Genomic DNA, 54830 nt, shown 5'->3' with positions numbered 1-54830 from the left:
TGGTGCTTGTAGCCATACTCGTAAATCCACTGACTCTGGATTTTGGACGGCACCACCATTTGCTTGAGGAAGCGGGTGACATTCGGGTTGCTCTTTTCGAACGCCGGATTGATGGCGGTGTAGACCGACGAACCGCCGCCCCAGATTTTCTTTGGATCCTTGAGATAGTGGAGGTCGTATTTGATGTTCATCCAGTGCGGCTTCCAGCCGAGGAACACGATCCACTGTTTCTTCCGGATCTTGCGGCCGGCCTCGGTCAGCATGACCGCGGTGGACGACGGACGCAGATTCCAGCTGCCCAGGTTGTAGGTGTTGTTCTTGATCGCGGCCTTGACGATTTCATTGCCGTCGTTGCCGGCCTCGATGCCGTAGATGCGATGGTGGAACTTGGCGGCATGCTTGTTCAGGTCGGCGATGCTGTGCACGCCGGCGTTCCAGACGTAGCTCGGTACCACCAGATCATATTTCGCGTCCGGCACATTCTTGACCAGGAGGTTGATCTTGCCGGACTTCACCATCGGCTCGACGGTCGACTTCTGGGTGGGCATCCAGATGCCCAGATCGGCATCCACGTCGCCGCGCGCCACCCCCTGAAGATCGATGGTCCAGCTGGCGTTGGTGAGGTTGGTCTTGTAGCCCATCGCTTCCAGAAGCTGGCGGGCGACCGTGGTCTTCACGGTCACCCCCGGCCACGGCGCGGCACCGAACTTGACCGTTTCCGCCTGGGCAGTGGCGACGATGCCGGTGGCCGCCACCAGTACGATGGCCGCTGCGCTCAGCCGCGCGGCCCACGATTGAAACCGTTTCATTTGAATCCCTCATTAAAACCGAATCATGCGGCACGTCGATACCCGTTTCGGCCGGCACGATCCTCGCATGATAACACTCGGTCCGCGGTCACCCGCCGAAACGGCGCCCAAGGAGCAGCCGTCCGGCCAGCGCAACGACGGCCGCGCTCAAGCCGTTGCCGAGACCCAGTGGCAGGGCGTGATCACCGACGCCAGCGTAACAATCCAGGGGGCCAGTGCGCCCACATCGCCGGCGTGCGCGCGGCGACTTGCCGCAGCGAGCGGCTACCAACGCGACCACACCGGTGCCAGCACCAATACCAGCGTAATCACGGCCAGCAGTATCGTGCCGCAGGCAAGCAGCCCGAGCGACACCCAGTCGGCCAGCGGCTCCGGCAGCGGCCGGCGCTCCAGGGTCTTGCGCCGTTGCCGCGAGGTAAACAGCGCGAACATGAGCAGGCCGACCGCCAGAGCCGCCGCGGTCAGGTGCAACCACAACGGCGCCGACATGTCATGCCGGAACAACAGCAATACACCGTTGACCGCGAAGGCCAGCGAAGTGCGCGCCCAGGCGAGATCGGTACGCTCGGCCTGGAGCCCCGGCCGGCCGGGTATCAGACGCTCAGGCACCGGTTTTCACGCCGTAGATGAGCACCAACAGCATGATGATCAAACCGACCACGATCACGCCCAGCGCCAGCAGCCAGGGCATCAGCGTGGAGGGCAGCGGCGCATCGATGCGCATGGCGCGCTGCGAAGCCCGCCAGCGCAGCGCGCTGCCGGCCACCACCGCCATGCTGACGATGGCGAGCAACGCCGCGATTGCCTGGCGGCCTTCGGGTATGCCGAGGTCGGGGACCAGTTGCACGATCGCGACCGAACCCGCCAACAGCGCCAGCGCGGTACGAATCCAGGCCAGAAACGTGCGTTCGTTGGCCAGGGTGAAGCGATAGTCCGGCTCGTGCTCCTCGGGGCAGGCATTAGAAGATTGTTCGTTTGGCTCGCTCATCGGTCGTCAGTATCGGGGTTGTCGGGATCAAAAAACAGGGCACGGCGGGCACGGCGCGTGCGACGCCCGCGCTCATGCACGCCGGGCGAACGCTTGACGCGCCGCGCCGGCCAAATCGGCCAGGGCCGCGGCCGTGGACTGCGCGCGGGCCGACCAGAATTTGCCCACCACGCCGAGCGCTTCGATTTCGTCGGCCCGCGCGCCGGCCTGGCGATACGCTTCGACGCTCAACCAATCGAGCGCGGCCGGCGCGTCCTGGGTCACGAGCTGGCGCAAGGCGAAGGCGCGGCTGTTCTGGATCAGGCCGGCTTCGAGCGCGATCACGGCACGGGTGAGATCGGCCTTGGAGAGCACGATGCCGCTGGCGGCGGGCACCAGCAGTGCGCGCACGGCCGCGTCCACCGACTCGGCACCAGCCAGATCGGGTGGCGCCGGGGCTGCACGAAGCGACAGCGGCAAAACCGTCGGCGGCGCGACCGCATCGGCCTCTGCAAGCAGTACCTCGCGCGCCAGCCCGGCCCAGCCGTCGTAAGGTGCCGGCGCGCTGCGGCCGAGCGCGTCGAGATACGGCATCGTCCAGGACAGCAGATGCTCCCAGAGCAGCGCGGTGCGCGCATGCCCGGCCCGCGCATCGGTCGTCGCACGCTCGACCAGCTCGGCGTAGTCGGCCAGCAGCGTCGACAACACATCCGGCGCCGCCTCGTCGACCGCGGCCCCCAGCAGACGCCGGAAATCGGCGACCCGGGCGGCCGCCGCGCCACCGATCTGGCCGCCCTCGCCCAGAATCGTCGAAGCGAACGGCGGACATTGCTCGATAAAAGCCCCGGTATGCGCGATGCGCCAGTCGTCGGCATGGGGCAACGGCGGCAAGCCCAGCGCACGGGCATAGTCGTCATGGGGTGACGACGGCGACTCGGCCACAGCGGCCAGCAGTCGCAGCAGGTCGGCCGAAGCGCTCGTGCTCACGCCGTGCGCTCCGGCAGCTGACAGGCGTCGGCGGTCGGCTTGAGGGGGCGCAGCAGCCAGCCCGGGCGACGTGTGCCGTCGGGCGAGACCTTGTCCGCCGGGCGCGTCATGGCCAGCCACTCGCGATAGACGGCGTCGGATTTCTCCAGATCGACATGGATCTGGCCCGGCACGTCGCCGGGCTCGGCCGGGCGCACGCGCACCGCCTGGTGCCAACAGTGCTGGCCCGAAATCGGGTCTGGATGCACGCCAAAGGTGAGGTTCTGATGCACGCCCACCGCCGTCCACCACACGCGCCTGGCGTCAGGGCCGGACTGGGGGGCCAGCGGCTGCTTGTTCTCGACCGGCCTGAGCGACCAGCCCCGGCCGTCGTGCGCCAGCGTGGTTTCCATCGTGCGCTGGTGGTGATCGCTCGTGCCGGTGAACTGCCAGCGGCCCATGTGGTGGCTACAGGCGACCACGCCGGGGCGAATGCCCTGGGTGACCCAGGCTTCGGCGACGAAGAAGCCGAGTTCGGTTTCCACGCGAATACGCTGGCCGTCGGCAATGCCGAGCCGGTCCGCGTCGCGCGGATGAATCCAGACCGGGTTGTTGTGGGCCAGCTCGCTGAGCCATTTCGCGTTGGCGCCGCGCGTATGGATCTGGGTCGGCAGGCGAAAGGTCGGAATCAGCGGCATCTGGTCGGCGGCGAGTTTGTCGCGGTGGATATGGCTTTTGATATAGGTCGGCAGCGCGGCTTCCGGCCAGCCCCATTGCGCCAGCGTCGAGGAATAGAACTCCAGCCGCCCGCTCGGCGTGGGAAAACCGGCGCGGACTGTGCCGTCGATCGCCACGCCCGCCGGACGGCGGCCCTCGGCGTCCGGCGCCGGGTCGGGCGTGGGCGCGCCGTTGACCCGGGGCGGGGCTGGCGCACGGGTATAGACGCGGCCGTGCGGGTCGATGTGTTCGTCCTCCAGCTCGGTGTCCGGCACCGGATTTTCGTACAGGGCCTCGCCCACCGCGCCAATCGAGACGTTGCCGTAGCGGCGCATGTAGGCCAGCGGCGTCAGGCCCTCGGCCTCGGCTTTTGCCGGCAGACCCGGGATCGAATGCTCGAAGATCCAGCCGTAGTACTCGTCCAGCGAGATGCGCTCGCCGGGGCTTTTCATCGACTCGACGTGGCCCCGGATGCCGAGTGATCCATCCGGGTCGATCCGCCAGGTCAGCTCCAGCCAGAATTCGTTTTCCTCCCACACCTCGCCGGGATTGACCTGACGCGTGTCGGTGATGGTTTCACCGAGGCGCTCGCGGGCCGCCCGCGCCACCGGCTGGCGGAAGGTGACCCAGTTTTCGTTATGGGTCTCGGTCGAGACGAGATCGTGGCGCTCCGAGGCATGACCCATCGGCAGCACGAAGTCCGCGAAGTAGGCGGTTTCGTTCCAGGTCGGGGTGAGCGCGGCATGCAGGCCGATCCGCGATTCGTCCGACAGCATCTCGACCCAGTCGAAGCCGCCGGGATTGGTCCAGACCGGGTTGTAGACGCGGGTGAAGTAGGTATCGATGGTGCCGCGGCCTTCCTTGAGGAAATGCGGCAGCAGGAACGACATCTCGTTCATGCCGAGCGGGTATTCGAGCGGGAAGGTCAGGTCGTTCCAGTGCGCCGGATGGCCGGCGCTGACCGGGCGCTTGCCGACGAACTTGGTCCAGCCGCTGGGATAGGTCGACCCTTCCACACCGATCGCCCCCAGCAGGGCATTGAGCAGGAACATCGTGCGCGAGACCTGCCAGCCGCCAAGATTGCCGGCCGCCGCCGAGCGCCAGTTCTGGCTACAGAATCGGGTGCCCGCCCCGGCGATGGTCTCGGCCATGGCCTCGATCTGTGCCTCCGACACCTGCGATTCGGCCGCCGCGTATTCGAAGGTGTAGTCGGCATAGAGCGCGCCGAGCACTTTTTCGAAGGCCTCGAAGGTGGCCGGCGCGGCCGGGTGCTCGGCGCTCATGTATTCGTGCCAGTTCCACCAGCGGCGCACAAACTCGCGGTTATAGCGCCGGGTCTCGATCAGATGCCGCGCCACGGCGAGGAAGATCGCGGGTTCGCTGCCCGGATACGGCGCGATCCAGTGGTCGGCATGGGTGGAGGTGTTGGACATACGCACATCCACCACAATCAGCCGCGCGCCGCGCTTCTTGGCTTCCATGATGCGCTGGGCGTGCGGATTGAAGTAGTGCCCGGCTTCCAGATGCGCGCTGGTCAGCAGGATTACATCCGCGTTGGCGAAATCGTTGCTCGGCCGGTCGTAGCCCATCCAGTACTGAATACCGGCCCGCCCGCTGGACGAGCAGATGTTGGTATGCGAGTTGTGCCCGTCCACGCCCCAGGCTTTGAGAATGTCCTCGGTGAAGCCGTCCTCGCCGGGCCGGCCGACGTGATACATGATCTCGCGGTGGCGTTTTTCGACGATGGCGCGACGGATACGCCCGGCCAGCGTATCCAGCACCTCGTCCCAACTCACGCGCGCCCATTTGCCCTCGCCCCGTGCGCCGGCGCGCTTGAGCGGATACAGAATGCGATCCGGGTCGGTGACCTGGTTGATGGTGGCCGGGCCCTTGGCGCAGTTGCGACCGCGGGAACCGGCATGTTCGGGATTCCCCTCGAACTTGCGCACTTCCAGGCTTTCGCGGTCCACATAGGCGAGCAGGCCGCAGGCCGATTCGCAGTTGAAGCAGGTGGTCGGCACCAGCATGTAGTGTTTTTCCTGCCGCTTGCCGGTACCCGGCACCGGCTCGAGCGCGATCCAGTCGTCCCAGTGTTCCCTGGGCGGAAAGCTCGCGAGGTTGATACGGCTGGCGCCGGGGTAGAACGTCTTGCCCTGCGCCTCGGTCTCGCTTTTGAATGCCGAGACCCGAGCGTTGAGTGCCGCGATCCAGTTCGTGGGTTTCATGGCCGATCCTCCAGGCGCCGGCACGCCGCGATGCGCGGGCCGTGCGTCAAACCAATCCGTCCGCGGATCGACACAGATTCACGCAGATCGGAGCGACAATTCTCGGGTAGCGACGAACCACGGCGTAGATCATCACGACCGAAACAATTGTCAGCCACGCGGAATGAAAAACATCGCATTGTTTTATCTGCGTTCATCTGTATGCATCTGCGGATGAAAATGCCTTCTGCATCGGAATCCCGCTGCTTGTAGCGCCGACTCGGGCGTAGAGGACCACGAGTCCGCGCTCGTCGTTGTTTTATACCTGCATGGATCGGCGTCGATCTGCGGACAAAGAGTCTTTGCGAACGCATCTCGTATCCCTCAGGCCAGCGGTACGGCCTGGCCGCCCTGCACGAAGGCATGCTCATAGGCCAGTGGGCCGAGGAAAGCGAACAGACACACCCAGACGCCGAGCCAGGGGGCGAGCAGGCCGATTGCAGACAGCGCCACGCCGACCGCGAAAAACGTCCGGAAGCGGCCACGCGTCATTTCGTAATGGGCGATGCCGGCATGCTCGCTGGGGCTGGGCGCAGTGAACTCGGCGCCCACGAAGACCAGATGCAGTAACGTCGCCGCGCCGGTCATCCAGAGCACGAACTGGGTGGTCTCGGGCGCGAAGATCATGGCGAACGGCACCACGACCGCCGAGCCGGCGGCCATCGCCTGGGTGAGCAGGTGCGGGGCCAGCAGCGGGTTCTGCCAAAGATCGCGGGCCTTCGCCTGACCGAACAGGAAGGCGGTATAGATCGAACTGAGCACCGCCAGGATCGCGCCCGGCGCCATCAGCCACACCGATACCCAGGTCGCGCCGAAGATGCTGGAGATGAAATGCACCAGCAGCAGCGCGCTGTAGGCGACCAGGATCGCGCCGCCCTTGACCAGCCAACTCTCCCATCGGCCTCGCCAGAAGATCATCCAGAACCGGAACGGATGCGACAGATCGGCCACCAGCAGCAGGCACGTCACGGCCACGAAGAAACCGCAGCCGACGGGTGCGACCCAGCGCCACAGCGGATTGCCCGCATCCATGAAGCCGGTCGCGACCAGCAGCCAGGCCATCAGATACATGCCGCTGCCGATGTTCTTGGTCCAGGTATAGGCCGAAACGCGCCAGTCCCAGGGGCTGCGGTGGGTCTGGTCGTAGGACAGCTTGGTGGCCGCCGAGGAATTGCCGCCGAGCGGATTGCCGGACGGCACGATGTTGTCGGCAAAGCCGCCGCTGCCTTTGGCCTGCTGGGCCCAGGCGAACTGCCCGCCGGCCGGGCGCGTGGCGGCCAGCGGATCGAGCGTGGCCTGGTGGGCGCCCTTGTAGAACAGCTTCGGGCGAGTGCTCTTTTCCGGCTTGCGTACCATCACCGGCTCCCGGTTGACCGCCTGGGCCACGCGCGAGTCCGGGTCGTTGAGGTCGCCGACGAAGATCGACTGGGTCGGGCAGACCGTCACACAGGCCGGCTCCAGGCCGGAATCAATCCGGTGCGAGCAGAAATTGCACTTCTCGGCCGAATGATCCTCGGGGTTGATGAAGATCGCGTCGTACGGGCAAGCCGCGATACAGGCCTTGCAGCCGATGCAGATGTCCTTGTTGAAGTCGACGATGCCGTCGGCGCGCTTGTACATCGCCCCGGTCGGGCAGGCCGTGGCGCACGGCGCATCCATGCATTGATTGCAACGCGTGACCTGAAAGGCACGACGCGAATCCGGAAACGCGCCGACATCGACGGATTTTACGTACGTCCGCGATACGCCGACCGGCACATCGTTTTCCGACTTGCACGCCGTAGTGCAGGCATGACAGCCGATGCAGGTGGTCTGATCGATGACCTTGGCCCAACGTGGAAGTGCGGGCTCGTGGGGCCGGGCGACATCCGACATGGCAGCTCCCGTTATTCTTCTTGGCTATTTTGTTATATCCCAAACTCCAAGCTACCGCACCCGGGCTCTGCCTTGTATTGCTTATTAATGAACGCATCCATGCCTTTAAGGCATAGCGATATCCTCGCTATGCGGGCCGCGCCTTCGCCGGCTCAGTCCGCCGACATCGCGGCGGTGATGAACGCCCTGGCCGCCGGCGGCAGATAAGCGCCGCGTCGCGTGACCAGCCTCAGCTCCCGGGTGATCTGCAATGCATCCGAGCCGAACACCACCAGCACGCCGCGTGCGAGTTCATCGACGATGGCGATACGAGGCAACCAGGCCACCCCGCCGCCATGAATCGCGGCCTGCTTGAGCGCTTCCGTATTGCTGAATTCCATGACCGAGGCGCCGGCCATGGGCGTGGTGGCGATTCGGCTCTCGATGAGTTCACGCGTGCCGGATCCGGGTTCGCGCAGCAGCAGCGGCAATGTGCTGCGGTCGTCGGTCTCGCGCGCCAGACCTGCCGAGAGTACCGGCACGATCACATCGGTGCGAAAGGTCGTGGCCGTCAGCCCGCCCACATGCAAGGGGCCTTCAATGAAACCGATCAGGTAACGCATGTCGGCCACGCCCTCGGCGACGTGGCGGGTGTTGTCGACGTGCAATGCAATGTCGATCGCCGGCTGCGCGCGACCGAAGGCCGCGAGTATCGCCGGCAGCACATACGTTCCTACCGTATTGCTGGCGCCGATCGCAAACCGGCCGGCCCGTGCGCCCGCCGCGGCGTCCATGGCGGCACGGGCTTCGGCTTCGAGCGCAAACAGGCGCGCGGCGTAGTCGGCGAGCAAACGCCCCGGCTCGGTGAGCCGCATGCCGCGCGGATGGCGATCAAACAACCGGACCCCGAGGCGCTGCTCGAAGGCGCGCAGTTCACGCGACAAGGCGGGCTGCGTGACGTGCATCACGCCACTGGCGCGCGACAAGCTGCCGGTACGCGCTACGGCATGGAAAATCGCAAGATGATGCAGGTTCATCATCGGGCGGCCTCCCGGCGAAGCGAGCGCCTGTGGCGAATTCGTTGGCCGATGTGCGGCATCAATTCGTTATATTAACGGCAAACTCATCGACCGCGGTACGAGGGCGTAACGGCGCGATCGAAACAGACAGGCCGGCAGTACCGCGGCGCGTCCGCATCCTGCCGGCGGTCGACCACGGCGGTGGCCGCGGTCACCGCCCGAGCACGACGACCGGTCGAATGTCTCTTTCATCAGCCGCAACATGCTGTACTGACTGAAAAAACCACGAGCCAACCCAAACGCGTCAGGGTTCATGGAATGGACGCATGACGCAATCTGGTGCAACATGGCGCGCGCTACGCATCCGACTATCGTCTTAATTGCGTACGACGTTACTGCAAGAGACGTGTGCCGCACTATGGCACGCACTCGAATTGCTGCGTCTGCGGTGTAGTTCGTGCCGTATTCTGGTGAGAACGGATACGCCCGCTTCGCCCGGTCGTCGCCCATCCAGTGGAACTGATCGCTCATGAAAACAGTGAATTGCCGCCACGCGTTGAAGGCTTTCCTTCTCCTGCTGATGCTGTTGCCCCTTGCCGGTTGCAGTTCCGATGACTGGCTCTGGATCCTGAACCCGAACGGTCCGCTGGCCCAGTCTTCCGTCTATTACCTGATCGTCGACATCCTGTTGCTGGCCGTGGTGATCATACCGGCGACTGCACTGGTGATATGGGCATTCTTCCGCTATCGGCAAGGGGGCAGTGGCCGCTACGATCCGACCTTCAATCATTCCTGGCTGGTCGAAATCGTGGTCTGGGGCGTACCGCTGATGCTGGTGGGCGTGATGTCCTACTTCAGCTACCAGGGCATTCGCGCGGTCGGGCCATACGAACCCCGGTCGGTGCAGCGTGCCGTCGCCGCCTCCGGCAATCATCAGAAGCCACTGAAGATCGACGTGATCACTACCGACTGGCAGTGGTTGTTCGTCTACCCTGACCAGGGTATCGCGGTCGCGAATCGGCTGGTCGTACCGACCAAGCGCAAAGTGGAGATGCGGCTGACATCCGCCAGCGTGACCAACGACTTCTACGTGCTCAAGGTCATCAACCAGATCTACGTCATGCCGGGCATGCGCACCAGGCATAACTTCTATCTCGATCGCACCGGCGACTACCGCGGGTTCTCGACCGAGTTCAGCGGCCCCGGCTTCTCCTGGATGAACTACAAGATGAAGGCGGTCACCCCGCAGGCCTTTGATCAATGGATCGCCAAGGCCCAGGCCTCCTCGCACCAGATGACGTGGTCGAAATTCAAGCAGTTCGCCCAACCCACGGTGAATACCGGCAACAGTTGGCAGCTGTACGGGCAGGTCGCCCCGCATCTGTTCAACAAGGTGATCGCGAAGGTCAAGTCCGGCGAACTCAAGACCGTCAAGCCCATCTTCATGACCGAGGATATGCAAGGCGAGGAATTCAAGGCGCATGCCACCGGCACACCGAACCGAGGCAATAACTGATGTTTGTTGATCTACAAGGGCCGTGGAACTGGTTCTGGGGCCGTCTGCCGCTGCTGTTGCAGCTGCATTACAACAACCCGGTCATCGGCTTTGCATTCGTGCTGGCGATGGGCGGGGGCCTGGCCGTGGTCGCCGCCCTGACCTACTTCAAGCTCTGGGGCTGGTTGTGGCGTGAATGGCTGACCACCGTCGATCACAAGAAGATCGGCGTGATGTACATCGTGGTCGGCCTGATCATGCTGTTCCGCGGCTTTTTCGACGCCCTGATGATCCGTACCCAGCAAGCGGCCGCCGTAGGCGCCAATTCGCCCGGGATTCTGGGTGCGGCGCACGGCTATCTCACGCCGTATCACATGGACCAGGTGTTCACGGCGCACGGCACGATCATGATCATCCTGGCCGCCACGCCACTGCTGGTCGGGTTCATGAACCTGATCATGCCGATCCAGATCGGCGCCCGCGACATGGCTTATCCGTTTCTCAACGCGATCGGCCTGTGGATGACCAACGTCGCGGCGATCCTGGTGATGGCCTCGCTGTTCATCGGCGATTTCTCGCACGCCGGCTGGGTGGGCCTGACGCCCCTGACCCAGCTCGCGCACAGTCCAAGCGTCGGCGTGGACTACTGGATATGGGTGATCCAGATCAGTTCGATCGGCACCACGGTGGGTGCCGTCAACCTGATTGCCACCATTCTCAAGATGCGCGCGCCCGGCATGACGCTGATGCGCATGCCGATGTTCACCTGGACCACGCTCGGCACCAACATCATCGCCCTCACCTCGTTCCCGGTGCTGACCGTGGCGCTGCTGCTGCTCACCCTCGATCGTTATGTGGGCACGCACTTCTTCACCGCCGACGGCGGTGGCAACTTCATGATGTACACCAACCTGTTCTGGATCTGGGGCCACCCGGAGGTGTATTTCGTCGTGCTGCCGGCCTTCGGCTTCCTGTCGGAAATCGTACCGGCGTTCTCGGAGAAACCCCTGTTCAACCACAACGCCATGATCGTCGCGACCATGGGTATCGCTGGCGTGTCGTGGGCGGTGTGGCTGCACCATTTCTTCATCATGGGCCAGGGTCCGGAGGTCAACACCTTCTTCAGTATCGCCACCATGCTGGTGGGCATCCCGACCGGGGTGAAGGTGTTCAACTGGGTGTTCACGATGGTGAAGGGGCGTGTTCGCCTGGAAACGCCCATGCTGTGGGCGCTGGGCGCGATCCTGCTGCTGATCGGCGGCGGCGCCACCGGCATGATGCTGGCGATTCCGGCGATCAACTACGTCTCGCACAACAGCGTGTTCGTGGTGGCGCATTTCCACAACATGTTCCTGATCATCGTCTTTGCCCTGTTCGGCGCGGTCGCGTTCTGGTGGCCGAAGGTTTTCGGCTTCCGCCTGGACGAGCGGCTTGGCAAGATCTTCTTCTGGCTGTTCTGGGCCGGCTCGGTATTCGTGTTCGTGCCGATGTACGCACTGGGCTTTCTCGGCATGACCCGTCGCCTGGACTACATCGCCCATCCGGGCTGGTGGCCGCTGCTGCTGCTGGAAGTGCTGGGCATCGGCCTGTATGTGGCCTCGATCTTCGCCTTCCTGCTGCAGATCGTGGTCTCGATCCGCGATCGCAAGAAGAACGCCGTGACCGGCACCGATGCCTGGGAGACCGCACGCAGCCTGGAATGGGCCACGCACTGCCCGCCGCCGTTCTACAACTTCGCGGCGACACCGGTGGTGCACTCGATCGACGAATGGGCGTGGCGACGCGACCGTGGCCTGACGTCGCTTGAGCCGCCCTATTACGCCGACATCCACATGCCGAAAAACACCATGGTGCCGATCGTGCTGGCCTTCTTTACCGGTGTGTTCGGGTTCGCCGCGGTATGGCGCGTCTGGTGGCTGGCCGGCTTCGCCCTGCTGGGCGTGATCGCCACGCTGATCTTCCGCATGTTCCAGAAGGACATCGACTACACCGTGCCCGCGGCCGAAGTCGAGCGTATCGAAAAAGCCTTTCTGGAACGGGAGCATGATCGCGAGCAGGCGTCGACCCACCAGAGCGGCGGGCAGGAATCACCCGTGACGCAGCACTGATCGCGCAACCGGAGACAATCGTTATGTCACAACACGACAACAACCGATACCGCGATCGCGATTCGATCACGCTCTGGGCACCGGACGCCGGCCACCCGGACACGATCGCCCTGCGCTCGATCGGGTTCTGGCTCTACATGATGAGCGACGCCATGATCTTCGCCGGGCTGTTCGCGGCGCATGGCGTGTACCTGCATGCCTATGGCAGCAGCAACATTACCGCGGGCCAGGTGATCGATCCGGTCGAAGGCCTGCTGCCCACGCTGTTTCTGTTTGCCAGCGTACTGATGTTCGGCCTGGCCAGCGTGTCGCTCAAGAACGACGACCGAGCCGGTGTCACGCGCTGGATGGGCGCGTCGCTGGGGCTGGGTGTGCTGTTCATCCTGGTGGAGGTGTGGGAGTTCGCCAATCTGGTCGGCGAAGGCGCCGTGCCGCAGGCCAGTGCGTTCCTGTCGGATTTCTGGACCATCGTCTGGGTGCACGGCGGCCACGTGCTGGTCGGCCTGATCTGGATGGCGGCACTGATGATCCAGCTGTCGCGCGAAGGCTTCACTGAAGCAACGGTCGGTCGCTTCGTGAACCTGCGCATCTTCTGGTTCTTCCAGGCCCTGATCTGGGTCTGCGTCTATACCTACGTCTATCTCATGGGAGCGAGCTGATGGCACATGATCATCACAACCCGCTGACTCACCCGGAAGTCCGCGGCGCGAGCAGCGCCACGTACATCGCGGCCTTCGTACTGGGCACCGTGGCCATGGGCATTGCCTGCCTGGTTACGGTCGGGTTCGATATGTCGCAGACGGATACCGTGACCTGGATCACGGTACTCGCCGTGATCGCCGGCCTGGGGCAGCTCTTCCTGCTGTTCAAGCTGGATCTGTCCCCGACCATGATCTGGCACACGTTGTCGCTGGCGCTGACCGTGCCGCTGTTCTTCATGGCCATCGGCCTGACGATCTGGATGTTCCATTATCTGACACTGCGTACGATGCTCGGCGGCTGAACAGCATCGTCCAGCTATCCGCCCACGAAAAAAGCCCCGCGATCGCGGGGCTTTTTTTTGCCGCCGACTCTCGACCGGACCGGTCAGCCGGGCCGGGCCGCCTTGAGCTCGCGCCGGCGCGCGTGCAACACCGGTTCGGTATAGCCCGATGGCTGCGCCGCCCCCTTGAACACCAGATCGCAGGCCGCCTGGAAGGCGATCGAGGCATCGAAGTCCGCCGACATCGGCCTGTAGTTCGGGTCGCCCTCGTTCTGGCGATCGACAACCTTGGCCATGCGCATCAGGGTCTCGCGCACGTCGTTTTCATTGGTGATGCCGTGGTGCAGCCAGTTCGCGATATGCTGCGACGAGATGCGACAGGTCGCCCGGTCCTCCATCAGCGCCGTATCGGTGATGTTCGGCACCTTCGAGCAGCCCACGCCCTGGTCGACCCAGCGCACGACATAGCCGAGGATGCCCTGGCAGTTGTTGTCCAGCTCCTTGGCGATCTCGTCGGCCGACAGCTCGCGATCGAGCAGCGGAATGGTCAGCAGATCCTCGAGATAATCGCGGTGGCGCGATTGCAGCTCGCTCTGGCGCGCCAGCACGTCACAGCGGTGGTAGTGGATGGCGTGCAGCGTGGCGGCGGTCGGCGACGGCACCCAGGCACAGTTGGCGCCAGCCTCGGGATGGCCGATCTTGGCTTCCATCATGGCGGCCATATTGTCCGGCGCCGGCCACATCCCCTTGCCGATCTGGGCGCGGCCGCGCAGGCCGCAGGCCAGGCCGGTATCAACGTTGTTGTCTTCGTAGGCAGTGAGCCAGGCGGTGGATTTCATCTCGCCTTTGGGCAACATGGGCCCGGCTTCCATCGAAGTATGAATCTCGTCGCCGGTGCGATCGAGAAACCCCGTATTGATGAAGATGGTGCGTTCACGCGCCTCGCGGATACATGCCTTGAGGTTGACCGAGGTGCGACGCTCTTCGTCCATGATGCCGATCTTGAGCGTGTTGGGCGCGATGCCGAGCGCCTTCTCGATATGCCCTAGCACGGCGACCGTGAAGTTGACTTCGGCCGGGCCATGCATCTTCGGCTTGACGATATACACCGAGCCGGCCCGGCTGTTGGTGTGCGGGCCATTGCGCTTGAGGTCGTGCAACGCGATGGTGGCGGTGGCGAGCGCATCGAGGAGGCCTTCCGGGATTTCCTTGCCCTCGCTGTCGAGTACCGCCGGTGTGGTCATCAGATGGCCAACGTTGCGGATCAGCATGAGGCTGCGCCCGGGCAGGCTCAGCTCGGCGCCATCGGCCGCGGTATAGACACGATCGTCGGCCAGCTTGCGGGTGAAGGTCTTGCCGCCCTTGTCCACCTCTTCGGTGAGATCGCCCTTCATCAGGCCGAGCCAGTTGCCATAGACCAGCGCCTTGTCCTCGGCGTCGACCGCGGCGACCGAGTCCTCGCAGTCCTGGATGGCCGTCACGGCGGCCTCCATCAGCACATCCTTCACGCCGGCGGCGTGGTCCTTGCCGACCAGGTCGTTGGCATCGATCTGGATCTCGATATGCAGGCCGTTGTGCACCAGCAGGATTGCCGACGGCTGACTGGGCGTGCCCTGATGGCCGACGAACTGATGCGGCTCAGCGAGTTCCACATGGCCGGAGCCGATGTCGACCGCCAGCCGGCCATTGTCGATGCGATAGGCCTGGGCATCGGCATGCGAGCCGCCATCGAGCGCGAAGTGCGCATCCAGAAACTCCGCGGCCTGCGCCACCACCTTGGCGCCGCGCTTCGGGTTGTAGCTCTTGCCCTTCTCGGCGCCTTCGGTCTCGGGAATGATGTCGGCGCCGTACAGCGCGTCGTAGAGACTGCCCCAGCGCGCATTGGCGGCGTTCAACGCAAAGCGCGCGTTGGTGATCGGCACCACCAGCTGCGGACCGGCCACAGTGGCGATCTCGGGATCGACATGGTCGGTCGACACCGAGAAGTCCTCGCCCTCGGGCACGATGTATTCGAGCTCGGTCAGTAGCTGGCGGTATTCGTCCCGGTCGAAGGCGTCGCCGCGATGTTCACGATGCCATTTGTCCAGGGTTTCCTGGATGTCGACGCGATGCTTGAGCAGGGCTGCGTTCTTGGGCCCGAATTCCTCGACCAGGACGGCCAGCTCGGCCCAGAACATGTCGGAGTCGACTCCGGTTCCGGGCAGAGCGATCTCGATCAGATCGTACAAGGGCTTGCCGATCTGCAATCCGGCGCGTTCGATTCGCTGGGTCATACTAAGCCTTTCTCGCTTGTGTGGACGGCGCGGCTGGCCCGCGCTCCGTAAAAATGAGGTGCATTGAGGACAATCGACTATAGCGAAAGCCATAGCCTGAGCAAACCGGTCGGCCCGATCATGCAATACCCTGGGTGCGCGCCTCCAGGCGGCGCAGGAATTCGGCCATGATCTCGCGGTACAGACCCTCGCCGGCCACGGCATCCTCGATGCCGGCATCGATGCTCGGGTTATCGTTGATCTCGATCACGCGCAGCCCGTCGGCGGTCTGCTTGATATCCACGCCGTAGAGCCCGTCGCCGATCAGCCCGGCCGCCGTGATCGCAATCTCGACCACCTCGGGCGGCGCATCGGCCACGGCCAGCGTACGTGAATCGCCCTCGCTGACACCGTCGGCGCCGTTGTAGTCGACCACCTGCCAATGCCCACCGGCCATCATGTACTGGCAGACATACAGCGCCCGGCCGCCCAGCACGCCCACGCGCCAGTCGAACTCCGTGGGCATGAATTCCTGGGCCAGCGCGAGCTCGGAGTCGTCCAGCAGCCGCGCGGCGATTTCGCGCAGTTCGTTGATGTCATCGGCCTTGAACACGCCCTTGGAGAATGCGCCCTCCGGCGCCTTGAGCACCATCGGGAAACCGAGCAGTCCGGGCAGCCGCTCGACCTCCTTGTCGCCGAAGATCGCGGCCCGCGGCGCGGCGACATCATGGCGCGTGAGCAACTCGGCAAGATAAACCTTGTTCGTGCAACGCAAGATCGAAGTGGGGTCATCGATGACGACCAGGCCTTCCTGCTCGGCGCGGCGTGAAAACGCGTAGGTGTGATGATTCAGCCGCGTGGTCTCGCGGATGAACAGCGCATCGAATTCGGCCAGGCGCCCGAGATCGCGCTTGGTGATGCGCTCGACCTCCAGCCCCAGTTCACGCCCGGCCGCGACGAAGCGGGCCAGCGCGGCTTCGTTCGAGGGCGGCTGCGGGTCGTCGCGATCGACCAGCATGGCCACGTCGAAACGGGCCTGCCGGCGCCGATCCGGCTGTTTCCAGCCACGGGCGAGATAGGCGTTCATCGCCTCGGAAAGAAAATCGGCCTCGGTGCCATCGAGCTTGCGAAGCGAGAGTGCGCGCAGCCGGCCCACCCGCATCGCACCGGCGGCCTCGCGCAACTCGAGGTTGATCAATGGCACCGCGAACTGCTCGAACACACGGCGGGCGACTTTCTCCAGCTCCGGATAGCGGCAGCGCCCGAGCACGATATGACAATCGTCGGGCAGCGCCTGCCAGGTACCGGCATCGAGCGCCGACAACGCTTCGTTGATCGCCGGGATTTCGCTGGTGTACAGCAGCTTGCGCGACAGATCCGCCAGGCGCGCCACCGACGGAATAACGCGTTGGCCACGGGCCTCGGCCAGCAGCGAGCAGTAATAACCCAGGCTCTGATAACGTGTGCTGCGGCACAGGTTGATCACGTGCAGACCGGCATCCGCATGGGCCGGGTCGGCGAGATAGTCGTCGGCCAGCACCAGCCGCGCCGCCGGCGGCGCGGCGCGCCAGTCACGCAGGGATTCGACCACAATCACGGGTTCGGCCATTCGGCGCTCCAGTCGATGTTCACGATCGCCGGATTATGGCGAAACCGGGCCGGCGCCCGATAGCAGACGTTTCACCAGACGCACGCCGTCTTCGTATCGGCCCGGGTCGTGCCCGTAGTAATCGGCCAATCGCTGCGTCTCGCTGAAACCGCAGGCCGCGAACAGCGCGCGCGAGGCCCGGTTGGACCACCGCGCCTCGGCACTCAGGCGTGCGCAGCCGGCCGCCCGGGCGCACTGTTCGGCGTCGTCGATCAATCGGCCTGCCAAACCGCGCCCGCGCGCGGCCGGGGCGACCGCGATGGAATAGAGACGGGCCACCCGCGTGCCCCGCCGATAGAGCAATACGGCCGCCGCCACGATTCGGCCGCCCTCGTCCATGACGCGCACGTCGCCGTGGGCGCGACCGATCAGATGCGCCATGCTGCGCCGCGACTGGGCGTCGCATGCGAAACAGGCACGCTCCAGCGCCATCAGCGCATCCAGATCGGGGGCCTCGGCCCGTCGAATCGAATCGTCGCCGCAGTGCGGCACGGCGGTCACGGCACGCGAACCACGATCTTGCCGAACTGCTGATTCGATTCCATGTACCGATGCGCGGCCACGATGTCGTCGAAGTCGAACACCTGATCCACCGTGGGCTTGAGCGTGCCCGCGGCGATGCCGTCGAACACGAACTTTTTGCCGCGTGCAAAGGCGTCGCTGTCGGAGAAGATCTCCAGCACGGTGTAGCCGCGCAGCGTCAACGCCTTGCCGAGTGCGGCGAACAACGGAAACGGCGTGGGTTGGTTGGCCAGCGCGCCATACAGGAACAACGTGCCACCCGGGCTCATGGCCGCGGCCAGATCGTCGACCGTGGCACCGGCCACCGGATCGAACACGATGCGCGCGCCGGCGTTGTCGGTGAGACGCATGGTCTCGCCGGCGATATCCTGCGATTCCGAGACGATCACGTGCGCCGCCCCAGCCTGCTTGAGTTGCTCGACCTTGGCGTTGGTACGCGACATGGCGATGGGCGTGGCGCCGATGTGATTGGCGATCTGGATCGCTGCCAGTCCGACGCTGGAAGACGCCGCCGGAATCAGCACGGCCTCGCCGGCCTGCAACTGGCCGAACTCGACCAACGCGCCGTAGGCGGTCAGATACGCCATCCAGACCGCGGCGGACTGGATCGCATCCAGCCCCGCCGGGCGCGCCGTGAGCGCATACGCGGGCACGATGGTGGACTCGGCGTACATGCTGTAGGCGTTCATGGAAAACGCCGGCGCCACCGCGACCGCGTCGCCTTCGGCGAAATCACTTACCCCGGGGCCGACCGCCTCGACCACGCCCGCGCCTTCATAGCCCATGCCCGCCGGTAGATTCGGCGACTCCAGATAGGCGCCTTCGCGAAACATCACCTCGGCCCGGTTGAGGCCGATCGCCTCGACCTTGATCCGGACCTCACCCTCGCCGGGTTCGCCGACGGTGACGTTCTCGATCTTCAGGACATCGGCGTGGCCGGTTTCGTGAATGCGTACGGCTCGTGTCATCACATGCTCCTGTGCCGGCATCGGCGACCTTCGGTCGCGACCGGCGTTGAATAGAATCCCGCCCAGCTTAGCGTGCCGACGCCAGCGCATGTTATTAACCCGGCACAAAAATAGATGATTTTTCGGGTTAATAGCACGAGCATGCCACCGCATGCTCGCCGCGGCCATTGGCCGCGAAGTCGTTGAAAATAAAAACCGGACAGGCGCCGGCTTTTATTTTTGAAGGCGTTGAAAACAGCGGATGAAGTCAGCTGTTTTGATGCCGGGTCAATCGCCCGGCCCAGTATCTGTTTTCGCGGCGCGCTTCAGGCCCGTGCACGGGGCAGCGTCATGCGCACCACGAGTCCGCCGTCGGGCCGATTGGCGAGCGTGATGTCGCCGCCGTGGGCACGGATCACCGACCGTGCGATCGACAGGCCGAGACCGACACCGCCGGTCTCGCGATTGCGCGAGGTTTCCAGGCGCACGAAGGCGTCGAACACCTTACCCATCTCGGCTTCGCCGATCCCCGGCCCGCGATCCGCGACCTCGATGACGACCTGCTGCGCGCTGTCGGCAAGCGCGAGTTCGGCGACCTCGCCGTAGGCCAGCGCATTGTCGATCACGTTGCGCAAGGCGCGCCGAATGGCCACGGGACGGCAGACCAACGGCACCGGCGCGCCCGGTTCGAATCGTACCGGCGCATCGGCGGCCCGGTAATCCTCGGCCACGGCATCGACCAGCGCGGTGAGATCCATGCGCCGCGTGGCCTCGGCGCTGGCTTCCTCGCGCATGAAGGTGAGCGCCGCCTCCGACATATGCGCCATATCCGCGAGCGTGGCATTCATCGCACGCGTATTGTCGTCGTCGGGCAAGAATTCCAGCCGCAGCCGCAGCGCGGTGATGGGCGTGCGCAAATCGTGCGCCAGGGCCGCCACCAGCCGCGTGCGCTCGGCCACGAAACGATCGATGCGCTCATGCATGCGATTGAATTCGACGATCGTGCGCTTGATTTCGTCGCTGCCCCGTTCGCGGATGGGGTGGATGCGCTCGCCGCGGCCGTAGCGTTCGGCGGCCGAAGCCAGATCGAGTAGCGGCCGCGTGATCCGGCGACTGGCAAAGATCACCGCCACACTCATCAGCGCGAGCGTGATCAATAGATTGCGCAGCGACTCGTGCGCCCAGTGGTCGATCTGCCCGGGCAGGCGCTGACGGACATCCAGCCAGCGTCCATCGTCCCGGCGAAACGCCAGCTCAACCGCCATGCGGCCCGGATCGTGTCGGGTGTGCATCAGGCCGCGACCGACACAAACCCGCACCCGCGACGGCGACACGTCCAAGCGCTCGGCAAAATCGCGAGCATAACGGCGCGAGTCCGCGTTATGGACCGCGCAATGCGGCGGTCGCCGGACCAGATCGAAGCGCACCGGCCGGCTCGACAATGAACGCACCAGATCGCCCTCGTGGCCCGGCTTGGCGTAACGCAGACTGTGGTCCACCGAGATCACCGACTGGCTCATGTAATCGCTGATCATGTGTTCGATAAAGCCGTCGCGCCCGCTACGAAAGCTCAGATAACTCACGCACTGGGAGATCACAAGCGCCAGCAGCGTCAGTACGATAATACGCGCGGCCAGCCCGCGCGGGCGCCAGCGCTTCATTGGCCGCCGACCGTCGCGGTGAAGCGATAACCGCCGCCCCAGACCGTCTTGATCAGCTGCGGCCGGGTCGAATCGCGCTCGATTTTGCGCCGCAGCCGCGAGACCTGGTTATCCACGCTGCGATCGAACACCTCGGCCTCGCGCCCCTGGGTCAGGTCCAGTAACTGTTCACGCGACAGCACCCGATTCGGGCGGCGTACGAAGGCCAGCAACAGCCGGAATTCGCCGGTCGACAGCGCCACCGACAGCCCGGTTTCGTCCTCGAGTTCCTGGCGCGCGACGTGAAAGACCCAGCGATCGAAGCGCACGATCTGGTCGTCGACCACGTCGCGCTGAGCGGGCAAGGATGCCGCCCGGCGCAGTACCGCGCGCACGCGCGCCAACAGCTCACGCGGCGAGAACGGCTTGGTGACGTAATCGTCGGCGCCCATTTCCAGACCGATCACGCGATCGGTCTCCTCGGCCACGGCGGTCAGCAGGATCACCGGAATCGCCGTGGTCTCGCGCAGCCAGCGGCACAGGGACAGCCCGTCCTCGCCCGGCATCATGATGTCGAGGATCACCAGGTCGAGCGCGGCATCGCGGATCTGGCGACGCGCGGCCCCGGCATCCGCGGCCGCCGATACACGGTACCCGTGGCCGACGAGGTAGCGGCTCAGCGAATCGCGAATATCACGATGATCGTCGACCACCAGAATATGCGGACTGGATTCGGCCATGACGCGGGCAGTGTACGGACTCTGGCGCCAATATAACGCGCGCCGCGCCGTCACCCGGCCCGATCTTGTAACCGAATACGCCAGCGCGCCCGCCTGACACAATCGGCGACAAACTCGTGGCCTTGCGACAGATTTGAAGGACACTTCCGGGCGGTAATGAGCCTCGTGGAAGGCGCCTTCGCAGCGCCCCACGCTCATCCGCAAAGGAGTACGTGATGAAAAAATATTTAACGCTTTCCCTGATCGCCGCCGGCCTGTCGGTCTCGGCCGTGGGGTTCGCCGCCGACAATAGCGCAGCGGATCACGACCCCGACAGCCAGGCCATCTTCAAAAAACTCGACACCAACGGCGACGGCCGGCTCACGGCTGCCGAGATGACCCGGCTGCCGGACGTGATCAAGCCACAGATGTTCGACAAGCTCGATACCAATCACGACGGCAAGATCGAGAAAAGCGAATTCGAGGCGCAGGCCAGGGCCCGCGCCGATCGCCTGTTCGCCAAGCTGGACGCCAACGGCGACGGCGTGATCTCGGCCGACGAGATGAAACCGCCGATGGGCCGCCATCACATGGGCCCGCCGGAAGGCGACATGCCGCCACCCCCGCCCTCCAGCCATCCGGGGAACGCGCCCGGGCCGGGCGATCACGATCATCACCGCTGGAGCCAGCACGAGGGCCACCGCCGGGGCGATCATGGCAAGCCCAGCACCGACGAGATCTTCGCCCATATGGACCGCAACAACGACGGCTATGTCTCCGCGGCTGAATGGAACAAGGCCGCCCAGCACTGGCATCATCACCGGCATGACTGGCACAAGCCGGACTCGGGTCAGGCGCAGGGCGAGGCGGACTGATCGCGCACCGATCGATGGGGCATGCCTCCCCGCGAAGGGCCGGCGCAATGCGCCGGCCTGTTCCAGGCGACAACGAAGCCGCCGATGGCATCATCCTGCCCGCCGCGGGTGTACCGGATGCCTACCAGCCGCAGCGTATTCAGGGCATCACGGCGATTGAAAACCCGCAGGCGATGCCAGCCTGACGCATCGCCCACGACACGGGCAGAACGCGCGCCCGGCTACCAGCGTACATAGGGCAGAAATTTGCCGTTCATGGTGATCTTGACCCGGTCGCCCCTGGGGTCCGGCACCCGCTCCACATCGATCATGAAATCGATGGCCGACATGATGCCGTCACCGAATTCCTCGTGGACACAGGCTTTCACCGCCGGTCCGTAAACCGCCATGATCTCGTAGAAACGATAGATCATCGGATCGGTGGGTACCGTCCGATCCAGCCACTGCCCCTTAAGCGGCGGCTCCTGCAAAGCCTCGGCCACCTGGGCGTCGAGATCGAGTAGGGCACACAATTTTTCGGCGATTTCTTCGGTGGCCGACGCCTCGCCCAGCGCCAGCGATGCGGTCCAGACCGGCGCCATGCCGATGGACTCGGCAATCTCACTCCAACGCATCCCCTTGGCTTTCTTGGCCTCGAGAATGGCGCGTTTCATCTGTTGTTTATCGATCACGGATCGGTCTCCCGCCATGGTGAATAAGGCCGCAATACGCGACGCTCGGCATGCTGCAGAAAACGTGCCATGGCGGGCCACCGGCCGCCGGATCGGGCGGCGCGACGCCGGTGATCGAGCCGAGGTCGCCGGCCCCGGTCGCGCGCCGCTCAGTACCCGGCGCTTGTGTTCTCCCCGCGCAGGCTGGCCACCAGCCCATCGCGGTAGTCGGGGAACACCAATCGATAGCCGGTGTCGGCCACGATTCGCCGGTTCGACAGACGGCGGGATTCGGCCAGAAACGACAGGCGCATGGCCGAGAATCGCTGCCGGGCCTCGGCCCAGTCGATCCGGGGTGGCGGCGGCGCGTCGAGCAATTCCGCCAGCGTGTCGTAGTAGGCTTCGCGACGCGTGGGCGCGCCGTCGCAGGCGTTGTAGATCGTGTGCGGGGGCTGTTGCCGCGCCACGCGCCAGGCCATGCCGGCGAGATCGTCGATATGCACGCGATTGGTCCACCCCCCGGCCGCATCGGCCAGCACGGGCTCGCCGGCCAGGACGCGATCGACCGGCAGCCGGCCGGGCCCGTAGATGCCGGGCGCGCGCAGGATCACGGCATGCGGGGCCCAGGCCACGATCTGTCGTTCGGCGTCGACGCGCCGCTTGGCGCGGGCACTGGCCGGCGCCACGGGACGGGTTTCGTCGACCCAGTCATCGCTGCAATCGCCGTACACCCCGCTGGTACTGATATACACGACATGCGCCGGCACACCCGGCATCGCCGCCAGAACCCGTCGCATGCGTTCGTCGGTCTCGCCATCGCGCGACGGCGGCGCGCTGTAGACGAGTCGACGACACGCCGGCAGCGCACCGATCTCTCGATCCAGATCGCACGCCAATGAATCGGCGCCGACGGCACGCACGCGGGCTGCGGATGCCGCGCTGCGCACCACGCCCAGTACGTCGTCGCCGGCCCCCACCGCACGTGCAGCGAGCCGGACACCGGTATCGCCGCAACCGACGATCAGGGTCGAGATGCCCACCGCAGCCACGACGTCAGTCCGCGCGCCGGCGCCACCTCATTGCGAGGCGCGCAGTTCCAGCCCGCGCCGATAGGCCGAGCGCGCCTGGTCCACTTCGTTGATCTGCTCGAACAGGTGGCCGAGTTCGAGCAGTGCATCCGCGCGCGCGTGCTGCGCCTGGCTGGCTTCGAAGTAACTCCGGGCCCGGCCCCAGAGCTGATTGCGCAGGCACAAACGGCCGGCCACCAGCATCAGCTCGGGTTTGCGGCCGTGGATCTTGATCCATTCCTCGACGGTTGCCAGCTGTTCGGTTTCGTCGCTGCACTGCAGGTCACCGAAGATAAGCGCCAACGGGGCGACCCATTGTTTTTTCAACGTATTGCGGATCACGTTCGCGGCCTCGTCATCCGCACGCTGCTGCTTCAGGCACTGCGCGTAGTGACGCACGATCTCGGGCGCCTGGCGCAAATCCTTCGACATGTGACGCCAGGCCGCGGTCAGACCACCGATATCGCGCTGCTGCGACAACCGATGCTGATGGGCCGCGATCGACATCTCGCGCACGCGTTCCGTTGACAACGCGGCATACTTGCCGAGCTCGGGCAGCAGACCGTAGACCCGGTCGTAATCGCCGCAGGCCATGGCGTGCTCGGCGAGCATGCGCAGCACCCAGGGGTGGCGTGGCTCGAGTTCATGCAAACGCGTCAGCGTGGCCTGGGCTTCGGCCGTCTGGCCGGCCGCGATCTGCAGCTCGGCCTGGGTGATGCGCACCGCCAGTTCGCTGATCGACTTGCGCTCGGACGCCTTGTGCAGATAGCGGTCGCGATCGCCCAGATGCGCCTGCTGCTGCGCGGCACGTGCGGAGAACAGATGATTCAGCCCGGGGGCCTCGTTCGATTCGGCCAGGGACTGCAGTTCGGCCTCGGCCAGGGCCCAGCGGGCCTCGGCCAGATGCTCGAGCCCCGCGTAGAGCGAACGCCGCGCCTTGCGCTGACGACGCCGGCCGAAAAAGCCCCGGATATTGCGTGGCGCGAACACGAGCGTGACGAAGATGCGCCAAACCAGGGCCAGGACCCATACGCCGAGAAGCGCGGCGGCACAGGCGAACAGCAGCGAGGTCTCGATCTGCCAGCCGTGGAAGGCGATCAGCACATAGCCCGGGTGATGCCGGAACAGCAGCGACAGCAGAATACCGAGCAGGACAAAGACAAAGAAAGCGAGCAGCAGACGACGCATCACGAGCTCCCCGCGGTGTTGGCGTTATTGCCTTGCTTGCCGCCGGGTTCGGCCTGCCCGGGCTGGGCGGCCCCGCTGTCGGACGACCCGGCGGACCCGGACTGACCGGAGGCGCTGCCACCCGCGGGCGACGCGCCATTTCCGCTGCTCTCGTTGTTCCGATCGTGGGCCATGATCCGGCGCAGCGCTTTCAGGCTGGACGACAGATCCGGCGCTTGCCAATTGAGCTTGACCTGCGACAGCTGGGACAGGTCATCCAGCACCGCCGAAACCGACGAATCGCTGGTATCGAAATACTTGCGGATCCAGTCTCGCGCCTGCGACAGCGCATCGTGATAGGTCTGCGCATCGCCGCCCAGCAGGGCCAGACGGGCCGTACGCAGTTGCAGCTGCAGGTTCTGAACCAGGAAATACGATTGGTCGGGCGCCATCAATGCCGGCGCGTTTTCGGTGCCGTTGGCATGCCGGATGGTGACCATCTGCGACAGCGCGTTGCCGGCCGAGTCAACGAACTGGTGCCACATCCGGGCCAGCTTGATGCCGGCGAATTCCAGCGTATCGCCACTGTCGCCGCCCTGCGCGCCGGCGCTCGCGGCCCCCCCGTGGCCGGGCTGCGGCTGGTAGTGGCTCGGCACATGGGATTTGAGCGGCAGTTTCGGGACCTGCTTGATCGCATTCGACAACTTGAGCGACAGGCCCTCGATGTCGGGGTTGGGCAACGCCTTGAGCGCGGCCTTCTCGCTGGCGATCTTGGCACGCACCGGGTGCAACTCGGGATCGCCGCTGCGCTGGATGGCGTCGTCGGCCAGCGACAGCGCCCGGGCTGCGCCCTTCGGATCATGCTCGATCTGGAGCCGCTGGTTGGCCGCTTCCAGCAACAAGGCGATGCGCTGGTCGACGAACCGGCTGTGATCGCCTCCGAGTTGATCCGACAACTGCTTGTTCTGCGCCTGAACATGCTGGATGGTCTGCTGCAACTGGGCGATCTGCTGCTGGCGCTGGTCCAGCTTCTGCGACAGTTGATCGGTCCGCTGCGAGAACTTCTGCAACCGATCATGCATATCGGACAGCTTGGGCATGATCACTTTCTGGACATTGTGCTGCAGGCTGTTATCAACGGTGTTGATACGCGAGTCCAGATCGCCGATGCGCTGCTGACCGTGATACCAGAGATAGCCACTGGAGGCCGCCGCGAGAATGGCGATAATCAGCGCGACCACGGCCACGACCAGGCCGATGTTGCGCCGCTTGCCATCGCGTTTCGTGCCGCCCGGGCCCGAGCCCTGCTTACCACCAGCCGTGCTCGCGGCAGCGCTACCCGTACTGCCTGACGACGCGGTCGCGTTCCTGCCGCTGCCGCTCGTGGCCGCGCTGCGGGTGCCCGGCGCGCCCGAACGCGGGCTCGCGCCGGCGCTGGCGGCGCCGGACGACTTCGTGCCCGAGCCGGCGGTGGCCGTGCTTCCGGCGGACGTGGACCTGGCCTTGCCGCGGTCGGCGTCCTGACGCGAGTCGCCGCCGGTCCTGGCCGTTTCCCGGGCACCGTCGGACGGCTTCGCACTCGCCGAGGCGCCGGCCGCGGCCCGGGTTTCGGCACCGGGGCTCGAAGCGCTTTTCTGCCCGGACGCGGCCTGGCCGCCCGATTTGTTCGACTCGCCACCGGAAGCGCCCGACCCGGCCGCCGATTGGCCCCGGCCGCCATCGCCCGGCGCCGCCTTGTGGTCGGTTGCCGGCCTGTCGCCGGCCGCCGACGCCGTGTTCGGGCCGGCCTTCGACGGCTTGCTGCCGCTCGATTGGCTGTTGTCTTCGGGCTTGGCCGAGGACTGGGCTCGGTCGGCGTCGTTCTTGTCGCGCTTGTCTTGAGTCATAAGGTAGCGGCTATCCCCCGGTGTCGGTTACCGTCATTGTCCACGGACCGGCCAGATGCGGTCCAGCGCAGCCACTGCGCCCGCCGCATCCATGCGTTCGATGACCACCGGTTCCACCGACCAATCATCAACGTCGCAGCCGGCTTGTTGTACCACACGCTGGCTGGCCGCCACCAACCGCAGATGCGCCAGCCGGGCGCGTTTGGCACCGCTGGCGAGGGTGGCCAGATGCCGCCAGGCCTCGGCGCTGGTCACGATCACGGCATCCGCCGACAGCAATTGCCGCAGCCGCGCATCGCCGATCGCCGCGGGCGCGCGGCGATACAGTGCAATCTTGTCGAGTTGCGCGCCACGCGCGATCAGGGCATCGGCCAGCGCCGCCCGCCCACCCTGGCCCGAGAGCAGTGCGACGCGCCGCCCGGCCACCCGGCGCAGTCGCGGCAACGCCAGCAACCCTTCCGAATCGGCACGCCCGGGCCTGGCCACGGCGACGCCGGTATAACGCGACAGCGCCTCGGCGCTCGCCGCGCCGACGGCCACAAGCGTGCCCCGGGGCGCCCAGTACGGGCGCAGACGGGCCGCGCCCGCCACCGCGTTGGCCGAAGTCGCGATCACGATATCGGCGGCTTCCGCCCGGTCGAGCGCGGCCGCGGCCACCGCAGCATCGGGCGGCGGCTCGATGACCAGCAATGGCTCCACCAGCACATTCGCGCCAGCCGCTTCGAAAGCGGCGCGCCATGCCCCGGCCTGCGCGATCGGCCGCGTCAGCCAGACCGTGGCACCGGACAGATCAGGGGGCGACATGCGAATCGCGTGCGGCTCAGCCGAGAGCCGCGAGGATGCGGTCGGCGCCGGCGGCCAGCAGGCGTTCGGCCAGTGCATGCCCGAGCGCCGTGGCCTCGTCGACCGGCCCGCTGAGTTCGTCGCGTACCATCTGCGTGCCGTCCGGGCGCCCGACACAGGCCCGCAGGCGCAAGATGACGCCGTCGTGCGTGGCGTGCGCCGCGATCGGCAGATGACAGCTGCCCTCCAGCCGACTGTTGACCGCGCGCTCGGCGTCGATGCGCACATGGGTGTATTCGTCGTCGAGCGCGGCGATGGCGGCGGCGGTGTCGTCATCGGCGGCACGGATCTCGATGCCGAGCACGCCCTGGCCGATCGCCGGCAGGCTCTGCTCGGGGCTTAGCTCGCAGCGGATGCGCGCGGCCAGTTCCAGCCGCTCCAGCCCGGCACAGGCCAGCAGGATGGCGTCGTATTCGCCGGCATCCAGCTTGGCCAGACGGGTCTGCACATTGCCGCGCAGGTTCCGGATCTCCAGATCCGGGCGCAGATGCTTGATCATCGCGGCGCGACGCAGGCTGGACGTACCCACGACCGCGCCGGCCGGCATGGCTTGTGGGGTGTCGTAGGTGTTGGATACGAACGCATCGAGCGGGCTCGCCGGCGCCAGCACCACCGGCAGCGCGAATCCGGGCGGCAGTTCGGCCGGCACGTCCTTCATCGAATGCACTGCCAGATCGGCTTCGCCATTCGTCATCGCGGCTTCGAGTTCCTTGAGAAACAATCCTTTACCGCCGATGGCCGACAACGGCCGGTCGGTAACGCGATCGCCCTCGGTCCGGATCGGCAGCAGTTCGACGTCGGTGTCGGGCAGGGCGATCGCCAGGCGCGACTGCACATGACGGGCCTGCCACAGTGCGAGTTCGGACTGGCGGGTGGCGATACGCAGGGTCTTGGGCATGAACAAAGGCTCGCGGGTGGTCGTTTTCTCGGCGATCGGCAGCAAAGGACCGCCGCGAATGAATCAGGATTCGAGCAGGGCCCGGACCTCGGCCAGGCGGCGCCGGGACACCGGCACCGTGGCGTCGATGTGGCGCAGGGTCAGACAGGCACTGCCGTCACTATTGTATTTGAGTCCGGTGACGTGGGCACGGGCGACCAGCGCCTTGCGGTGGACCCGCATGAAGTTGTCCGCCAGCGATTGTTCCAGGGTGGCCAGCGACTGTTCGATCAGCAGTTCGCCGTGCATATGAAACACCGAGGTGTATTTCCGGTCGGCCCAGAAATACAGAATGTCGCGAATCGCCACGCGCTCGATGCCATCGCGGGTGCGTGCGCTCACATAGCCCATCGGGCCGCGGCCGTCCGGCTGGCCAGCGAGCGCGCTGTACTGCGCCCGGCTCGGCTGACGCGCCCGGGCGAGTGCGGCCGCCAGATCATCGCGCCGCACCGGCTTGAGCAGGTAGCCGTCGGCCTGACTGTTGTGCGCCGACAACGCATGCTCGCTGTGCGCCGTGATGAAGATCACCGCCGGCGGCAGATCGGTGTCGGCCAGTTCGCGCGCCACCTGCAGGCCATCGATACCCGGCATGTGCACGTCCAGCAGCACGGCGTCCGGCGCCAATTCGGACACGCGCTGGATGGCCGACCGGCCCTCCGAGGCCTCGCCGATCACGGCATGGCCGGGAAAGGTCTCGATCATGCGGCGCAGCCGCTCGCGTGCGAGCGGCTCGTCGTCGACGATCATGACATTCATTTCAGCGCGTCTTCTCGCTCTTGTTGGGGTAGTACAAGCCTAACCGTGAACCACGTGTCGTCATGCATGAAATCGAGCCCGGCCTGCCCATCGTAAACCAGTGCCAGTCGACGCCGGATATTCGACAACGCCTGGCGATGTCCCGGCGCACGTCCGGCGCTCGCCGCCACCGGGTTGCGCACCTCGGCGCACAGCGCCCCGGCCTCCACCCAGGCGCGGACCCGGACCGTCCCGCCGTCGGCCAAGCGCGCCACGCCGTGGCCGATGGCGTTTTCCACCAGCGGCTGCAGGCACAGCGACGGCAGCCGCGCCTCCCTTGCGGCCGGCGACAGATCGACGTCCATCGCCAACCGGTCGCCCAGGCGCAGTTTCTCGATGCGGACGTAGGCATCGATGAGACGCATTTCGTCGGCGAGCCGGATCGCGGCCGGACTTTCGGCGTTCAGGCGGGCCCGCAGCAACGTCGCCAGATCCTCGAGCGCGATTTCCGCCTCGGCCGGCCGAGACGCGATCAGTGCGGCGACGCTGTTGAGCGTGTTGAACAGGAAGTGCGGCTCGATACGGGCCTGGAGCGCTTCCAGCCGGGCGCGCAGCTCGGCCTCGGCGTGCGCCGCCCAGGACGCGCGCAACCAGAAATAACGCAGCCCCAGTGCCGCGACCACCGCGCAGACGCCCATGCTGCGCAGCACGAACGCCCCCTGGCCACTGTGCTCGATCAATAACCCGAACCCGGTGAACCGCCCGGCCGCGAACACGATTTCAGTGACCGCCAGGGTCACCAACAGCAGGCTGATGTATGACAGGGCCACCACGATGCGCGTATCCCGCCCCTGCGCGTAGCGGCGTATCAGACACAGTGCCGCCGCGCTGCAAACGCCGATCCATTGAAGATAAACCGACAACAGAAACAGCCGCCGCCATAGATCGCCGGACATCGAGCCGCCCAGCGCCAGCACGATCGCCACCGCCTCACACACCAGAAGCACACGGAGCACGCGCGCGCCGGTACAGAAGTCGGGCAGTATGGCGGTCGGCGATTCGGACTCGGGCATCGCCTACAGTTTTTGAATACCCGGGCCACGGCGTCAAGCCGGCGCATTGCTATACTCGCGCCCACTGCGCACGCAATGGATGCACCGATGAGCACGCAATCGAGCCATCAGACCTGGGGCGGCCGTTTCGCCGAGGGCCCGGATGCCCGGGTGGCCGCGTTCACCGAATCGATCTCGTTCGAGACGCGGCTGGCGCCCTACGACATCGCGGGATCGATCGCGCATGCCCGCATGCTGGCGGCCATCGGCGTGCTCACCACCGATGAATTCGGCGCGATCGAGGCCGGCCTGAAAGCCATCGAGGCCCGTATCAGCGCCGGTGAATTCCCCTGGGACGCCGCGCTCGAAGATGTGCACATGAACATCGAGGCACGGCTGACCGCGGATATCGGCGCGCTGGGCAAGAAGCTGCACACCGCGCGTTCGCGCAACGATCAGGTGGCCACCGACGTGCGCCTGTGGCTGCGCGACACGCTCGATGCGCTGCTCGGCGAAGTCAACCGGCTGCGCGCCGGGCTGGTCGAACTCGCCGAACGCGAGGCCGATACCATCATGCCGGGCTTTACCCACATGCAGGTGGCCCAGCCGGTGACTTTCGGCCACCACATGCTGGCCTGGCAGGCGATGCTGGCGCGCGACGCCGAGCGGCTGGCCCAGATCCGCGCCCGTGCCAACGTGCTGCCGCTGGGCGCCGCCGCGCTGGCCGGCACCACCTTTCCCATCGACCGCGAGATGGTGGCCAACGAACTCGGCTTCGACGGCGTCATCGATAACTCGCTGGACGCGGTATCCGATCGCGATTTCGCCATTGAATTCGTCTCGGCGTCGGCGACGATCATGATGCATCTGTCGCGTTTTTCCGAGGAACTGATCCTGTGGATGAGCCCGGCCTTCGATTTCGTCCAACTGCCCGATCGCTACTGCACCGGGTCCTCGATCATGCCGCAGAAGAAAAATCCCGACGTGGCCGAGCTCACCCGCGGCAAGACCGCCCGCGTACAGGGCCATCTCACCGCCCTGCTCACACTCATGAAAGGCCAGCCGCTGGCCTACAACCGCGACAATCAGGAAGACAAGATCCCGATGTTCGACACCGCCGACACCGTCGGCGCGTGCCTGGCCCTGTTCGCCGATATGGCCCCGCATATCGCGGTCAAGCGCGAACAATGCCGGGAAGCCGCGCGCCGCGGTTTCGCTACCGCCACCGATCTGGCGGATTACCTGGTGCGGGCCGGCGTCGCCTTCCGCGATGCCCACGAGATCGTGGGCAACTGTGTCTCGCGTGCCATCCGCGAAGGCCGCGACCTGGCCGAACTGGAACTGGCCACCCTGCGCGAGTATTCCGAAGCGATCGGCGGAGACGTCTACGAAGTGCTGACGCTGGAAGGCTCGGTGGCCGCCCGCAACCATATCGGCGGCACCGCGCCCGACCAGGTACGCGCCGCCGCGGCACGGGCGCGCCAAAAGCTGCAAAGCTGAATCGCGGAGAAGGTTTCAGAAAAACCGTCCGCAGATCGCGGACAAACTGCTTTTCGGACCGCGCTACTCCGCCCTCACGGAACGGCGCTGACTTGCCGAACAGACCGGAGCGCGCACGGTAGAGCGCGGAGATATCCTCAGGGCGTTCTGGCAAGAACGGTCCGCAAATGAACGCCAATAAGACAGAAAATCGTTTTTGATTTGCGTTTATTTTGCGTTCATTTGCGGACGGCTTTCCCGCGGACCGGGTTCTATTGCTCGAACAGATCCGCCCGGGCGCGGTAGAGCGCGGAGATATCCTCGTCGCCATGGCCGTCGGCCATGAGCTGTTCGTATTCCTCGCGCGTCTTGGCCGACAGCGGTAGTTTGCCGTGCTTCAAGCCTGCCATGTGCAGGCAGATGCCGAGGTCCTTGTGGTGATGCTTGAGCTTGAAGCCGGGGTCGAAGACGTCGCGCACCATGGTCTTGCCGCGATGGTTGACGAACCAGTTGCCGGCCGCGCCCGAGCCGACCACGTCGACCACCTTGTCCAGCGGCAGTTCCATGGCGGCGGCAAAGCGCATGGCCTCGCACACCGCCTGGTTGATGCCGGCCACCATGATCTGGTTGACCGCCTTGGTCGCCTGGCCGGAGCCGATCGGCCCCATCAGGGTGATGCCCGAGCCCATGGCCTCGAGCACGGGCCTGACGCGTTCGAACACCGCGTCGTCGGCGCCGACCATGATCGACAGCGTGCCGTTCTTGGCCCCTTCCGTGCCGCCGGAGACGGGGGCGTCGACGAACGCCGCCCCGGTTTCGCCGACGCGTCGGGCCGCTTCCCGGGCGGTATCGCTGGCCACCGTCGAGCAATCGATCACGACATGCCGCTCGGTCAGCGCGCCGGTCAGGGCATCGACCATGGCCAGCACATCGTCATCCGCCGAGACACAGATCACGATCGCCTCGGCGTGCGCGGCGGCCTCGGCCGGGTCGGCGACGACTTTCACATCGTGTTCGCCGGCGAAATCCTCGGCCCGGCGGGTAGTGCGGTTATAGACGGCCGTCAGCAGACCGGCCGCGTGAAGATTGGCGGCCATGCCGTGGCCCATGCCGCCGAGCCCCAGAAATGCACTGTTCATGACTTCGATTCCATGCGTGGTTTCCGATCGATGATAAGCTTTTGAAACCGAGGGCCCAAACCGACGAACACATGGCAGTCAGACGTGGCGCGCAATGGGCGCTGATCGCAACCGGCGCGCTGATCGTAATGATCGCGGCCGCCTTGATCATCGCCCCGCCTTTCGTCGTGCGGCATGCCCTCCAGCATTATCTGAAAGCCGAAGGCATCACGGCGGATATCGGCCACGTGCACGCCGATATCTTCACCGGCCAGATCAGTCTCGACGATGTCAGCGGCCACGGCTCGGACAATCGCCGCTTCCGCATCGGCCATTTCGCGGTCAATATCGATTACTGGCCGTTGACCGATCATCACATCGATCTGTCTTATATTCGGCTCGCCGATGCGCACATCGATGCCGGCCGCAACGCCAGACAACAACCCACGATCGCCGGCGTACCGATTCCGGTGCACAGTGCGGGCGGCGGGCAGCACAACTGGGGATTCGGCGTCGGCGAAGTCGCGGTCGATCAGGTCACCCTGCGCTATCGCGCGCCGACGCATGCCGACCACCCGGCGGTCGATCAGACACTGGTGGTCCACGGCCTGCACATCGGCCCCATCGCCACCTGGCAGCCGCAACAGACCACGGCCGCATCCATACAGCTACGGGCGGCCGACGGCCGACTCGACCTGCACGGCCACTTGCGCCCGCTGGGCGCTACGCGGCGCGCGAACTTCACGCTCAAGGCATCCCACTTCCCGATGCAGGCGTTCATGCCGGTGGCTCGGCTGGGCTATGTCACGGCGCTCGACGGTCGTCTCGACGCGGATCAACAGTTATCGATGACGTATGCCGCCGACGGCCGATTGACGCTCGGCGTCAAGGGCCGAAGCGCATGGCACAACGCCCATCTGGCCACCACCGACGGCACCGATGTCCGGGGCGACAGTCTGTCCTGGCAGGGTGACGAACAGGCCACACTCGGGCGCGGCCACGGCCAGCCCGGACATATCCACGCCGATGGCAAGGTGGCGCTTGCCAACGTGGTCGCCAAACGCGCAAGCCAGCTCGACTTCCGCCAGAAGAGCGCATCGTGGAATGGCAAGGCAGAGGCGACACTGGGCCAGCGCGCGACCCGGGTCACGAGCCACGGCAAATTGACCGCGCAGGATACCCATCTGGTCTCCGGCAACTGGCTCAAACTCTCCAGCGCCGCCGAGCATCTCACCGGCGACTTGAACCTCACGCTCACCCCGGACGAGACCCGGGTCGACACCGATGGCGGCTTCACGGCCACCGGCATGGGATTGACGGTGCCGGCCACAGTCGATCTGAACAGCGCCACGCTCAACTGGAACGGCAAGACCACCACCCGCCTGGCCGGCAACGGCACGCATATCCAGACCGACGGCCACCTCACCAGCAACCAGCTCGTGTTCGACGTGCCGAAAACGAGCCACGTCACCGCCGACCATGTGGCCTGGCAGGGCAAGGTCGCCCTGCACAGCGCCCAGCTGTTCTCGCGCCGTGCAAAAGGCCAGCTGGAGGCCCGCAACGTACACCTGAGCATACCGGGCGCCCCGATCCGGATATTGGCCACACAGTTCGGCTTCGACGGCCAGTACGCCGAGCAACCCGACGCCAGCGGCCGGGCGCTGCGGCTGACGCTGTCGGGGGACGCGCACAGCCACAAGCTCGAAGCGGTCGATACCGCCATCAATGCGCCCTGGATCAAGCTGTTGCAAGCGAATGCCAGCGGCATCGCCATCGACAGCCTCGACGCCATCCACGTGGCCGATCTGAAGGCGAGCGGGATCCGCATGCTCGGCGACAGCCACGGCGACGGCGCGGCCATACGGGCCGTGTCGATGCAGGCGAAACAGTTTGCCCTACAGGACCTGCAGCATTACCGCGTCCATGATCTCGTGCTGGGCGGCACCAACATCCATGTACGGCACGACAAGCGTGGTATCGGCGTCATCAGCCAATTCGTGGGCAGTATGACCGCGAGTTCGGGCCATACCGGCGCCGCGTCGAAGCAGGCGTCGAAACCGCATGCGAAAGCCTCGAGCCCGGGCGCGGCGTCCGGTTCCGGCGCGGCCGGTGCGACCTACGCAGTGGATCATCTGCATCTGTCGGGCCCGGCCATCGCCTTCGTCGACAAGACGACCACGCCGGCCGTTCACGTGACCGGCTCAAAGCTGGATTTCACCCTCGACAACCTCGACACGGCCAAACCGAACCAGGACGCCCGCTATACCCTCGGGCTCGATGTCGGCGCCTACGGTCACTTCGACAGCCGCGGCAAGATCGCACCGTTTGCGCCCCACGGCATCCGCATGGATCTGAACGCCTGGCTGCGCTCCCTCGCGCTTGCGCCACTGTCGGGTTATCTCGACGCGGCCATGGGGCGCCGGATCGCCAACGGCGTCGCGGATGGCACGCTCAACCTGTCCGCCACCAAGGGTCAGCTCAACGGTGTTCTCGATACCACCTTGACCAATTTCCGCCTCGCCAACAGCGCGACCACGGAAACCGATATCGCGTACGGCATTTCCATGAACACCGCGCTCAAGCTGCTCCGCGGGCACAACGACATCATCCATTTCCGCACCAAGATCCTCGGCGACGTCACCACCCCGTACTTCTCGCTCAACAACCTGATCCGCGAGGCCGTCCTGGCGGGTCTGCGCACTGCCCTGCTGTCGAACTATTCACCGCTCGGGCTGCTCAACAACGCCAAGAACAGCTTTCTCAACCTGTTCCGCTCGGTCGAGGACCGCCCCGCCCTCTTCGCCACGGGCAAGCACTACGTCCGGCCGGCGGACCGCACCTATCTGGCGCTCATCGCCAAGGCCATGCGCAGCCACCCCGGCTGGACGCTGCACATCGCCGGCCAGGCGGTACCGGCGGACGCCAAGGCCCTGAAGCTCCATGGCACGCCCGCCGCGCGGCATACCCGGCTGGAACAGCTCGCGCGGCGACGCCAGAGTGCGGTCAAGGACTATCTGGCGGCCCGCAACGTCAACCCGGCCCGCATCATCGCGGGCGACCCGTCAGTGGCCGACAGCAATCAAGCCAGGCCCGCCGTGAAGTTTTCGCTCGACAAGCATTAACGCTGCTTCTATTGTCCCCGACGCATTCATCCCCCGAATCCATACCGATGGACGCCGACTGCACGGCACGCACGTCGTGGGCCCCGTCGATGCCCACCCGCTGCCCCCGCCCCTGTCGGCAAGAAGACGCGCCACTGTCCGGGACCTGGCGTGCGTATTCGCACCGGGCGGAGGCGGCGTCCGTGCTCCGGCGTCACGCCGTGCGCCACCGGCCCCGCGACGATCGTCACGCATGCCACATGCCAACCGCAACGGCCGCGCCGGCACGCTCGCGGACGGGCCGCGACCGGCATTGCCTGTCGTCCCCGCGACAAATGCCCGCCCCAAAAAAAAACCGGCCCTGGAGGGGCCGGCTTGCAGCGACTCAGGCGCTTACCCGCAGCCGATCACTCGTCGTCGTCATCCGCGACCGCGGGACGATCAACCAGTTCGACGAACGCCATCGGCGCATTGTCGCCGGGACGATAGCCACACTTGAGGATGCGCAGATACCCGCCCGGGCGATCGGCGTATCGCGTGCCGAGTTCACCGAACAACTTGCCGACCGCTTCCTTGTCACGCAGGCGCGAGAAGGCGATACGGCGATTGTGAACGCTATCGGTCTTGGACAGCGTGATCAACGGCTCCGCGATGCGGCGCAACTCCTTGGCGCGCGGCAACGTGGTCCGGATCAGTTCCTCCTTGAAAAGCGAGGAGGACATATTCTTGAGCATGGCAGCGCGATGCGAGGACTCACGCCCTAGATTGCTGCCGCTTTTGCGATGACGCATAACGATGATTCCTTAGCGAAGGGACGACCGGCTTTCCATGATTCCGGTGCGTTTAGGCTTTCTCGAGTTCGGCCGGCGGCCAGTTCTCGACCGTCATACCCAGCTTCAGACCATGCTCGGCCAGCACTTCGCTGATTTCGGTCAGCGATTTCTTGCCCAGATTTGGCGTGCGCATCAGCTCGGTTTCGGTACGCTGAACCAGATCGCCCACATAGTGTATGTCTTCCGCCTTCAGGCAGTTGGTCGAGCGAACAGTCAGTTCCAGATCCTCGATCGGCTTGAGCAGCGTCGGATCGATGGCACTGGAATCACCCTGGCGCGACGCCTCCTCGCGGGCTTCCAGGTCCACGAACACCGACAGCTGATCATAGAGCGTGGCAGCCGCCGTCCGCACGGCGTCCTGCGGCTCCACGCTGCCATTGGTCTCGATATCGAGAATCAACTTGTCGAGGTCGGTGCGCTGCTCGACGCGCGCGCGGTCGACCGAATAACTGACTCGGCGGATCGGCGAGAACGAAGCGTCGAGACGCAGGCCGCCGATCTCGCTGGCCCCGGTGTCCTCTTCGCCCGGCTCCGCCTTGCTTTGCGCGGCGTGATAACCGCGGCCCTTGCGCACCTTCATGCTCATGCGCAACTCACCGCTGGTCAGATGCGCGATCACGAGGTCGGGGTTGACGATCTCCACATCGTGATCCGTGACGATGTCGCCCGCGGTCACCGCGCCCTCACCCGACTTGTGCAGGTGCAACTCGGCCTCGTCACGCTCGTGCATGCGCACGGCGACGTTCTTCAGGTTCAGCAGGACGTCGATAACGTCTTCCTGCATGCCGTCGACGGTGGTGTACTCGTGTAGCACGCCGTCGATGCTGACCTCGGTGATGGCAGCGCCCGGAATCGACGACAGCAGAATGCGACGAATGGCGTTGCCCAGGGTATGCCCGTAACCACGCTCGAGCGGCTCGAGCGAGATCTTGGCACGCCGCTCGCTCACACGCTCCACCTCGACCAGGCGCGGCTTCAGCAAATCGTTGGACTGCATATGCAAATACCTCTGGCTGCGAATGCAGCGCGGCCTTGATTACTTGGAGTAGAGCTCGACGACCAGATTCTCGTTGATGTCAGGCAATACCTGATCACGATCCGGCACCGACTTGTACGTGCCCTTCAGGCCCTTCTCGTCGACTTCCACCCAGTCCGCGAGTCCGATCTGCGAAGCAACCTGAACCGCCTCGATGATCCGGTTCTGCTGCTTGGCCTTGTTGCGGATGGCGATCACATCGCCTTCCCGGACCTGGTACGACGGGATGTTGACCGGGTAATCATTGACCGCCACGGCCTTATGATTCACCAGCTGACGCGCTTCGGCGCGCGTCGCCGCAAACCCCATCCGATAGACGACGTTGTCCAGACGCGACTCCAGCAGCTGCAGCAGCAGCACGCCGGTGGCGCCCTTCTGGCTAGCTGCTTTCTTGTAGTAGTTGCGGAACTGCTTCTCCAGCACCCCGTACATATGCCGCAGCTTCTGCTTCTCGCGCAGCTGCAGCGCATAGTCGGACAGACGCTGACGACGCGCGGTGCCCTGGGCACCCGGAAGCGTGTCGATCTTGCACTTGCCTTCAAGCGAACGGCCGCGGCCCTTCAGCAACAGATCGGTGCCGGCGCGACGCGAAAGCTTACACTTGGGACCGGTGTATTTCGCCATGATTATTTACCTATGTCGCGAAGCGCGCTAGACGCGGCGCTTCTTGGGCGGACGACAGCCGTTATGCGGAATCGGGGTCACGTCGATGATGCTCGTCACCTTGAAGCCCGACGCATTGAGCGAGCGCACCGCGGCTTCACGCCCCGGGCCCGGGCCCTTCACGCGAACCTCGAGATTCTTGACGCCGTACTGCGACGCGCCCTCGCCGGCACGCTCCGCCGCAACCTGCGCGGCGAACGGCGTACTCTTGCGCGAGCCTTTGAATCCGCAGGTGCCGGAAGTGCACCACGACAAGACGTTGCCCTGTCGATCGGAAATCGTGATGATGGTGTTGTTGAACGTGGCATACACGAACGCGATACCATCGGTAACGTTCCGACGCGCGCGCGCCTTGCGGCTGCGGCTGTTCGAGGTGGATGCTGTCGCCATAATGTCTATCTACCTGTGATCTCGCGCGGAAACGGCGCTTATCGACGAATCGGACGACGCGGGCCCTTGCGAGTCCGCGAATTGGTCTTCGTGCGCTGACCGCGCACCGGCAGCCCGCGACGGTGACGCATGCCGCGGTAGCAGCCGAGGTCCATCAGCCGCTTGATGTTCATCGACACCTCGCGACGAAGGTCACCTTCGATCGTGTACTGCTGCACCTGCGCACGCAGCGCCTCGACTTCGCCTTCCGTGAGATCCTTGATCTTGGTGTCGGTGGCTACACCGGCCTCCTTGCAGATCTCACGAGCGCGGGTATGACCCACGCCGTAAAGCGACGTCAGCGCAATGGCTGCATGCTTGTTGATCGGGAGATTGACTCCAGCGATTCGCGCCATTTGATTGAACTCCCAGCTCGCGGGTGCGGACGTGTTCGCTTCAAAAGGCGCGAACGACGCCGGAAAAGCCCGCCATCATATCCTTAAAAACTGACTTTGACAATACCGCCGAAGCGAATCAGCCCTGGCGCTGCTTATGCCGGGGATCCGTCGAGCAAATCACCATCACCGCGCCATTGCGGCGAATGACCTTGCAGTTGCGGCAAATCTTTTTGACCGATGCTCTAACTTTCATCTCGTCCCTCTACACGTGACTCACGTCACCATGACCGCCGAACAGCGGGCGACACGCTGCTATCGCAGCATGCCGGCCCGGCCGCCCGCCTTTAGATTGTTCTTGCGCATCAGGCCCTCGTACTGATGGGACATCAGATGAGCCTGCAACTGCGCCATGAAATCCATGACCACCACAACGATGATCAGAAGCGACGTGCCGCCGAAATAGAACGGCACGTTGTACTTGAGGATCAGCAACTCCGGCAGCAGGCAGACCAGCGTCACATAGACCGCGCCGGCGACCGTCAGCCGCGTCAGCACCGTATCGATGTAGTTGGCCGTCTGAATACCGGGCCGAACCCCCGGGATGAATGCACCGGACTTCTTCAGGTTATCCGCTGTCTCGCGCGAGTCGAACACCAACGCGGTATAGAAGAAGCAGAAGAAGATGATCATCCCCGAATAGAACAGCACATACAGCGGCTGCCCCGGCGCGATCGCATTCGACACCCAGTTCGCCACACTCCCGCCCTGACCCAGAAAGCGAATGATCGTCGCCGGGAACAGAATGATGCTGGAGGCGAAGATCGGCGGGATGACGCCGGCCATATTCAGTTTCAACGGCAGATGCTGTGTCTGGGCGGAATACATCCGCCGACCGCTCTGGCGCTGCGCGTGATGCACTGGAATCCGCCGTTGTGCACGCTCGACGAACACCACGAACGCCAGCACCGCCAGCGCACCGACGAACAACGCCACGACGAAGAAAAAACTGAGCTCGCCGGTCCGTACCAGATCCAGCGTACCGCCGATCGCCGACGGCAGTCCGGCCACGATCGCCGAAAAGATCAACATCGAAATGCCGTTGCCGATGCCGCGTTCGGTGACCTGCTCGCCGAGCCACATCAGGAACAGGGCGCCGGTCGTCAGCGTGATCGCCGTGGTGAAGATGAAACTGAACTCACTCACCCCGTTCAGGGCGATGCCCTGGTTCCACAACGCCACGCCGGTGCCGACCGACTGGAAGCCGGCCAGTACCACGGTGCCGTAGCGCGTGTACTGCGTGATCTTGCGCCGGCCCGATTCGCCCTCCTTCTTGAGCTCCTTGAGCGACGGCACGGTGGCCGTTAGGAGCTGGAAGATGATCGACGCCGAGATATAAGGCATCACGCCCAGAGCGAAGATCGACAAGCGCTTCAACGCACCACCGGTGAACATGACACCGACGTCGAGAATCGTTCCCGATTGCTGCTGGAACAACCGGGCCAACTCCGCCGGATCGATACCGGGCACCGGAATGAAGCTCCCGATACGGAACACGATCAGCGCGCCGAGCAGGAATAACAGCCGCTGCCGGATCTCGGTGAGATTACCGGCGTTGGGCATCATGCCGCCGCCTGCGTTGTTGGGACGCTTGGCCATGTCTATGCGGTGACCGAACCGCCCGCCGATTCGATCGCCTGACGGGCGCCGGCTGTCGCCGCCACACCCTTCAGCGTCACCGCCGAGGACAGCTCACCGGAAGCGATGATCTTGGCACCCCGCGCCTGGCGCGGCACAAGACGGGCCGCCTTGAGCGCAGCCAGGTCAATCTCGCCGCTCAACTTGTTCAGACTGTCCAGACGGACTTCAACCACACCCGAGCCGGTCGCGTGAAAGCCACGCTTGGGAATACGGCGCTGCAGCGGCATCTGGCCGCCTTCGAAGCCGACCTTCGTATAACCGCCGCTGCGCGAATGCTGGCCCTTGTGACCGCGACCCGCGGTCTTGCCGAGATCCGAACCGGCCCCGCGGCCAACGCGCTTGGCGTCCGGACGGGAACCCTCAGTGTAATGCAGGTCGTTGAGCTTCATTTAAGCCTCCTCGACCGCAAGCATGTCAGCAACCTTGTTGATCATGCCGCGATTTTCCGGGGTATCGGTCACTTCGACCGAGTGATTCACACGACGCAGACCCAGGCCCCGTACGCAGGCGCGATGTCGCGCAATGCGGCCGATGGGGCTCTTGATCAGCGTAACTTTGATCCGCTTGTCTGCCATGACCGCCTCGTTTACGCCGTAATGTCTTCGACGGACTTGCCGCGCTTGGCCGCAATGAATTCCGGATCATGCATGTTGCGCAAACCGTTGATGGTCGCCCGCACCAGGTTGATCGGATTACGCGAGCCGTAGCTCTTGCACAGTACGTTGTTCACGCCCGCAACCTCGAACACCGCGCGCATGCCGCCGCCCGCAATCACACCGGTACCTTCCGAGGCCGGGCGCATGATCACCTTGCTCGAACCGTGCTCGCCGACAATGGCGTGCTGCAGCGTGGAGCCTTCCTTGATCTGCACGCGCACCATGCTCTTGCGCGCGGCCTCCATCGCCTTGGCGATGGCCAGCGGCACTTCACGCGCCTTGCCATAGCCATAGCCGACGCGACCCTCGCCGTCGCCGACCACGGTCAGCGCGGTAAAGCCGAACTGACGGCCGCCCTTGACCACCTTGGCCACGCGATTGACAGTGACGAGCTTTTCGAGCAGGTCGCCTTCGGTGCGTTGTTCGTTACGTGTTGCCATATCTCGTATCCGTTAGAACTGCAGGCCGCTTTCACGCGCGGCATCGGCCAGCGCCTTGATGCGACCGTGATAGGCAAAGCCCGAGCGATCGAAGGCGACCTCCTGGATGCCCGCGGCCTTGGCGCGTTCGGCGATCGTGCGACCGACCAGTTCGGCGGCCGACTTGTTGCCGCGATGACCCGCGACTTCGCCCCGCAGATCCTTGTCGAGCGTCGAGGCCGACACCAGCGTCCGGCCGCCGTCCGGCGAGACGATCTGTGCATAAATGTGCTGCGGCGTGCGATGCACCGACAGGCGGTGCGCGCCCAGCTTGCGCATGTGCATCCGGGCCCGGCGCGCACGCCGCAGACGAGAAACCGTTTTCTTGTGCATAACGATCCTGAATCCGTTGCTGTAGGCGAAAACGCGCTACTTCTTCTTGGCGTCTTTGCGGATGATTCGTTCGCCCGCATAGCGAATGCCCTTGCCCTTGTACGGCTCGGGCGGACGCCAGGCGCGAATCTCGGCCGCGGCCTGACCCACGACCTGCTTATCGGCCCCCTTGAGTACGATCTCGGTCGCGCTCGGCGTTTCCACCGTCACGCCCTCGGGCACTTCGTAGACCACCGGGTGGGACAGGCCCAGCGACAGATTCACCTTGCCGCCCTGGGCCTGGGCGCGATAACCGACGCCTTCAAGCTGCAGTTTGCGCTCGAAGCCCTCGGTCACGCCGTGGACCATGTTGGCAACCGTCGCCCGCACCGTGCCGGCCATGGCCATGTTCGGCTGGCGACCGGTAGCCTGGGCTCGTGCCACGCCATCCGAAACTTCCAGATCCACGCCAAGCGGCAGGCGGAACGCCAGTTCGCCGCCCTTGCCCTTGACCGTGATATCGCGACCATTGACGACACACTCGACGCCGCTGGGAATATTAACCGGCGCTTTGGCTACTCTCGACATCTTATTGCTCCTCGCCTGACCGGCTTACGATACGTAGCAGAGGACTTCGCCGCCGTGGCCGGCCGCGCGGGCCGCCCGGTCGGACATCACGCCCTGCGACGTCGAGATGATCGAAATACCCAAGCCACCCACGACCTCGGGCACATCGTTCTTGTTGCAGTAAAGACGCAGCCCGGGTTTCGAGGCGCGCTCGATATACTCGATCACGCCGTGGCCCTGGAAGTACTTCAGGCCAATCCGCAAACGCGGCTTGCCCTCGACCTCGGCCGTTTCATAGCCACTGATGTAGCCTTCATCCTCGAGCACCTTCGCAATCGCGAGCTTGAGCTTCGAGGAGGGCATTTCAACGCTTTCCTTGTCCGCCGACTGCCCGTTACGAATACGGGTCAGCATGTCGGCGATGGGGTCAGTCATACTCATGCGTACCGATACCTATTAACTGTGAACTACCAGGACGAGAGCACGAGGCCGGGCACTTCGCCCCGCATCGCAGCTTCGCGCAGCTTGTTACGGGACAGACCGAACTTGCGATAGACACCCTTCGGGCGCCCGGTCACTCGACAACGGCGCGTAACCCGGGTCGGGCTCGCATCGCGCGGCAACGCCTGCAATTCCTGGGCAGCGGCATAACGCTCTTCAGGCGTGGCCTGCGGATCTTCGATCCGGGCCTTGATCGCCTGACGCTTGGCCGCGTACTTGGCTACGATCTTCATGCGCTTTTCATCACGCGCAATCATGCTTTTCTTCGCCATAATTATCTCCGGAAGGGGAAGTTGAACCCTTCAAGCAGGGCCCGCCCCTCTTCATCGCTCGACGCGGTGGTCGAGATCACGATATCCATGCCGCGCAACGCATCCACGCGATCGTAATCGATCTCGGGAAACACGATCTGCTCCTTGAGGCCGAGGCTGTAATTGCCCCGCCCGTCGAAGGAGCGCGGATTGAGGCCGCGAAAATCGCGGATACGCGGCAACGTCACGTTGACCAGGCGGTCCAGGAATTCATACATCCGGGCGCGGCGGAGCGTGACCTTGCAGCCGATCGGCCAGCCTTCGCGGATCTTGAATCCGGCGACCGACTTGCGGGCACGGGTCATCACCGGCTTCTGCCCGGCGATCTTTTCCATGTCGCCCATCGCGGCCTCGATCACCTTGCGATCCGACACCGCTTCGCCCACGCCCATGTTCAGCGTGATCTTGGCAATCCGGGGCGCCGCCATGCGGCTGCTGTAGTCGAACTTCTCGACCAGCTCGCCGACAATGCGATCCCTGTAAACGGCCTTCAACCGCGGCGCGATTGTCTGTTCTGCGTTTTCCATGACTCGCCTACGCGTCCACTACTTCGCCGGAGGACTTGAAGACGCGCACCTTGCGTCGGTCTTCACCTTCACCCAGCCATTTGAAACCAACACGCTCGCCCTTTTCGGTCTGCGGGTTGTACAGCATCACGTTCGACACGTGCAGCGGCATCTCCTTTTCCTCGATGCCACCCTGTACACCCTGGTTGGGGTCAGGCTTGACATGTTTTTTGACCATGTTCAAGCCTTCCACCAAGACCTTGCCGTTGTCGAGCACACGTGTGACGGTGCCGCGGCGGCCCCGGTCCTTGCCGGCCACCACCATGACTTCGTCGCCTTTACGGATTTTGCTGGAGCTCATAGCACCTCCGGCGCAAGCGAAATGATGCGCATGAACTTGGCACGCAGTTCACGAGTCACCGGGCCGAAGATACGGGTCCCGACCGGCTCGTTGTTGGCGTTGAGCAGCACGGCGGCGTTGCTGTCGAAGCGGATGACCGAGCCATCCACACGACGCACGCCACGCTTGGTGCGCACCACGACCGCGTTCATCACATCGCCTTTCTTCACACGACCGCGCGGAATGGCATCCTTGACCGTGATCTTGATGATGTCGCCGACACGAGCATAACGCCGGTGCGAACCGCCCAGTACCTTGATGCACTGGACGCGACGGGCACCGCTGTTGTCGGCTGCGCTGAGTTCCGATTCTGTCTGAATCATGACCTTGGCTATCCTGCAGTATCGAACTCGCCAGCCTTGTCTACGACACGGCTGAGCGACCACGATTTGTGACGAGAGATCGGGCGACCCTCACGAATCTCGACCCAGTCGCCCACATTGCAGACATTGTCTGCGTCGTGTGCCTTGAGTCGCGTGCTGCGCTTGACGTACTTGCCATACAGCGGATGCTGCATGCGCCGCTCGATCGACACCACGATGGTCTTGTCCATCGCGTTGCTGACCACGCGGCCCACGAGTGCGCGCTGGCGCTTTTCGCCTGCTTCGGGTTGCGTGTTGGTATCGCTCATCGGAGTTAACCCTGATTGCGTGCTTCGTTGAGCACGGTCTTGATACGGGCGATATCGCGCCGGATACGTCCGAACTGATGCGTCGCCGCCAGCTGACCGCTGCCCTGCTGCATGCGCAGGTTGAACTGCTCGCGCCGCAGCGCCACCAGCTCCTCGTTCAGCTCGTCGGCCGATTTCTGTCTCAGATCTGTCGCTTTCATGATCGCCTCTACATCACCTTGCGTTCGACGAACACGGTCTTGACCGGCAACTTGGAAGCGGCCAGCCGGAACGCTTCCTGCGCCACTTCACGCGAAACGCCTTCCATCTCGTAGAGCATGGAGCCGGGCTGGACCTTGGCGACCCAGAACTCGACGTTGCCCTTGCCCTTGCCCATACGCACTTCGATGGGCTTCTTGGTTACCGGCTTGTCCGGGAACACGCGGATCCAGGTCTTGCCGCCACGCTTGATGTAGCGCGTCATGGCACGACGTGCGGCCTCGATCTGCCGCGCCGTCAGCCGACCGCGCTCCACGGCCTTGAGGCCGAACTCGCCGAAGCTGACTTCGTTGCCGCGCTGCGCCAGGCCGCGGTTGCGACCTTTCTGCACCTTGCGGAACTTGACTCGCTTGGGTTGCAACATAACGCCTTACCCCGCTGCAGCGCCGGACTCGGCGCTTTCTTCGACTTTAGGCTCGGTGTCGAACACCTCGCCCTTGAAGATCCAGACCTTGACGCCGATGACACCGTAGGTCGTCTTGGCTTCCGCCAGGCCGTAGTCGATGTCGGCACGCAGCGTATGCAGCGGCACACGGCCGTCGCGGTACCATTCGGTACGCGCAATCTCGGCGCCGTTCAGGCGCCCCGCGACGTTCACGCGGATACCGCCGGCGCCCAGGCGCATGGCGTTGCCCACCGCACGCTTCATGGCGCGGCGAAACATGATGCGGCGCTCGAGCTGCTGCGCGATATTCTGCGCGACGAGATAGGCATCCAGCTCCGGACGCCGAATCTCCTCGACCGACAGATGCACCGGCACACCCATGCGTGCCGCCACCTCGGACCGCAGCTTGTCGATGTCCTCGCCCTTCTTGCCGATCACGATACCCGGCCGTGCGGTGTGAATCGTGATGCGAGCCGAACGGGCCGGACGGTCGATCTGAATACGACTGACCGACGCATGCGACAGCTTTTCGCGAATGAATTCGCGCACCGCCAGATCGGTGTTCAGCGCATCGGCGTAACCCTGACCCTCGGCGTACCAGCGCGAGCTCCACTCGGTGGTGATGCCGAGCCGGAAACCGACGGGATGTACTTTATGACCCATATCTTTATCCGCTGTCGTTGGACCGCCTAGCGGTCGGCCACTCGAATGGTGACGTGACTCGTCCGCTTCAGGATGCGATCGGCGCTGCCGCGGGCACGCGGCTTCATCCGCTTCATCGTCGGCCCCTCGTCGACCATGATGGTCGCGATCCTGAGCTCGTCGATATCCGCACCCTCGTTGTGCTCGGCATTGGCAAGCGCCGACTCGAGCACCTTGTGCACGATCCGCGCCGCCTTCTTGGTCGAGAACTCAAGCACTTCGAGCGCCCGCTCAACCGGCATGCCGCGGACTTCGTCGGCGACCAGGCGGGCCTTCTGCGGCGAGATACGCGCGAACCGCAATTTTGCGACAGATTCCATCTCGATATCTCCGCGTTAACCCTTGCGATCGCCGAGATGACCCTTGAAGGTCCGGGTCGGCGAAAATTCACCCAGCTTGTGTCCGACCATATTTTCGGACACGAATACCGGAACGTGCTGGCGGCCGTTGTGGACCGCGATGGTGAGGCCGATCATGTCCGGCGTCACCATCGAGCGACGCGACCAGGTCTTGATCGGACGCTTGGTGCTCGCACCCTGAGCCGCCTCGACCTTCCTGGCCAGATGCAGGTCGACGAAGGGACCTTTCTTGAGAGAACGTGGCATAACTTATCCCGTACCTTGTCTGGCGCCCTAGCGCTTTTTGCGCTTGGTGCTCCGACGGACAATCATGCCGTCGGTGCGCTTGTTCGAACGAGTCTTGAGACCCTTGGTCTTCCAACCCCAGGGACTGGTCGGATGCCGGCCACCGCTGGTGCGACCCTCGCCACCACCATGCGGGTGGTCGATCGGATTCATGGCCACACCGCGAACGGTGGGACGCTTGCCGCGCCAGCGTGTGGCGCCGGCCTTGCCGAGCTGACGCAGGCTGTGCTCGTTGTTGCCAACCTCGCCGACGGTCGCCTTGCAGTTGATGTGCACGCGACGGGTTTCGCCGGACTTCAGGCGCAACACGCAGTACTCGCCGGCCCGCGCCGCGATCTGGATGCTCGTGCCGGCGCTGCGCGCCAGCTGGGCACCCTTGCCGGGACGCATTTCCACACAATGCACCGTTGTACCCACCGGGATGCTGGCCAGCGGCAATGCGTTGCCCGGACGAATCGGCGACTGCGGACCGGAAACGATCGGCGTACCGGCTTCGACACCGCGCGGCGCGATGATGTATCGGCGCTCGCCGTCGGCATAGAGCACCAGCGCGATGTTCGCGCTGCGATTCGGATCGTACTCCAGACGCTCGACCTTACCCGGGACGCCGTCCTTGTTGCGCTTGAAATCGATCAGCCGATAATGCTGACGATGACCGCCGCCGCGATGACGAACCGTGATCCGGCCGTGCGCGTTGCGACCACCCTGCTTGTGCTTCTTGACCAGCAGCGCTTCATGCGGCCTGCCGCTGTGCAGGTCGGGGCGCTTGACGCTGACCACGAACCGCCGGCCCGCTGATGTCGGATTGGCTTTCTTGAGTGCCATAGTATTCTAGCTCCGCTACGTCGCCCTACTGGGCGGCGCCGTCAAGAAAATCGATTTCGTCGCCTTCGGCCAGCGTCACATAAGCCTTCTTGAAACCGCTTCGCAAACCGGCCTGGCCGCGAAAGCGCTTCTGCTTGGGCTTGTTGTTCAACGTGGTCACACCGACGACCTTGACGTTGAACAGGGACGCGACCGCTTCGGCGATCTCGTGCTTGTTCGCGTCGCCGGCGACCTGGAAGACCACCTGGTTGGCCGAATCGCCAACCACCGAAGCCTTTTCCGAGACGAGCGGCGAACGCAGTACCTGATAGATGCGCTCTTTATTCATGCCAGCCATCCTTCGAACGCCTGCAGCGCGCTTTCCGTCATCAACACATGCTCAGCGCCGACCAGCGTGACCGGATCGAGATCCGTGACCGCGACCACGTCGAAGCCGACGATATTGTTGGCCGAATAGCCGAGCTTGTCGTCGACTTCGGATACAACCAGCACGCCGCGCGCCTCGACCGACTGCTCGGACAGAGCCTTGAGCAGGCCCTTGGTGCTACGCGACTCGAGCGCCAGATCCGAAACCACCGAAAGGCGATCCTGGCGAACCAGCTCCGAAACGATCGCACTCATGCCGGCGCGATACATCTTGCGGTTGACCTTCTGCGAGAAATCGCGGGGACTTGCGGCGAACGTCACGCCGCCACCGGACCAGATCGGACTGCGAATGGTGCCAGCCCGGGCGCGGCCCGTGCCCTTCTGACGCCACGGCTTCTTGCCGCCGCCGCGCACTTCCGCACGATTTTTCTGCGCCTTGGTGCCCGCACGACCACCGGCGAGATATGCCGTGACGATCTGGTGCACCAGAGTTTCGTTGAACGGGCGACCGAAAACGGCGTCCGACACCGAAACCGACTTGTCGCCGCTTGCGAGATTCAGTTCCATGCTTAAACCTGCCTATTCGCCAGCGCGCCGTTAACCGGCCTTCTTGACCGCCGGCTGAATGATGACGTCACCGTTCTTGGCACCCGGCACACCGCCGCGAACCAGAATGAGACCCCGCTCTTCGTCCACGCGAACCACTTCCAGGTTCTGGACCGTGGTACGGGCGTTACCCAGCTGGCCGGCCATCTTCTTGCCCTTGAACACATGACCCGGCGACTGGTTCTGACCAATCGAGCCCGGCGCGCGATGCGCCTTCGAGTTACCATGCGTCGACCGCTGGGACCGGAAATTGTGACGCTTGATCACACCACCGTAGCCCTTGCCGATGGAGCGCCCGATCACGTCGACGTACTGCCCGGCGGCGAAGATCGACACCGTCAGCTCACCGCCGACCTCGATCTCGACCTGCTCCGGCTCGACGGCCTCTTCGCCATCGGCCGCGCCGGACGCAACCCGGGGCCAGTCACCGTCCACGCGAAACTCCCACATACCGCGACCCGCCTCGACGCCGGCCTTCTTGAAGTGCCCGGCGGCCGGCCTGGTCACGCGGTTTGCGCGACGCGTACCGGTCGTCACCTGCAGTGCGCGGTAGCCATCGGTTTCGACATCTTTTTTCTGGACGACGCGGTTCGGCTCGACCTCGACGACCGTGACAGGCACGGACACGCCGTTGTCGTCGAACACGCGCGTCATGCCGCGCTTGCGACCTACCAATCCAATAGCCATTTATTAAGTACCTTCTCGCTTATCGCCACTCGCTAGAGGGGGCGACAGTTCAAGTATGGTTTTCCAGTGCAAAGGGCCCGCGTGATCGCGGGCCTCTTCCAACAAGAGGGCGCGAAGTATAACACGCCCCGGTGACTTGTGTCGCCCTTACTGCAATTTAATTTGGACGTCGACGCCCGCAGCAAGATCGAGTTTCATCAACGCGTCGACCGTCTTCTCGGTCGGCTCGACAATATCCATCATCCGCTTGTGCGTGCGGATTTCATACTGATCCCGGGCGTCCTTGTTGACGTGCGGCGAGATCAGGATGGTATAGCGCTCCTTGCGCGTCGGCAGCGGGATCGGGCCGTGGACCTGCGCACCGGTACGCTTGGCGGTCTCGACGATCTCGCGGGCCGACTTATCGATCAATCGATGGTCGAACGCCTTGAGACGAATACGAATGTTCTGACTAGCTGCCATGACGATTCAAATGCCTCAGGCCGTAATTTTGGTCACGACGCCCGCACCCACAGTGCGACCGCCTTCACGAATGGCGAAGCGCAGGCCTTCTTCCATCGCAATCGGATGAATGAGCTCAACGTTCATCGTCACGTTGTCGCCCGGCATCACCATCTCGGTGTCCGCCGGCAGCTCGCAAGCGCCCGTCACGTCCGTCGTGCGGAAGTAGAACTGCGGACGATAGCCCTTGAAGAACGGCGTATGACGACCGCCCTCTTCCTTCTTCAGCACGTACACTTCGCATTCGAAGTTGGTGTGCGGCGTGATCGATCCCGGCTTGGCCAGCACCTGACCACGCTCGATGTCTTCGCGCTTGGTGCCGCGCAGCAGCGCGCCGATGTTGTCGCCTGCCTGACCCTGGTCCAGCAGCTTGCGGAACATCTCCACGCCGGTGACCGTCGTCTTGGTCGTGGGGTTGATGCCCACGATTTCGATGTCGTCACCCACGTTGACCACGCCGCGCTCGACACGACCGGTGGCGACCGTGCCGCGGCCGGAGATCGAGAACACGTCTTCGACCGGCATCAGGAACGCTCCGTCGATGGCACGCTCGGGGTCCGGAATGAATTCATCCATGGCCCGCACGAGCTTGGCGATCGATTCCGCCCCGTGCTCGCCTTCGTCGCCTTCCAGCGCCTTGAGCGCACTGCCGATGATCACCGGCGTGTCGTCGCCCGGGAAGTCGTAGGCGTCCAGCAGTTCGCGGACCTCCATTTCCACCAGCTCAAGCAGCTCTTCGTCGTCCACCATGTCGGCCTTGTTCAGGTATACGACAATGAACGGCACGCCCACCTGGCGCGCCAGCAGAATGTGCTCGCGCGTCTGCGGCATGGGGCCGTCGGCCGCCGACACAACCAGGATCGCGCCGTCCATCTGCGCGGCACCCGTGATCATGTTCTTGACGTAGTCCGCATGGCCCGGGCAGTCCACGTGCGCATAGTGACGCGCTTCACTCTCGTACTCGACGTGCGAGGTGGAGATCGTGATGCCGCGCGCCTTTTCTTCCGGCGCCTTGTCGATGGCATCAAACGCCGACAGCTCCGAACCGAACAACCGGTTCGACACCACCGTCAGCGCGGCCGTCAGCGTCGTCTTGCCATGGTCCACGTGACCAATCGTGCCGACGTTGACGTGCGGCTTGTTACGCTCGAATTTTGATTTGGACACGGCGACTTCCTCTTATGCCTTTTCCGGTTGATTGCGAGTCAACGCCTCGACGATATTTCGCGGCGCTTCTGCATAATTGTCGAATTGCATGGTGTAGGTGGCACGCCCCTGACTCATGGAGCGCAAATCGGTCGCATAACCGAACATCTCGGACAACGGCACCGTAGCCGAAATCTGCTTGCCGGTCGGGATGTCTTCCATGCCCTTCAGATTGCCGCGACGCCGATTGAGATCGCCCATGACGTCGCCCATGTACTCTTCGGGCGTGACGACTTCGACGTCCATCATCGGCTCGAGCAACACGGCCGAAGCCTTGCGCGCACCATCCTTGAGTGCCATCGAGCCGGCTATTTTAAACGCCGCCTCGTTGGAGTCAACATCATGGTAAGAACCGTCGTAGAGGGTGACCTTGATATCGACCATGGGGTAGCCCGCGACCACGCCGTTGGTCATGGCCTCCTGAATACCCTTGTCGACCGCGCCGATGTATTCCTTCGGCACCACGCCACCGACAATGGCGTTGACGAATTCATAGCCGGCGCCGGCTTCTTCCTGCGGCTCGATGCGCAGATAGACGTGCCCGTACTGACCACGACCACCCGACTGACGAACGAACTTGCCTTCCTGCTCGACCTTCTTGCGAATGGTCTCGCGATAGGCCACCTGCGGCGCACCGACGTTGGCCTCGACACCGAACTCTCGCTTCATGCGATCGACGATGATTTCAAGATGCAACTCGCCCATGCCCGAGATGATGGTCTGCGACGTCTCTTCGTCCGTGCGCACACGGAAGGACGGATCCTCCTGCGCAAGCTTCGACAACGCCACGCCCATCTTTTCCTGGTCGGACTTGGTCTTGGGCTCGACCGCGACGGCAATAACCGGCTCCGGGAACTCCATACGCTCGAGAATGACCTGGGAGTCAGGCGCACAGAGCGTATAACCGGTGGTCACGTTTTTCAGGCCGACCACGGCCGCGATATCGCCCGCGCGGATTTCCTTGATCTCTTCGCGCGAGTTGGAATGCATCTGAAGCAGACGACCCACGCGCTCTTTCTTGTTCTCGATCGGGTTGTAAACCGCGTCGCCCGATGCCAGCACGCCTGAATACACACGAATGAACGAGAGCGAGCCGACAAACGGATCGGTGGCAATCTTGAACACCAGCGCGGAGAACGGCTCGTCGTCGGTGGCATGGCGCTCGATCTGCTTTTCCGGATCGTTGGCGTCGATGCCCTTGATCGCCGGCACTTCGGTCGGCGCCGGCAAGTAGTCGATGACCGCGTCGAGCATCGCCTGGACGCCCTTGTTCTTGAACGCGGTACCGCAGATCGTCGGCGTGATCTCGTTGTTGATCGTGCGCTTGCGCAGGCCCGATTTGATGTCGTCGATGCTCAACTCACCCGATTCGAGATATTTCTCCATGATCTCTTCATCGGCCTCGGCTGCCGCCTCGACCATGGCTTCCCGGAACTTCTCGGCGTCGGCCTGAAGATGCTCGGGAATATCGCGCGCCTCGAACGTGCGGCCGCCGTCTTCCTGGTTCCAGTAGATCGCCTGCATGCGAATCAGGTCGACCACGCCCTCGAACTCGTCCTCAGCGCCGATCGGCAACTGCAGAGTCACCGGAGTGCTGGCCAGCCGCGACTTCATCATCTCGAGACAGCGCCAGTAATCCGCGCCCAGCTTGTCCATCTTGTTGACGAAGACAATCCGCGGCACGTGATACTTGTTGGCCTGACGCCAGACCGTTTCGGTCTGCGGCTCCACACCGGCATTGGCGTCCAGCACGCACACGGCGCCGTCGAGCACACGTAGCGAACGCTCGACTTCGATAGTGAAGTCAACGTGACCGGGCGTATCGATGATGTTGATTCGATACTGGTGCGGATACTGCTGCTCCATACCCTGCCAGAAACAGGTGGTGGCAGCCGAGGTAATGGTGATGCCGCGCTCCTGCTCCTGCGCCATCCAGTCCATCACGGCCGCGCCGTCATGCACCTCGCCCATCTTGTGAGAGATACCGGTGTAGTACAGAACACGTTCGGTCGTCGTCGTCTTGCCGGCATCGATGTGGGCCATGATGCCAATGTTGCGATAACGCTCAAGTGGATGCTTACGGGCCATGAGGGTCTCTTGTAGCTCTTGCGAAATGGTGCGCGCGGGGATCGCGCGTCTTACCAGCGGAAGTGCGAGAACGCCTTGTTGGCGTCGGCCATGCGATGCGTGTCCTCACGCTTCTTGACCGCCGCACCGCGATGCTCGGAGGCATCGATCAGCTCGCCGGCCAACCGACGCGCCATGGTGTTCTCGCCACGCTTGCGCGCGGCATCGATAACCCAGCGCATGGCGAGCGTCGTACGACGAATCGCGCGCACCTCGACCGGCACCTGATAGGTGGCGCCGCCCACGCGGCGGGACTTGACCTCGACCGCAGGACGCACGTTGTCGAGCGCTTCCTGCAGCACTTCCAGAGGCTCGTCCGTGCCTTTCTTGGTGGAGATCTGGGACAGCGCGCCGTAGACGATCATTTCGGCCTTCGACTTCTTGCCATCCTCCATGATCATGTTCATGAACTTGGCGAGGAGCTCGCTGTGATACCGCGGATCCGGAAGGATTTCGCGGCGCGGGGCGGATGCACGACGGGACATAGCTTTTCTAACCTATTCGTTTGAACGGATGCGGCCGACCTACGACTTCGGCTTCTTGGCGCCGTACTTCGAACGACCCTGACGACGCGCTTCCACGCCCGAGGCATCCAGCGCACCGCGCACCGTGTGGTAACGCACACCGGGCAAGTCCTTGACACGACCGCCGCGAATCAGCACGACGGAGTGTTCCTGAAGGTTATGACCTTCACCACCGATGTAGCTGGCCACTTCATAGCCGTTGGTCAGCCGCACACGCGCGACCTTGCGCAGTGCCGAGTTCGGCTTCTTCGGCGTGGTGGTATAGACGCGGGTGCAGACGCCACGCTTCTGCGGGCAGCCCTGCAACGCCGGCACGTCATTCTTCTGCCGTTTGTCCTTGCGGCCCTTACGGACCAATTGGTTGACCGTAGACACGTCGTCACCCTGATCTTGATCTTAAAAAATATTAAGGCAGCCCGGGAATCCAGGCTGCCAGAAGAGGACGGCGGATACTAAGGCAGACGCACGCTGGTGTCAACCATCGCGCGCCTGCCCGGTAGCGCCATCAGTTCTGCTCGTCGCCGGCGGCGTCGGCATTGTGCGAACCCGCGTCAGCGCGATCCAGCGCGTCCTCGGCGTCGGCATTGGCCTCGGCGGCCATCTCCACGGCCTCCTCGACCGCTTCGCCCCGAGTGGCCGGCAGAGCGCCCTGCAGGTCCAGCGGGCCCATGCGCTCGCGCCGACGCTGCTCGTGATACGCCAGGCCGGTACCCGCCGGAATCAGCCGACCGACGATGACGTTTTCCTTGAGACCCCGCAGATCGTCCCGGGCGCCGCGCACGGAGGCTTCGGTCAGCACGCGCGTGGTTTCCTGGAACGA

63 protein-coding genes (2 of these 63 cut by a window edge) are annotated in these 54830 nt (G+C 64.5%); 8 read left to right on the top strand and 55 right to left on the bottom strand.

Going from position 1 to position 54830, the window contains the following annotated elements; all coding sequences use genetic code 11:
- The 7 genes from ACS8Y6_RS02385 to ACS8Y6_RS02355 all read right to left on the bottom strand — a co-directional run.
- Positions 1-809, bottom strand: the 5' portion of a protein-coding gene (locus ACS8Y6_RS02385; protein WP_440850159.1) for an ABC transporter substrate-binding protein. The gene continues 133 nt to the left of window position 1, outside the view; the window shows 809 of its 942 coding nt (coding positions 1-809); the start codon lies at positions 807-809; its stop codon lies beyond the left edge, outside the window.
- Between the two features lie 264 nt (positions 810-1073).
- Complete coding sequence (locus ACS8Y6_RS02380) at positions 1074-1418, bottom strand: DUF202 domain-containing protein (RefSeq protein ID WP_440850160.1); 345 nt, start codon at positions 1416-1418, stop codon at positions 1074-1076.
- Positions 1411-1797 (bottom strand): YidH family protein, encoded by a 387-nt coding sequence (locus tag ACS8Y6_RS02375; protein WP_440850161.1) that lies wholly within the window; start codon positions 1795-1797, stop codon positions 1411-1413. The genes ACS8Y6_RS02380 and ACS8Y6_RS02375 overlap by 8 nt, the downstream gene beginning before the upstream one ends.
- 72 nt (positions 1798-1869) lie before the next feature.
- The gene (locus tag ACS8Y6_RS02370; protein WP_440850162.1) at positions 1870-2763 is read right to left on the bottom strand and encodes a hypothetical protein; all 894 of its coding nucleotides are present in this window, start codon (positions 2761-2763) and stop codon (positions 1870-1872) included.
- Positions 2760-5684, bottom strand: a complete 2925-nt coding sequence (locus ACS8Y6_RS02365; protein ID WP_440850163.1) for a molybdopterin dinucleotide binding domain-containing protein — start codon at positions 5682-5684, stop codon at positions 2760-2762. Before ACS8Y6_RS02365 ends, ACS8Y6_RS02370 begins: the two co-directional genes overlap by 4 nt.
- A 363-nt stretch (positions 5685-6047) precedes the next feature.
- Positions 6048-7598: a 4Fe-4S dicluster domain-containing protein gene (locus ACS8Y6_RS02360; RefSeq protein ID WP_440850164.1), complete on the bottom strand. Its 1551-nt coding sequence runs from the start codon at positions 7596-7598 to the stop codon at positions 6048-6050.
- A 152-nt stretch (positions 7599-7750) separates the two neighbouring features.
- Complete coding sequence (locus ACS8Y6_RS02355) at positions 7751-8614, bottom strand: LysR family transcriptional regulator (RefSeq protein WP_440850165.1); 864 nt, start codon at positions 8612-8614, stop codon at positions 7751-7753.
- A gap of 511 nt (positions 8615-9125) precedes the next feature.
- Between ACS8Y6_RS02355 and ACS8Y6_RS02350 the strand changes: the two genes are divergently transcribed.
- Genes ACS8Y6_RS02350 through ACS8Y6_RS02335 form a run of 4 tightly spaced genes read left to right on the top strand, consistent with a single transcriptional unit; the run spans position 9126 to position 13202 of the window.
- Positions 9126-10112 carry a ubiquinol oxidase subunit II gene (locus ACS8Y6_RS02350; protein ID WP_440850166.1) on the top strand — a complete coding sequence of 329 codons (987 nt, stop codon included), beginning with the start codon at positions 9126-9128 and terminating at the stop codon, positions 10110-10112.
- The gene (locus ACS8Y6_RS02345) at positions 10112-12199 is read left to right on the top strand and encodes a cbb3-type cytochrome c oxidase subunit I (RefSeq protein WP_440850167.1); all 2088 of its coding nucleotides are present in this window, start codon (positions 10112-10114) and stop codon (positions 12197-12199) included. The genes ACS8Y6_RS02350 and ACS8Y6_RS02345 overlap by 1 nt, the downstream gene beginning before the upstream one ends.
- Positions 12200-12222: 23 nt before the next feature.
- The gene (locus tag ACS8Y6_RS02340) at positions 12223-12858 is read left to right on the top strand and encodes a cytochrome c oxidase subunit 3 (protein ID WP_440850168.1); all 636 of its coding nucleotides are present in this window, start codon (positions 12223-12225) and stop codon (positions 12856-12858) included.
- Positions 12858-13202, top strand: a complete 345-nt coding sequence (locus ACS8Y6_RS02335; RefSeq protein WP_440850169.1) for a hypothetical protein — start codon at positions 12858-12860, stop codon at positions 13200-13202. Before ACS8Y6_RS02340 ends, ACS8Y6_RS02335 begins: the two co-directional genes overlap by 1 nt.
- Before the next feature lie 83 nt (positions 13203-13285).
- Here the strand turns inward: ACS8Y6_RS02335 and ACS8Y6_RS02330 are convergent, their stop codons facing one another.
- From ACS8Y6_RS02330 to ACS8Y6_RS02305, 6 genes are all read right to left on the bottom strand, one after another.
- Entirely contained in the window at positions 13286-15454 is a 2169-nt protein-coding gene (locus tag ACS8Y6_RS02330; protein WP_440854900.1) for a malate synthase G, read from the bottom strand.
- Positions 15455-15572: 118 nt separating this feature from the next.
- Positions 15573-17042: a RimK family protein gene (locus ACS8Y6_RS02325; protein ID WP_440850171.1), complete on the bottom strand. Its 1470-nt coding sequence runs from the start codon at positions 17040-17042 to the stop codon at positions 15573-15575.
- Between the two features lie 33 nt (positions 17043-17075).
- Positions 17076-17582: a GNAT family N-acetyltransferase gene (locus tag ACS8Y6_RS02320; protein ID WP_440854899.1), complete on the bottom strand. Its 507-nt coding sequence runs from the start codon at positions 17580-17582 to the stop codon at positions 17076-17078.
- Complete coding sequence (locus ACS8Y6_RS02315; protein WP_440850173.1) at positions 17579-18571, bottom strand: zinc-dependent alcohol dehydrogenase family protein; 993 nt, start codon at positions 18569-18571, stop codon at positions 17579-17581. The genes ACS8Y6_RS02320 and ACS8Y6_RS02315 overlap by 4 nt, the downstream gene beginning before the upstream one ends.
- A gap of 305 nt (positions 18572-18876) precedes the next feature.
- A complete protein-coding gene (locus ACS8Y6_RS02310) occupies positions 18877-20211 on the bottom strand; it encodes an ATP-binding protein (protein ID WP_440850174.1) in 1335 nt (444 codons plus the stop codon).
- Entirely contained in the window at positions 20208-20930 is a 723-nt protein-coding gene (locus ACS8Y6_RS02305) for a response regulator (RefSeq protein WP_440850175.1), read from the bottom strand. Before ACS8Y6_RS02305 ends, ACS8Y6_RS02310 begins: the two co-directional genes overlap by 4 nt.
- Before the next feature lie 215 nt (positions 20931-21145).
- Between ACS8Y6_RS02305 and ACS8Y6_RS02300 the strand changes: the two genes are divergently transcribed.
- Together ACS8Y6_RS02300 and ACS8Y6_RS02295 are read left to right on the top strand one after the other, a co-directional pair.
- Positions 21146-21784 carry an EF-hand domain-containing protein gene (locus ACS8Y6_RS02300; protein WP_440854898.1) on the top strand — a complete coding sequence of 213 codons (639 nt, stop codon included), beginning with the start codon at positions 21146-21148 and terminating at the stop codon, positions 21782-21784.
- A gap of 47 nt (positions 21785-21831) precedes the next feature.
- The gene (locus tag ACS8Y6_RS02295) at positions 21832-21969 is read left to right on the top strand and encodes a hypothetical protein (protein ID WP_440850177.1); all 138 of its coding nucleotides are present in this window, start codon (positions 21832-21834) and stop codon (positions 21967-21969) included.
- 36 nt (positions 21970-22005) lie between these two features.
- Here ACS8Y6_RS02295 and cynS read toward each other — a convergent pair whose 3' ends face one another.
- The 8 genes from cynS to ACS8Y6_RS02255 all read right to left on the bottom strand — a co-directional run bounded on the left by cynS (position 22006) and on the right by ACS8Y6_RS02255 (position 30142).
- Positions 22006-22452 carry a cyanase gene (cynS, locus tag ACS8Y6_RS02290; protein ID WP_440850183.1) on the bottom strand — a complete coding sequence of 149 codons (447 nt, stop codon included), beginning with the start codon at positions 22450-22452 and terminating at the stop codon, positions 22006-22008.
- A gap of 152 nt (positions 22453-22604) precedes the next feature.
- Entirely contained in the window at positions 22605-23483 is an 879-nt protein-coding gene (locus tag ACS8Y6_RS02285) for an SDR family oxidoreductase (RefSeq protein ID WP_440850178.1), read from the bottom strand.
- 27 nt (positions 23484-23510) lie between these two features.
- On the bottom strand, positions 23511-24689 hold the full coding sequence (locus ACS8Y6_RS02280; RefSeq protein WP_440850179.1) for a heme biosynthesis HemY N-terminal domain-containing protein: 1179 nt from the start codon (positions 24687-24689) through the stop codon (positions 23511-23513).
- Entirely contained in the window at positions 24689-26554 is a 1866-nt protein-coding gene (locus ACS8Y6_RS02275) for a uroporphyrinogen-III C-methyltransferase (RefSeq protein ID WP_440854897.1), read from the bottom strand. The genes ACS8Y6_RS02280 and ACS8Y6_RS02275 overlap by 1 nt, the downstream gene beginning before the upstream one ends.
- A 33-nt stretch (positions 26555-26587) precedes the next feature.
- Complete coding sequence (locus ACS8Y6_RS02270) at positions 26588-27358, bottom strand: uroporphyrinogen-III synthase (protein ID WP_440850439.1); 771 nt, start codon at positions 27356-27358, stop codon at positions 26588-26590.
- Positions 27359-27374: 16 nt separating this feature from the next.
- Positions 27375-28295, bottom strand: a complete 921-nt coding sequence (gene hemC, locus ACS8Y6_RS02265) for a hydroxymethylbilane synthase (protein WP_440850438.1) — start codon at positions 28293-28295, stop codon at positions 27375-27377.
- A 63-nt stretch (positions 28296-28358) separates the two neighbouring features.
- On the bottom strand, positions 28359-29081 hold the full coding sequence (locus ACS8Y6_RS02260; RefSeq protein ID WP_440850437.1) for a LytR/AlgR family response regulator transcription factor: 723 nt from the start codon (positions 29079-29081) through the stop codon (positions 28359-28361).
- 5 nt (positions 29082-29086) lie between these two features.
- Positions 29087-30142: a sensor histidine kinase gene (locus tag ACS8Y6_RS02255; RefSeq protein WP_440850436.1), complete on the bottom strand. Its 1056-nt coding sequence runs from the start codon at positions 30140-30142 to the stop codon at positions 29087-29089.
- A gap of 87 nt (positions 30143-30229) precedes the next feature.
- Between ACS8Y6_RS02255 and argH the strand changes: the two genes are divergently transcribed.
- Positions 30230-31621, top strand: coding sequence for an argininosuccinate lyase (argH, locus tag ACS8Y6_RS02250; protein WP_440854896.1), 1392 nt, complete (start codon positions 30230-30232; stop codon positions 31619-31621).
- A gap of 251 nt (positions 31622-31872) precedes the next feature.
- Here argH and ACS8Y6_RS02245 read toward each other — a convergent pair whose 3' ends face one another.
- Entirely contained in the window at positions 31873-32739 is an 867-nt protein-coding gene (locus ACS8Y6_RS02245) for an NAD(P)-dependent oxidoreductase (RefSeq protein ID WP_440854895.1), read from the bottom strand.
- A gap of 71 nt (positions 32740-32810) precedes the next feature.
- Between ACS8Y6_RS02245 and ACS8Y6_RS02240 the strand changes: the two genes are divergently transcribed.
- On the top strand, positions 32811-35840 hold the full coding sequence (locus ACS8Y6_RS02240; RefSeq protein WP_440854894.1) for a DUF748 domain-containing protein: 3030 nt from the start codon (positions 32811-32813) through the stop codon (positions 35838-35840).
- A 386-nt stretch (positions 35841-36226) separates the two neighbouring features.
- On the opposite strand, the gene rplQ is transcribed toward ACS8Y6_RS02240, so the two are convergent.
- From rplQ to rpoC, 33 genes are all read right to left on the bottom strand, one after another.
- Complete coding sequence (gene rplQ, locus ACS8Y6_RS02235; RefSeq protein WP_440850432.1) at positions 36227-36610, bottom strand: 50S ribosomal protein L17; 384 nt, start codon at positions 36608-36610, stop codon at positions 36227-36229.
- A gap of 52 nt (positions 36611-36662) precedes the next feature.
- Positions 36663-37649 carry a DNA-directed RNA polymerase subunit alpha gene (locus ACS8Y6_RS02230; protein WP_440850431.1) on the bottom strand — a complete coding sequence of 329 codons (987 nt, stop codon included), beginning with the start codon at positions 37647-37649 and terminating at the stop codon, positions 36663-36665.
- Positions 37650-37688: 39 nt separating this feature from the next.
- Complete coding sequence (gene rpsD, locus ACS8Y6_RS02225) at positions 37689-38312, bottom strand: 30S ribosomal protein S4 (RefSeq protein ID WP_440850430.1); 624 nt, start codon at positions 38310-38312, stop codon at positions 37689-37691.
- 27 nt (positions 38313-38339) lie between these two features.
- Positions 38340-38741: a 30S ribosomal protein S11 gene (rpsK, locus tag ACS8Y6_RS02220; RefSeq protein ID WP_424818802.1), complete on the bottom strand. Its 402-nt coding sequence runs from the start codon at positions 38739-38741 to the stop codon at positions 38340-38342.
- A gap of 38 nt (positions 38742-38779) precedes the next feature.
- Positions 38780-39136, bottom strand: coding sequence for a 30S ribosomal protein S13 (gene rpsM, locus ACS8Y6_RS02215; RefSeq protein ID WP_037341317.1), 357 nt, complete (start codon positions 39134-39136; stop codon positions 38780-38782).
- 118 nt (positions 39137-39254) lie between these two features.
- Positions 39255-39371, bottom strand: a complete 117-nt coding sequence (gene rpmJ, locus ACS8Y6_RS02210) for a 50S ribosomal protein L36 (protein WP_006913650.1) — start codon at positions 39369-39371, stop codon at positions 39255-39257.
- A 59-nt stretch (positions 39372-39430) separates the two neighbouring features.
- Complete coding sequence (secY, locus tag ACS8Y6_RS02205; protein ID WP_440850429.1) at positions 39431-40774, bottom strand: preprotein translocase subunit SecY; 1344 nt, start codon at positions 40772-40774, stop codon at positions 39431-39433.
- A 2-nt stretch (positions 40775-40776) separates the two neighbouring features.
- Positions 40777-41205, bottom strand: coding sequence for a 50S ribosomal protein L15 (rplO, locus tag ACS8Y6_RS02200; RefSeq protein WP_440850428.1), 429 nt, complete (start codon positions 41203-41205; stop codon positions 40777-40779).
- Complete coding sequence (rpmD, locus tag ACS8Y6_RS02195; RefSeq protein ID WP_440850427.1) at positions 41206-41391, bottom strand: 50S ribosomal protein L30; 186 nt, start codon at positions 41389-41391, stop codon at positions 41206-41208. It abuts the gene before it with no gap.
- Between the two features lie 11 nt (positions 41392-41402).
- Positions 41403-41912 carry a 30S ribosomal protein S5 gene (gene rpsE / locus ACS8Y6_RS02190; RefSeq protein WP_037341324.1) on the bottom strand — a complete coding sequence of 170 codons (510 nt, stop codon included), beginning with the start codon at positions 41910-41912 and terminating at the stop codon, positions 41403-41405.
- 12 nt (positions 41913-41924) lie between these two features.
- The gene (rplR, locus tag ACS8Y6_RS02185; RefSeq protein WP_440850426.1) at positions 41925-42284 is read right to left on the bottom strand and encodes a 50S ribosomal protein L18; all 360 of its coding nucleotides are present in this window, start codon (positions 42282-42284) and stop codon (positions 41925-41927) included.
- 36 nt (positions 42285-42320) lie between these two features.
- Positions 42321-42851 carry a 50S ribosomal protein L6 gene (gene rplF / locus ACS8Y6_RS02180; protein ID WP_440850425.1) on the bottom strand — a complete coding sequence of 177 codons (531 nt, stop codon included), beginning with the start codon at positions 42849-42851 and terminating at the stop codon, positions 42321-42323.
- Positions 42852-42875: 24 nt separating this feature from the next.
- A complete protein-coding gene (gene rpsH, locus ACS8Y6_RS02175; RefSeq protein WP_440850424.1) occupies positions 42876-43271 on the bottom strand; it encodes a 30S ribosomal protein S8 in 396 nt (131 codons plus the stop codon).
- Between the two features lie 26 nt (positions 43272-43297).
- Positions 43298-43603, bottom strand: coding sequence for a 30S ribosomal protein S14 (rpsN, locus tag ACS8Y6_RS02170; protein ID WP_440850423.1), 306 nt, complete (start codon positions 43601-43603; stop codon positions 43298-43300).
- A 2-nt stretch (positions 43604-43605) separates the two neighbouring features.
- Entirely contained in the window at positions 43606-44169 is a 564-nt protein-coding gene (rplE, locus tag ACS8Y6_RS02165; RefSeq protein ID WP_440850422.1) for a 50S ribosomal protein L5, read from the bottom strand.
- Between the two features lie 7 nt (positions 44170-44176).
- Positions 44177-44509, bottom strand: coding sequence for a 50S ribosomal protein L24 (gene rplX, locus ACS8Y6_RS02160; protein WP_440850421.1), 333 nt, complete (start codon positions 44507-44509; stop codon positions 44177-44179).
- Positions 44506-44871: a 50S ribosomal protein L14 gene (rplN, locus tag ACS8Y6_RS02155; protein WP_109992520.1), complete on the bottom strand. Its 366-nt coding sequence runs from the start codon at positions 44869-44871 to the stop codon at positions 44506-44508. Before rplN ends, rplX begins: the two co-directional genes overlap by 4 nt.
- An 8-nt stretch (positions 44872-44879) precedes the next feature.
- Positions 44880-45179: a 30S ribosomal protein S17 gene (rpsQ, locus tag ACS8Y6_RS02150; protein WP_109992521.1), complete on the bottom strand. Its 300-nt coding sequence runs from the start codon at positions 45177-45179 to the stop codon at positions 44880-44882.
- A gap of 5 nt (positions 45180-45184) precedes the next feature.
- Entirely contained in the window at positions 45185-45379 is a 195-nt protein-coding gene (rpmC, locus tag ACS8Y6_RS02145; RefSeq protein ID WP_440850420.1) for a 50S ribosomal protein L29, read from the bottom strand.
- 8 nt (positions 45380-45387) lie between these two features.
- Positions 45388-45801, bottom strand: coding sequence for a 50S ribosomal protein L16 (gene rplP, locus ACS8Y6_RS02140; protein ID WP_109992523.1), 414 nt, complete (start codon positions 45799-45801; stop codon positions 45388-45390).
- A gap of 6 nt (positions 45802-45807) precedes the next feature.
- Positions 45808-46485 carry a 30S ribosomal protein S3 gene (gene rpsC / locus ACS8Y6_RS02135; protein ID WP_440850419.1) on the bottom strand — a complete coding sequence of 226 codons (678 nt, stop codon included), beginning with the start codon at positions 46483-46485 and terminating at the stop codon, positions 45808-45810.
- Positions 46486-46511: 26 nt separating this feature from the next.
- Positions 46512-46844: a 50S ribosomal protein L22 gene (rplV, locus tag ACS8Y6_RS02130; protein WP_440850418.1), complete on the bottom strand. Its 333-nt coding sequence runs from the start codon at positions 46842-46844 to the stop codon at positions 46512-46514.
- 15 nt (positions 46845-46859) lie between these two features.
- Positions 46860-47129, bottom strand: coding sequence for a 30S ribosomal protein S19 (rpsS, locus tag ACS8Y6_RS02125; RefSeq protein ID WP_440850417.1), 270 nt, complete (start codon positions 47127-47129; stop codon positions 46860-46862).
- 27 nt (positions 47130-47156) lie between these two features.
- Complete coding sequence (gene rplB, locus ACS8Y6_RS02120) at positions 47157-47993, bottom strand: 50S ribosomal protein L2 (RefSeq protein WP_440850416.1); 837 nt, start codon at positions 47991-47993, stop codon at positions 47157-47159.
- A 25-nt stretch (positions 47994-48018) separates the two neighbouring features.
- Complete coding sequence (gene rplW / locus ACS8Y6_RS02115; RefSeq protein ID WP_109995243.1) at positions 48019-48321, bottom strand: 50S ribosomal protein L23; 303 nt, start codon at positions 48319-48321, stop codon at positions 48019-48021.
- On the bottom strand, positions 48318-48926 hold the full coding sequence (rplD, locus tag ACS8Y6_RS02110) for a 50S ribosomal protein L4 (protein WP_440854893.1): 609 nt from the start codon (positions 48924-48926) through the stop codon (positions 48318-48320). Before rplD ends, rplW begins: the two co-directional genes overlap by 4 nt.
- Before the next feature lie 30 nt (positions 48927-48956).
- Complete coding sequence (gene rplC / locus ACS8Y6_RS02105; RefSeq protein ID WP_440850413.1) at positions 48957-49652, bottom strand: 50S ribosomal protein L3; 696 nt, start codon at positions 49650-49652, stop codon at positions 48957-48959.
- A gap of 147 nt (positions 49653-49799) precedes the next feature.
- A complete protein-coding gene (gene rpsJ, locus ACS8Y6_RS02100) occupies positions 49800-50114 on the bottom strand; it encodes a 30S ribosomal protein S10 (protein WP_006913628.1) in 315 nt (104 codons plus the stop codon).
- A 15-nt stretch (positions 50115-50129) separates the two neighbouring features.
- Positions 50130-51320: an elongation factor Tu gene (gene tuf / locus ACS8Y6_RS02095; protein WP_440850412.1), complete on the bottom strand. Its 1191-nt coding sequence runs from the start codon at positions 51318-51320 to the stop codon at positions 50130-50132.
- A 12-nt stretch (positions 51321-51332) separates the two neighbouring features.
- A complete protein-coding gene (gene fusA, locus ACS8Y6_RS02090; RefSeq protein ID WP_440850411.1) occupies positions 51333-53447 on the bottom strand; it encodes an elongation factor G in 2115 nt (704 codons plus the stop codon).
- Between the two features lie 50 nt (positions 53448-53497).
- Entirely contained in the window at positions 53498-53971 is a 474-nt protein-coding gene (rpsG, locus tag ACS8Y6_RS02085) for a 30S ribosomal protein S7 (RefSeq protein WP_109992532.1), read from the bottom strand.
- 39 nt (positions 53972-54010) lie between these two features.
- Entirely contained in the window at positions 54011-54385 is a 375-nt protein-coding gene (rpsL, locus tag ACS8Y6_RS02080; protein WP_037341482.1) for a 30S ribosomal protein S12, read from the bottom strand.
- Between the two features lie 130 nt (positions 54386-54515).
- Positions 54516-54830 carry the 3' end of a DNA-directed RNA polymerase subunit beta' gene (gene rpoC, locus ACS8Y6_RS02075; RefSeq protein ID WP_440850410.1) on the bottom strand. Its footprint extends 3969 nt past the window's final position, so 315 of the gene's 4284 nt are visible here — the last part of the coding sequence; the start codon falls outside the window, past its right edge; the stop codon is at positions 54516-54518.

The sequence above is a fragment of the Salinisphaera sp. RV14 genome (assembly GCF_052044135.1).
GTDB lineage: Bacteria > Pseudomonadota > Gammaproteobacteria > Nevskiales > Salinisphaeraceae > Salinisphaera.
The sequence above is the reverse complement of the archived record's forward strand: the minus strand, read 5'-3'. Positions and strand labels throughout refer to the sequence as shown.

What these genes read in the sequence shown, in the direction of transcription:
- ACS8Y6_RS02375 (WP_440850161.1), bottom strand. Translation starts at nt 1,797, where the DNA reads ATGAGCGAGCCAAACGAACAATCTTCTAATGCCTGCCCCGAGGAGCAC.
- ACS8Y6_RS02365 (WP_440850163.1), bottom strand. Translation starts at nt 5,684, where the DNA reads ATGAAACCCACGAACTGGATCGCGGCACTCAACGCTCGGGTCTCGGCA.
- ACS8Y6_RS02360 (WP_440850164.1), bottom strand. Translation starts at nt 7,598, where the DNA reads ATGTCGGATGTCGCCCGGCCCCACGAGCCCGCACTTCCACGTTGGGCC.
- ACS8Y6_RS02355 (WP_440850165.1), bottom strand. Translation starts at nt 8,614, where the DNA reads ATGAACCTGCATCATCTTGCGATTTTCCATGCCGTAGCGCGTACCGGC.
- ACS8Y6_RS02350 (WP_440850166.1), top strand. Translation starts at nt 9,126, where the DNA reads ATGAAAACAGTGAATTGCCGCCACGCGTTGAAGGCTTTCCTTCTCCTG.
- ACS8Y6_RS02345 (WP_440850167.1), top strand. Translation starts at nt 10,112, where the DNA reads ATGTTTGTTGATCTACAAGGGCCGTGGAACTGGTTCTGGGGCCGTCTG.
- ACS8Y6_RS02340 (WP_440850168.1), top strand. Translation starts at nt 12,223, where the DNA reads ATGTCACAACACGACAACAACCGATACCGCGATCGCGATTCGATCACG.
- ACS8Y6_RS02335 (WP_440850169.1), top strand. Translation starts at nt 12,858, where the DNA reads ATGGCACATGATCATCACAACCCGCTGACTCACCCGGAAGTCCGCGGC.
- ACS8Y6_RS02330 (WP_440854900.1), bottom strand. Translation starts at nt 15,454, where the DNA reads ATGACCCAGCGAATCGAACGCGCCGGATTGCAGATCGGCAAGCCCTTG.
- ACS8Y6_RS02325 (WP_440850171.1), bottom strand. Translation starts at nt 17,042, where the DNA reads ATGGCCGAACCCGTGATTGTGGTCGAATCCCTGCGTGACTGGCGCGCC.
- ACS8Y6_RS02315 (WP_440850173.1), bottom strand. Translation starts at nt 18,571, where the DNA reads ATGACACGAGCCGTACGCATTCACGAAACCGGCCACGCCGATGTCCTG.
- ACS8Y6_RS02310 (WP_440850174.1), bottom strand. Translation starts at nt 20,211, where the DNA reads ATGAAGCGCTGGCGCCCGCGCGGGCTGGCCGCGCGTATTATCGTACTG.
- ACS8Y6_RS02305 (WP_440850175.1), bottom strand. Translation starts at nt 20,930, where the DNA reads ATGGCCGAATCCAGTCCGCATATTCTGGTGGTCGACGATCATCGTGAT.
- ACS8Y6_RS02300 (WP_440854898.1), top strand. Translation starts at nt 21,146, where the DNA reads ATGAAAAAATATTTAACGCTTTCCCTGATCGCCGCCGGCCTGTCGGTC.
- ACS8Y6_RS02295 (WP_440850177.1), top strand. Translation starts at nt 21,832, where the DNA reads ATGCGCCGGCCTGTTCCAGGCGACAACGAAGCCGCCGATGGCATCATC.
- ACS8Y6_RS02280 (WP_440850179.1), bottom strand. Translation starts at nt 24,689, where the DNA reads ATGCGTCGTCTGCTGCTCGCTTTCTTTGTCTTTGTCCTGCTCGGTATT.
- ACS8Y6_RS02275 (WP_440854897.1), bottom strand. Translation starts at nt 26,554, where the DNA reads ATGACTCAAGACAAGCGCGACAAGAACGACGCCGACCGAGCCCAGTCC.
- ACS8Y6_RS02270 (WP_440850439.1), bottom strand. Translation starts at nt 27,358, where the DNA reads ATGTCGCCCCCTGATCTGTCCGGTGCCACGGTCTGGCTGACGCGGCCG.
- hemC (WP_440850438.1), bottom strand. Translation starts at nt 28,295, where the DNA reads ATGCCCAAGACCCTGCGTATCGCCACCCGCCAGTCCGAACTCGCACTG.
- ACS8Y6_RS02260 (WP_440850437.1), bottom strand. Translation starts at nt 29,081, where the DNA reads ATGATCGTCGACGACGAGCCGCTCGCACGCGAGCGGCTGCGCCGCATG.
- ACS8Y6_RS02255 (WP_440850436.1), bottom strand. Translation starts at nt 30,142, where the DNA reads ATGCCCGAGTCCGAATCGCCGACCGCCATACTGCCCGACTTCTGTACC.
- argH (WP_440854896.1), top strand. Translation starts at nt 30,230, where the DNA reads ATGAGCACGCAATCGAGCCATCAGACCTGGGGCGGCCGTTTCGCCGAG.
- ACS8Y6_RS02245 (WP_440854895.1), bottom strand. Translation starts at nt 32,739, where the DNA reads ATGAACAGTGCATTTCTGGGGCTCGGCGGCATGGGCCACGGCATGGCC.
- ACS8Y6_RS02240 (WP_440854894.1), top strand. Translation starts at nt 32,811, where the DNA reads ATGGCAGTCAGACGTGGCGCGCAATGGGCGCTGATCGCAACCGGCGCG.
- rplQ (WP_440850432.1), bottom strand. Translation starts at nt 36,610, where the DNA reads ATGCGTCATCGCAAAAGCGGCAGCAATCTAGGGCGTGAGTCCTCGCAT.
- ACS8Y6_RS02230 (WP_440850431.1), bottom strand. Translation starts at nt 37,649, where the DNA reads ATGCAGTCCAACGATTTGCTGAAGCCGCGCCTGGTCGAGGTGGAGCGT.
- rpsD (WP_440850430.1), bottom strand. Translation starts at nt 38,312, where the DNA reads ATGGCGAAATACACCGGTCCCAAGTGTAAGCTTTCGCGTCGCGCCGGC.
- rpsK (WP_424818802.1), bottom strand. Translation starts at nt 38,741, where the DNA reads ATGGCGACAGCATCCACCTCGAACAGCCGCAGCCGCAAGGCGCGCGCG.
- rpsM (WP_037341317.1), bottom strand. Translation starts at nt 39,136, where the DNA reads ATGGCGCGAATCGCTGGAGTCAATCTCCCGATCAACAAGCATGCAGCC.
- rpmJ (WP_006913650.1), bottom strand. Translation starts at nt 39,371, where the DNA reads ATGAAAGTTAGAGCATCGGTCAAAAAGATTTGCCGCAACTGCAAGGTC.
- secY (WP_440850429.1), bottom strand. Translation starts at nt 40,774, where the DNA reads ATGGCCAAGCGTCCCAACAACGCAGGCGGCGGCATGATGCCCAACGCC.
- rplO (WP_440850428.1), bottom strand. Translation starts at nt 41,205, where the DNA reads ATGAAGCTCAACGACCTGCATTACACTGAGGGTTCCCGTCCGGACGCC.
- rpmD (WP_440850427.1), bottom strand. Translation starts at nt 41,391, where the DNA reads ATGGCAGACAAGCGGATCAAAGTTACGCTGATCAAGAGCCCCATCGGC.
- rpsE (WP_037341324.1), bottom strand. Translation starts at nt 41,912, where the DNA reads ATGGCAACACGTAACGAACAACGCACCGAAGGCGACCTGCTCGAAAAG.
- rplR (WP_440850426.1), bottom strand. Translation starts at nt 42,284, where the DNA reads ATGCACAAGAAAACGGTTTCTCGTCTGCGGCGTGCGCGCCGGGCCCGG.
- rplF (WP_440850425.1), bottom strand. Translation starts at nt 42,851, where the DNA reads ATGTCGAGAGTAGCCAAAGCGCCGGTTAATATTCCCAGCGGCGTCGAG.
- rpsH (WP_440850424.1), bottom strand. Translation starts at nt 43,271, where the DNA reads ATGAGTATGACTGACCCCATCGCCGACATGCTGACCCGTATTCGTAAC.
- rpsN (WP_440850423.1), bottom strand. Translation starts at nt 43,603, where the DNA reads ATGGCGAAGAAAAGCATGATTGCGCGTGATGAAAAGCGCATGAAGATC.
- rplE (WP_440850422.1), bottom strand. Translation starts at nt 44,169, where the DNA reads ATGGAAAACGCAGAACAGACAATCGCGCCGCGGTTGAAGGCCGTTTAC.
- rplX (WP_440850421.1), bottom strand. Translation starts at nt 44,509, where the DNA reads ATGAGCTCCAGCAAAATCCGTAAAGGCGACGAAGTCATGGTGGTGGCC.
- rplN (WP_109992520.1), bottom strand. Translation starts at nt 44,871, where the DNA reads ATGATTCAGACAGAATCGGAACTCAGCGCAGCCGACAACAGCGGTGCC.
- rpsQ (WP_109992521.1), bottom strand. Translation starts at nt 45,179, where the DNA reads ATGAGCGATACCAACACGCAACCCGAAGCAGGCGAAAAGCGCCAGCGC.
- rpmC (WP_440850420.1), bottom strand. Translation starts at nt 45,379, where the DNA reads ATGAAAGCGACAGATCTGAGACAGAAATCGGCCGACGAGCTGAACGAG.
- rplP (WP_109992523.1), bottom strand. Translation starts at nt 45,801, where the DNA reads ATGTTGCAACCCAAGCGAGTCAAGTTCCGCAAGGTGCAGAAAGGTCGC.
- rpsC (WP_440850419.1), bottom strand. Translation starts at nt 46,485, where the DNA reads ATGGGTCATAAAGTACATCCCGTCGGTTTCCGGCTCGGCATCACCACC.
- rplV (WP_440850418.1), bottom strand. Translation starts at nt 46,844, where the DNA reads ATGGAATCTGTCGCAAAATTGCGGTTCGCGCGTATCTCGCCGCAGAAG.
- rpsS (WP_440850417.1), bottom strand. Translation starts at nt 47,129, where the DNA reads ATGCCACGTTCTCTCAAGAAAGGTCCCTTCGTCGACCTGCATCTGGCC.
- rplB (WP_440850416.1), bottom strand. Translation starts at nt 47,993, where the DNA reads ATGGCACTCAAGAAAGCCAATCCGACATCAGCGGGCCGGCGGTTCGTG.
- rplW (WP_109995243.1), bottom strand. Translation starts at nt 48,321, where the DNA reads ATGAATAAAGAGCGCATCTATCAGGTACTGCGTTCGCCGCTCGTCTCG.
- rplD (WP_440854893.1), bottom strand. Translation starts at nt 48,926, where the DNA reads ATGGAACTGAATCTCGCAAGCGGCGACAAGTCGGTTTCGGTGTCGGAC.
- rplC (WP_440850413.1), bottom strand. Translation starts at nt 49,652, where the DNA reads ATGGCTATTGGATTGGTAGGTCGCAAGCGCGGCATGACGCGCGTGTTC.
- rpsJ (WP_006913628.1), bottom strand. Translation starts at nt 50,114, where the DNA reads ATGGCAGCTAGTCAGAACATTCGTATTCGTCTCAAGGCGTTCGACCAT.
- fusA (WP_440850411.1), bottom strand. Translation starts at nt 53,447, where the DNA reads ATGGCCCGTAAGCATCCACTTGAGCGTTATCGCAACATTGGCATCATG.
- rpsG (WP_109992532.1), bottom strand. Translation starts at nt 53,971, where the DNA reads ATGTCCCGTCGTGCATCCGCCCCGCGCCGCGAAATCCTTCCGGATCCG.